Source organism: Microcoleus sp. Pol12B4 (genome assembly GCF_036701385.1).
Lineage (GTDB): Bacteria > Cyanobacteriota > Cyanobacteriia > Cyanobacteriales > Microcoleaceae > Microcoleus.
This window is the reverse complement of sequence record NZ_JAUBQR010000010.1, coordinates 3,655-58,968: the sequence shown is the minus strand read 5'-3', so window position 1 is coordinate 58,968 and position 55,314 is coordinate 3,655. Positions and strand designations below refer to the sequence as shown.

The 55,314-nt window shown below is 44.3% G+C and carries 46 protein-coding genes and 2 pseudogenes; 25 read left to right on the top strand and 23 right to left on the bottom strand.

Features of this window, described 5'->3' with window-relative positions:
* Nucleotides 1–400: 400 nt before the first annotated feature.
* Both sipA and QUA38_RS03035 read right to left on the bottom strand, forming a co-directional pair.
* Nucleotides 401–640: a regulatory protein SipA gene (sipA, locus tag QUA38_RS03040; protein WP_333159074.1), complete on the bottom strand. Its 240-nt coding sequence runs from the start codon at nt 638–640 to the stop codon at nt 401–403.
* 137 nt (nt 641–777) lie between these two features.
* A complete protein-coding gene (locus QUA38_RS03035) occupies nt 778–981 on the bottom strand; it encodes a hypothetical protein (RefSeq protein ID WP_333159072.1) in 204 nt (67 codons plus the stop codon).
* A 198-nt stretch (nt 982–1,179) separates the two neighbouring features.
* Between QUA38_RS03035 and rbfA the strand changes: the two genes are divergently transcribed.
* From rbfA to QUA38_RS03020, 3 genes are all read left to right on the top strand, one after another.
* Complete coding sequence (gene rbfA, locus QUA38_RS03030) at nt 1,180–1,611, top strand: 30S ribosome-binding factor RbfA (RefSeq protein ID WP_333159070.1); 432 nt, start codon at nt 1,180–1,182, stop codon at nt 1,609–1,611.
* 61 nt (nt 1,612–1,672) lie between these two features.
* Entirely contained in the window at nt 1,673–3,316 is a 1,644-nt protein-coding gene (locus QUA38_RS03025) for a glycoside hydrolase family 3 N-terminal domain-containing protein (RefSeq protein ID WP_333159068.1), read from the top strand.
* A 362-nt stretch (nt 3,317–3,678) separates the two neighbouring features.
* Nucleotides 3,679–3,912 (top strand): DUF4327 family protein, encoded by a 234-nt coding sequence (locus QUA38_RS03020; RefSeq protein WP_333035426.1) that lies wholly within the window; start codon nt 3,679–3,681, stop codon nt 3,910–3,912.
* A gap of 63 nt (nt 3,913–3,975) precedes the next feature.
* Here the strand turns inward: QUA38_RS03020 and QUA38_RS03015 are convergent, their stop codons facing one another.
* The 3 genes from QUA38_RS03015 to QUA38_RS03005 form a co-directional block, all read right to left on the bottom strand.
* Nucleotides 3,976–4,380, bottom strand: a complete 405-nt coding sequence (locus QUA38_RS03015; RefSeq protein WP_333159066.1) for a hypothetical protein — start codon at nt 4,378–4,380, stop codon at nt 3,976–3,978.
* Nucleotides 4,381–4,725: 345 nt separating this feature from the next.
* Nucleotides 4,726–5,859, bottom strand: a complete 1,134-nt coding sequence (locus QUA38_RS03010; RefSeq protein WP_333159064.1) for an ABC transporter ATP-binding protein — start codon at nt 5,857–5,859, stop codon at nt 4,726–4,728.
* Between the two features lie 50 nt (nt 5,860–5,909).
* Nucleotides 5,910–6,479 (bottom strand): HD domain-containing protein, encoded by a 570-nt coding sequence (locus QUA38_RS03005; RefSeq protein WP_333159063.1) that lies wholly within the window; start codon nt 6,477–6,479, stop codon nt 5,910–5,912.
* A 144-nt stretch (nt 6,480–6,623) separates the two neighbouring features.
* Between QUA38_RS03005 and QUA38_RS03000 the strand changes: the two genes are divergently transcribed.
* The 3 genes and pseudogenes from QUA38_RS03000 to QUA38_RS29250 all read left to right on the top strand — a co-directional run.
* A complete protein-coding gene (locus tag QUA38_RS03000; protein ID WP_333159061.1) occupies nt 6,624–7,247 on the top strand; it encodes a Uma2 family endonuclease in 624 nt (207 codons plus the stop codon).
* A 353-nt stretch (nt 7,248–7,600) separates the two neighbouring features.
* Nucleotides 7,601–8,446, top strand: a pseudogene (locus tag QUA38_RS02995) (IS630 transposase-related protein).
* Nucleotides 8,447–8,599: 153 nt separating this feature from the next.
* Nucleotides 8,600–8,806: pseudogene (locus QUA38_RS29250) on the top strand (CHAT domain-containing protein); the annotation flags it as partial.
* Nucleotides 8,807–9,011: 205 nt separating this feature from the next.
* Here the strand turns inward: QUA38_RS29250 and QUA38_RS02990 are convergent.
* The 4 genes from QUA38_RS02990 to QUA38_RS02975 form a co-directional block, all read right to left on the bottom strand.
* Entirely contained in the window at nt 9,012–9,488 is a 477-nt protein-coding gene (locus QUA38_RS02990; RefSeq protein ID WP_333159059.1) for a DUF2656 domain-containing protein, read from the bottom strand.
* An 8-nt stretch (nt 9,489–9,496) separates the two neighbouring features.
* Nucleotides 9,497–10,378 (bottom strand): HEAT repeat domain-containing protein, encoded by an 882-nt coding sequence (locus QUA38_RS02985; protein ID WP_333159057.1) that lies wholly within the window; start codon nt 10,376–10,378, stop codon nt 9,497–9,499.
* 9 nt (nt 10,379–10,387) lie between these two features.
* A complete protein-coding gene (locus QUA38_RS02980; RefSeq protein ID WP_333159055.1) occupies nt 10,388–10,654 on the bottom strand; it encodes a hypothetical protein in 267 nt (88 codons plus the stop codon).
* Between the two features lie 164 nt (nt 10,655–10,818).
* Nucleotides 10,819–11,427, bottom strand: a complete 609-nt coding sequence (locus QUA38_RS02975) for a phycobiliprotein lyase (RefSeq protein WP_333159053.1) — start codon at nt 11,425–11,427, stop codon at nt 10,819–10,821.
* A 218-nt stretch (nt 11,428–11,645) separates the two neighbouring features.
* On the opposite strand from QUA38_RS02975, the gene QUA38_RS02970 reads away from it, so the two are divergent.
* The gene (locus tag QUA38_RS02970) at nt 11,646–12,476 is read left to right on the top strand and encodes a pentapeptide repeat-containing protein (protein ID WP_333159051.1); all 831 of its coding nucleotides are present in this window, start codon (nt 11,646–11,648) and stop codon (nt 12,474–12,476) included.
* 2 nt (nt 12,477–12,478) lie between these two features.
* Here QUA38_RS02970 and QUA38_RS02965 read toward each other — a convergent pair whose 3' ends face one another.
* Both QUA38_RS02965 and QUA38_RS02960 read right to left on the bottom strand, forming a co-directional pair.
* Complete coding sequence (locus QUA38_RS02965) at nt 12,479–13,231, bottom strand: phycoerythrobilin:ferredoxin oxidoreductase (RefSeq protein WP_333159049.1); 753 nt, start codon at nt 13,229–13,231, stop codon at nt 12,479–12,481.
* A gap of 7 nt (nt 13,232–13,238) precedes the next feature.
* Nucleotides 13,239–13,973: a 15,16-dihydrobiliverdin:ferredoxin oxidoreductase gene (locus QUA38_RS02960; RefSeq protein WP_333159047.1), complete on the bottom strand. Its 735-nt coding sequence runs from the start codon at nt 13,971–13,973 to the stop codon at nt 13,239–13,241.
* Between the two features lie 248 nt (nt 13,974–14,221).
* On the opposite strand from QUA38_RS02960, the gene QUA38_RS02955 reads away from it, so the two are divergent.
* Nucleotides 14,222–14,800: a phycobilisome protein gene (locus tag QUA38_RS02955; RefSeq protein ID WP_333159046.1), complete on the top strand. Its 579-nt coding sequence runs from the start codon at nt 14,222–14,224 to the stop codon at nt 14,798–14,800.
* A 37-nt stretch (nt 14,801–14,837) separates the two neighbouring features.
* On the opposite strand, the gene QUA38_RS02950 is transcribed toward QUA38_RS02955, so the two are convergent.
* The 6 genes from QUA38_RS02950 to QUA38_RS02925 form a co-directional block, all read right to left on the bottom strand.
* Complete coding sequence (locus QUA38_RS02950) at nt 14,838–15,494, bottom strand: HEAT repeat domain-containing protein (RefSeq protein WP_333159043.1); 657 nt, start codon at nt 15,492–15,494, stop codon at nt 14,838–14,840.
* Nucleotides 15,495–16,050: 556 nt separating this feature from the next.
* Entirely contained in the window at nt 16,051–16,818 is a 768-nt protein-coding gene (locus QUA38_RS02945; RefSeq protein ID WP_333159041.1) for a phycobilisome rod-core linker polypeptide, read from the bottom strand.
* Between the two features lie 232 nt (nt 16,819–17,050).
* On the bottom strand, nt 17,051–17,818 hold the full coding sequence (locus QUA38_RS02940) for a phycobilisome rod-core linker polypeptide (protein WP_333159039.1): 768 nt from the start codon (nt 17,816–17,818) through the stop codon (nt 17,051–17,053).
* 111 nt (nt 17,819–17,929) lie between these two features.
* Nucleotides 17,930–18,814 carry a phycobilisome linker polypeptide gene (locus QUA38_RS02935; protein ID WP_333067113.1) on the bottom strand — a complete coding sequence of 295 codons (885 nt, stop codon included), beginning with the start codon at nt 18,812–18,814 and terminating at the stop codon, nt 17,930–17,932.
* 226 nt (nt 18,815–19,040) lie between these two features.
* Nucleotides 19,041–19,643, bottom strand: coding sequence for a chromophore lyase CpcT/CpeT (locus tag QUA38_RS02930; RefSeq protein ID WP_333159037.1), 603 nt, complete (start codon nt 19,641–19,643; stop codon nt 19,041–19,043).
* Between the two features lie 50 nt (nt 19,644–19,693).
* Complete coding sequence (locus QUA38_RS02925) at nt 19,694–20,230, bottom strand: phycobiliprotein lyase (protein ID WP_333159036.1); 537 nt, start codon at nt 20,228–20,230, stop codon at nt 19,694–19,696.
* Between the two features lie 234 nt (nt 20,231–20,464).
* On the opposite strand from QUA38_RS02925, the gene cpeB reads away from it, so the two are divergent.
* The 6 genes from cpeB (at nt 20,465) to QUA38_RS02895 (ending at nt 25,119) form a co-directional block, all read left to right on the top strand.
* Nucleotides 20,465–21,019 (top strand): C-phycoerythrin subunit beta, encoded by a 555-nt coding sequence (cpeB, locus tag QUA38_RS02920; RefSeq protein WP_333067110.1) that lies wholly within the window; start codon nt 20,465–20,467, stop codon nt 21,017–21,019.
* A 79-nt stretch (nt 21,020–21,098) separates the two neighbouring features.
* Entirely contained in the window at nt 21,099–21,593 is a 495-nt protein-coding gene (locus QUA38_RS02915) for a bleomycin hydrolase (RefSeq protein ID WP_333159034.1), read from the top strand.
* Between the two features lie 172 nt (nt 21,594–21,765).
* Nucleotides 21,766–23,055, top strand: coding sequence for a HEAT repeat domain-containing protein (locus QUA38_RS02910; RefSeq protein WP_333159032.1), 1,290 nt, complete (start codon nt 21,766–21,768; stop codon nt 23,053–23,055).
* A 123-nt stretch (nt 23,056–23,178) separates the two neighbouring features.
* Complete coding sequence (locus tag QUA38_RS02905; protein ID WP_333159030.1) at nt 23,179–23,793, top strand: HEAT repeat domain-containing protein; 615 nt, start codon at nt 23,179–23,181, stop codon at nt 23,791–23,793.
* A gap of 190 nt (nt 23,794–23,983) precedes the next feature.
* Complete coding sequence (locus tag QUA38_RS02900; RefSeq protein WP_333159028.1) at nt 23,984–24,463, top strand: GNAT family N-acetyltransferase; 480 nt, start codon at nt 23,984–23,986, stop codon at nt 24,461–24,463.
* Between the two features lie 173 nt (nt 24,464–24,636).
* Nucleotides 24,637–25,119, top strand: a complete 483-nt coding sequence (locus QUA38_RS02895; RefSeq protein WP_333159026.1) for a quercetin 2,3-dioxygenase — start codon at nt 24,637–24,639, stop codon at nt 25,117–25,119.
* Nucleotides 25,120–25,329: 210 nt separating this feature from the next.
* On the opposite strand, the gene QUA38_RS02890 is transcribed toward QUA38_RS02895, so the two are convergent.
* A complete protein-coding gene (locus tag QUA38_RS02890) occupies nt 25,330–31,035 on the bottom strand; it encodes an AAA family ATPase (protein ID WP_333159024.1) in 5,706 nt (1,901 codons plus the stop codon).
* 791 nt (nt 31,036–31,826) lie between these two features.
* On the opposite strand from QUA38_RS02890, the gene QUA38_RS02885 reads away from it, so the two are divergent.
* The 3 genes from QUA38_RS02885 to QUA38_RS02875 all read left to right on the top strand — a co-directional run bounded on the left by QUA38_RS02885 (nt 31,827) and on the right by QUA38_RS02875 (nt 34,404).
* Nucleotides 31,827–32,087 carry a hypothetical protein gene (locus tag QUA38_RS02885; RefSeq protein ID WP_333159022.1) on the top strand — a complete coding sequence of 87 codons (261 nt, stop codon included), beginning with the start codon at nt 31,827–31,829 and terminating at the stop codon, nt 32,085–32,087.
* 659 nt (nt 32,088–32,746) lie between these two features.
* On the top strand, nt 32,747–33,070 hold the full coding sequence (locus tag QUA38_RS02880; RefSeq protein WP_333159019.1) for a hypothetical protein: 324 nt from the start codon (nt 32,747–32,749) through the stop codon (nt 33,068–33,070).
* A gap of 260 nt (nt 33,071–33,330) precedes the next feature.
* A complete protein-coding gene (locus tag QUA38_RS02875) occupies nt 33,331–34,404 on the top strand; it encodes a M14 family metallopeptidase (protein WP_333159017.1) in 1,074 nt (357 codons plus the stop codon).
* 107 nt (nt 34,405–34,511) lie between these two features.
* On the opposite strand, the gene QUA38_RS02870 is transcribed toward QUA38_RS02875, so the two are convergent.
* Complete coding sequence (locus tag QUA38_RS02870; RefSeq protein WP_333159014.1) at nt 34,512–35,258, bottom strand: LuxR C-terminal-related transcriptional regulator; 747 nt, start codon at nt 35,256–35,258, stop codon at nt 34,512–34,514.
* A gap of 92 nt (nt 35,259–35,350) precedes the next feature.
* On the opposite strand from QUA38_RS02870, the gene QUA38_RS02865 reads away from it, so the two are divergent.
* The 4 genes from QUA38_RS02865 (at nt 35,351) to QUA38_RS02850 (ending at nt 39,304) form a co-directional block, all read left to right on the top strand.
* The gene (locus tag QUA38_RS02865) at nt 35,351–35,773 is read left to right on the top strand and encodes a DUF6220 domain-containing protein (protein ID WP_333159012.1); all 423 of its coding nucleotides are present in this window, start codon (nt 35,351–35,353) and stop codon (nt 35,771–35,773) included.
* Between the two features lie 9 nt (nt 35,774–35,782).
* Entirely contained in the window at nt 35,783–36,211 is a 429-nt protein-coding gene (locus QUA38_RS02860) for an MAPEG family protein (RefSeq protein ID WP_333159010.1), read from the top strand.
* Between the two features lie 647 nt (nt 36,212–36,858).
* Nucleotides 36,859–38,889: a bifunctional serine/threonine-protein kinase/formylglycine-generating enzyme family protein gene (locus tag QUA38_RS02855; RefSeq protein ID WP_333159008.1), complete on the top strand. Its 2,031-nt coding sequence runs from the start codon at nt 36,859–36,861 to the stop codon at nt 38,887–38,889.
* Nucleotides 38,890–38,953: 64 nt separating this feature from the next.
* Nucleotides 38,954–39,304, top strand: a complete 351-nt coding sequence (locus QUA38_RS02850; protein WP_172186522.1) for a hypothetical protein — start codon at nt 38,954–38,956, stop codon at nt 39,302–39,304.
* On the opposite strand, the gene QUA38_RS02845 is transcribed toward QUA38_RS02850, so the two are convergent.
* The 3 genes from QUA38_RS02845 to QUA38_RS02835 form a co-directional block, all read right to left on the bottom strand.
* The gene (locus QUA38_RS02845; protein ID WP_333159006.1) at nt 39,285–40,295 is read right to left on the bottom strand and encodes a hypothetical protein; all 1,011 of its coding nucleotides are present in this window, start codon (nt 40,293–40,295) and stop codon (nt 39,285–39,287) included. The two genes, QUA38_RS02850 and QUA38_RS02845, sit on opposite strands and share 20 nt — an antisense overlap.
* Nucleotides 40,296–40,351: 56 nt before the next feature.
* Nucleotides 40,352–40,927: a hypothetical protein gene (locus QUA38_RS02840; protein ID WP_333159004.1), complete on the bottom strand. Its 576-nt coding sequence runs from the start codon at nt 40,925–40,927 to the stop codon at nt 40,352–40,354.
* 285 nt (nt 40,928–41,212) lie between these two features.
* Entirely contained in the window at nt 41,213–42,991 is a 1,779-nt protein-coding gene (locus tag QUA38_RS02835) for a DMT family transporter (protein WP_333159002.1), read from the bottom strand.
* Nucleotides 42,992–43,528: 537 nt separating this feature from the next.
* Here QUA38_RS02835 and QUA38_RS02830 point away from each other — a divergent pair.
* Both QUA38_RS02830 and QUA38_RS02825 read left to right on the top strand, forming a co-directional pair.
* A complete protein-coding gene (locus tag QUA38_RS02830; protein WP_333159000.1) occupies nt 43,529–46,864 on the top strand; it encodes an amino acid adenylation domain-containing protein in 3,336 nt (1,111 codons plus the stop codon).
* Nucleotides 46,865–47,104: 240 nt separating this feature from the next.
* The gene (locus QUA38_RS02825; protein WP_333158998.1) at nt 47,105–48,202 is read left to right on the top strand and encodes a HAMP domain-containing sensor histidine kinase; all 1,098 of its coding nucleotides are present in this window, start codon (nt 47,105–47,107) and stop codon (nt 48,200–48,202) included.
* A 335-nt stretch (nt 48,203–48,537) separates the two neighbouring features.
* Here QUA38_RS02825 and QUA38_RS02820 read toward each other — a convergent pair whose 3' ends face one another.
* Complete coding sequence (locus QUA38_RS02820) at nt 48,538–49,647, bottom strand: alpha/beta hydrolase (protein WP_333158996.1); 1,110 nt, start codon at nt 49,645–49,647, stop codon at nt 48,538–48,540.
* Nucleotides 49,648–49,801: 154 nt separating this feature from the next.
* On the opposite strand from QUA38_RS02820, the gene QUA38_RS02815 reads away from it, so the two are divergent.
* Nucleotides 49,802–54,748 (top strand): amino acid adenylation domain-containing protein, encoded by a 4,947-nt coding sequence (locus QUA38_RS02815; protein WP_333158994.1) that lies wholly within the window; start codon nt 49,802–49,804, stop codon nt 54,746–54,748.
* A 151-nt stretch (nt 54,749–54,899) separates the two neighbouring features.
* Nucleotides 54,900–55,314: condensation domain-containing protein (locus tag QUA38_RS02810; RefSeq protein WP_333158992.1), on the top strand; the 415-nt coding region annotated here is incomplete at its 3' end.

Below are 55,314 nucleotides of genomic sequence, written 5' to 3'. Positions count from 1 at the left end.
GAGTATGTTGAAAATCAAACAATTATGGATAAACTCAATGAACTTGGGGTAGATTACGCTCAAGGTTATCATTTGGGAAAGCCTCAACCTTGTAACTTCAAATCTCCTATTTTAGAGGAATTTTTGGGGGAGTTTCCTGTTAATTCTTTGGCGTTTGAAGCTAAGCTGGCTTGTTGAAGCAGGAAGTTCGGCAACGAGCAAGCAATGGGATTTAACGCATTTAAGGGAGGGATGTTGAGGGAAGAAGGAAAAGGGAAATGTTAATTTCTCATAGGGTTTACTGTTGTTTCGGAATGATTTAACCGCAACGCAGAGGGCGCTGAGTCTCCAGAAGAGAGAGATGAATAATTCGGATACCAACGAATTTGATATCAGATCAATTCCCTCTTCTCATTCCCCATTACCCATTAGCTTCTACATTAGTTTCTGCTGCTTCAATGTACTGACTGTCTAATAGAAAAGCACCTTTTTCAAAACGAATTCCCCAATAATTGCCGGGACGCCGATCGATCACAACACCTTCAGCGCCAATCGCAATTAAATTCGCAGGCCGCAGCATGGGCATCGGTTCGGCAGTTTTGACGTAAGGCGGCATCGCCACAACTCGAACTTTTTGACCGATTGTAAATTCTTTCTCCATGAGTTTTATTTCCTAAAGAAACACAGCGATAAAGGGATTTTGACAAGAAATATTTCTGTTTAATTGATTGATGGATTGATTAGGGATGGATAATAAAATGGGAATGATGAATCATAATCAAGGGAATTACGGCAAAATTATTGATATTTTAGGCTGCCATCTTCGTTATATTCAAGTTCATAATATTTTCCCCCTAACCCTAAGTCATAAACACATCGTTGGTAGTTTTTGGCTCCCATATCGAAAGGGTTAGTCCTGTTCAATCTTGCCCATTCAGCTATATTTAGCTGGTTAGTTACCCCTGAAGCATCGGCTACTGTTTTGACAATCCAATCAAACATTTTTTTTCCTCTAAGCTGTATCTCACTCTACCTCTCTATATTAGCTATATATTCACCTATGGCAATCAAACATTTTTTTCCTCTAAGCTGTATCTCACCCCTAACTCGGACGATCGCCCGTAACACCCCTGACCGATCGCGCTACAATTGTCAATCGGGATGAAAATGGCTGATTAGGAAAGTAGAGGAGTAGGTGTTATGGCTACAAGTCGTCGCATTGAGCGTGTAGCTTCAATGATTAAGCGGGAAGTCAGCCTGATGTTGCTGAATGGAATCAAGGACGATCGGGTAGGTGCCGGTATGGTTAGCGTTACCGATGTAATTGTTTCGGGAGACCTTCAGCATACAAAAATCTTTGTCAGCATTTACGGTACTGATGAGGCAAAGGCCGAGACTATGGAAGGTTTGAAATCGGCAACTAGCTATGTCCGCAACCAGTTAGGCCAACGATTGCAACTGCGCCGGACGCCGGAAGTGATTTTTCTCGAAGACCGTTCTTTGGAACGCGGCGATAAAATGTTGATACTGCTGAATCAGCTTTCTGCCGATCGCAAACCAGGTATGTTTGATGACGAAGAATTGGCCGAGGGCAATGAAAATGATGATGATTTAGAAGCAGACGAGGATTAGTGTCTGAAGGTAGTCAACAGTCAACAGTCAACAGTTAACAGTCAACAATTCCTAATTTCCCATGATTGACAATCTTTCCTTACCAGAACTGGTGGCCCAGATGTTCGTGGTGCGCGCTTCTGGCTGCTTGTTCGACCACCAAATTCGCTATCCCGAATGGGAACCAACTGCTAGCAAACTCCGCTATTATCTGGAAAAGTTGGGCGTCGGCGGGGTGATTTTGGTCGGGGGAAGTGCTGCAGAGTTGGCAGTTCGATCGCACCAATTGCAGTCTTGGGCTAAGTTTCCGCTACTGCTGGCGGCTGATATTGAGGAAGGTGTCGGCCAGCGGTTCGCGGGAGCGACTTGGTTCGGGCCGCCGATGGCGATTGCCGAAGTGGCGCGGCACGATGCAGGTAAAGCCGATCAATATGCTGAACAAATGGGCGCTGTCACTGCGATCGAAGCTAGGGCGATCGGTCTAAATTGGATTCTTGCACCGGTGGTTGATGTTAACAACAATCCCGACAATCCTGTGATTAACGTCCGCGCTTTTGGCGAAACACCAGAAATTGTCGGCAAATTAGCGGCTGCTTTTATTCGAGGCGCAGGTGAGCACCCGGTTTTGACTACAGCTAAGCATTTTCCCGGCCACGGCGACACGGCGGTTGATTCTCACTTGGAATTGCCGGTTTTGCCACATTCGCCAGCGAGATTGGCCCAGGTTGAGTTACCTTCTTTTGTCGAGGCGATGGCTGCTGGGGTCGATGCTGTGATGAGTGCTCACTTGCTGATTCCGGCTTGGGATGCGGAGTTTCCTGCTACTCTTTCTCGCAAAATTTTGATCGGAAAGCTGCGAGAAGAGTTGGGATTTGAAGGTTTGATTGTGACGGATGCTTTGGTGATGGGTGCGATCGCCAATAAGTACGGCGCTAATGAAGCTGCTGTTTTGGCTGCTGAGGCTGGTGCGGATGTTTTGCTGATGCCGCTTGACGCGGAAGGGGCGATTCTCGCTGTCTGCGAAGCTGTGACTCAAGGGCGACTCTCAATATCACAAATTAAGGATTCTGTCAAGCGTATTTGGAAAGCGAAAATAAAGGTGGGTATGTTGATTTCTGACCCCCCCCAACCCCCTCTTGCTAAGGGGGGGAGCAAGAATTTACAATCCATGGAGTTGATCGACTTAAGTTTGCTGGCAAATCCCCAGGCAAGGGCAACTGCTGTCGATATTTTGCGAGATTCTTTGAAATTTGGTGGCAATCTACCTTTACAGGTTCCAAAAGCCCCAGAAAACCAGCTTTTGCGGAATTTGATTGTTGTAGATGATGTTTTGGGGTGCGAGTTTTTGGGCAACCACACTCCGGCCATCGCCCTTCCCGAACAGTTTGGTTACGAATTGCAACTAATTGACGATCGCACAGTTGCGATCGCTGAAAATACAAGTGCAGAGAATTTTTCTCCGACACTGCTGCAAATTTTCATTCGCGGCAATTGCTTCCGAGGCAGTGCTGGTTTGACCGAAGCAGCTCAAGATTGGTTTAAGAAATTATTAAAAACGGGAGAACTGCAAGCTGTGTTAATTTACGGCAGTCCCTACGTTTTAGAGCAATTTTTGCCGCACTTGCCTCCGAGTATTCCTTATGTATTTTGTTATGGGCAGATGCCGGCAGCGCAATCGATCGCTCTAGAAGTGCTATTCGGCATTGACGGAACTGGTAATGCTTGAGTTGCCGGACTCGTAAATCTTTCCTTTGCTGTTTCCGTCAAGACTTAAATTCATCAACCCGGTTTCTCGCAAGAAATTTTGCCTTTGGTGGCAAAGCATCTAGAAACCGGGAATCCGATGCGCGTTTCTAAGTTCTGAATTGAGCTTTCCAGCAGATCCGCTTGCTAGTCAGGAAAATGTGCTGTTTATCAATATCCTAAGACACATCCCATCACTTACTGATGATTCGTATAATTTATTTTTATTTACAGCAGTGAATTGTATAGCTGGATACGGACAAAATTTAACTTCCATATTCGTAAGTTTGGACTATATTATTACCAGGGCCATAAAATTTTTTAGTAAAACATTGAGGGCGCATTATGATTCACTCCACTATTCCCCAAATCCAATACTCTTTAGATGTGATCCAAGATGAAGCGCGTCAGCTCGTGCATGAGGGCGTTCTCAGCCGCCAACAGCCGATATACACCCTGTGCCAATTCATTCCTCCTCGGGAATGGGCTTGTGTAGAGTGCGAATTAGAAAAATGCGACTTCTTGCTGCGCGACCGCATCGCCGACCTGATCGGTTCTGAAAAATGGGACAATGACTAGAGTTGGGTTCTCTTAAATTAAGTTGGCAAGTAAACTCCGGCTGTGTTAAAGACTCTTGATTCTTTAATACTGGGAATTTTCGGTGCGCAAATTTTCCAACTCGGCCCTCAGCGCTGCCATGTGTGCAGTTAATTCTTGAATCTCTAGCTTTACGTTAGGCTGTACAACCGAATCGGGAGGAGCATCAGTCGCTGCATCTGATTGCTTAGGCGAGACAGGCTCACTGTCTGCATTCTCCCGATCGCCCGGTTGAGAGAAAATAGTATCTACAAAATTCCGGGCTTCTCGGTCAGTCATTTCTCCTTTTTCCAGCAGCTCATCGGCTAGCTGGCCAAAATCTGACTTCAGTTTGTCAAGATTTTCTTCTCGCTTCAGAGGATCTTGCAATGTCTCAATTAAAAAGGAAGTTGCACCTAAAGTTAGGTGAAATCCTGTTTGCAGCATTTGAGGCAGGTTGTCGGGATTCATCTAAAAATGCCGATAGAACGTTTTTCTGAGTTTTTGCTTCGCTAGTTGCTCCCATGTCGGGGCGTAAAGCCGCTTCTTAGGGAGAAGATGCTTGCCTTGTGGGTAGCGAGCGCCCCGATTCAGGAAATATCAGCTTTTGGGGACGTTTTGCCGTTGTGCCAATACTAATCGTATCATTACTTCGGAAATTAATAAATGTCAACTGTAAACTTTTGTAACTGCGAATCGAGACTTTCCCACTGCAAGGCTCAGTATATTTGATATTTGAGATTAAACAGGACTTACGCACTGTGACTAAAAAAACCTGGTTGCTGGGCCCCCGTGGGTAAGTCCTGTTCCATCCAGTTAAGGATACAACGCCTCACCTGTGGATGGGTCAAATATAAATAGTCTATCGAAGTCAAGCTGTACCTTTAGTCGATCGCCCGATCGCAAGCGAACACTCGCAGGTATTTGTAACTGTACAGTAGTTTCAGCACTCAACAACGGCAAACTCGCCCGAATTAAAGTTTCTCGTCCCAGAGGTTCCACTACTTTTACTTCTACATCAAGAGGGACTTTTTCTAATGCCCAAACATCGGTTTTCAAATCATCTTCTTCTGCGGTTTGTGGCGTAAAGATTTCTATATTTTCTGGACGGATGCCCAAATCAAACCCTTGTCCTTCTCTCGCGTGCAGTTTTTTCTGAATCGAGGGCGGACAGGGTAAATGTTGATTTCCCACTTGAAAGGATTCGTTAGTATATATTACAGGCAAAATGTTCATGGCGGGATTGCCTAAAAATGTGGCGACCATGCGGTTAGATGGTTTGGCATAAATGCTTTGCGGGTCTCCAATTTGTTGAACTTTTCCCCCATTTAAGACGACAATCTTATCAGCTAAAGTCATCGCTTCCACTTGGTCGTGGGTGACGTAAATCGTGGTAATTCCCAGCCGTTGATGCAGTTGTTTGAGTTCGGCTCTAGTGTCATCTCGCAGTTGAGCATCAAGGTTAGAAAGCGGTTCATCTAAAAGAAATACTTTCGGTTCGCGGGCGATCGCCCTTCCGAGTGCTACCCGCTGCTGCTGTCCGCCTGATAGCTGTTTGGGCTTACGCTTGAGGAGGTGGTCGATCGAGAGCGATCGGGCTACTGTTTCGACTCGTTCTTGAATTTTAGTCGGGTCAACATTCCGCATCCGCAATCCAAATGCCAAGTTTTCCGCGACAGTCATGTGCGGATAAAGTGCGTAATTTTGAAACACCATTGCTACATCCCGCTGTCTCGCCGGAATGGTGTTAACTAAATTATCTCCGATGTAAAGATTGCCGGAAGTTGCGGTTTCTAAACCTGCAATTGTCCGCATAATTGTGGATTTGCCGCAGCCGGATGGCCCGACTAATACCCAAAATTCTCCGTCCGGAACTTTGAAGCTGATGTTTTCGATCGCGGTGACGTTCTGGTAGCGTCGGGTAATATTTTCTAAGCGAACATTTGCCATTTTTTGACTGTAATTGGTAATTGATAATTAGTAATTTTTACCTTCAGTCTTCAACCTTCAGAAAACTGTTCTAATTCTAAAACTGTGCGGTCTAATTCTTCAACTATAGGCGTTAACTCAGCTTGGCGGAATGCTTCTACTAAAGAACGATAATACCAGAGAGAACCATCTTTGCCACCTTTGAAGCGTTCCCAAACAGTATCTCCTAATTGACGGGAATCTTTCAGGATCGATCGGACATTATAAAGTTTATCAGCAGCCGAGACTAATCTCACTGAGCCAGAAGCTGTAGAAATGCGATCGATATAGGCTTGTTTTCGCTGACGCCAAGGGGGTTTCGGCATCTCGTCACTGTCGGTACAGCCGTCTACAATCGCTGTGACTGTATCACCAAAGCGGTGGCGGATGGCTTCGCGGGTGGTGGGGCCGCCTTGATCTTCGATCGCATCGTGAAGCAAAGCTGCGATCGCCTCATCTTCATTTGCTCCATATTCTAAAGCTATACTAGCAGTGCCCAACAAATGGGCAATGTAGGGAACGCCCGAACCTTTGCGAAGTTGGGTAGCGTGCAATTCGGCTGCATAGGTGAGGGCTTCAGAAAAACGGTTTGAGAGAATCATGAAAGTCACCTTTCTGAATTGCTATGATATATAAATTGTCGGGCTAAGTTGAAAAGACCAAATCTACCAATTTCAATCATGTCATTAAATGCTATCGAGAGCGAGGGCTTGTAAAATTATAATAGTTAAACAGAGGTTGCGAGCATGACAGCTACTATAATCATACCCCAAAATGCCGACCAAAACTCAGAGTTAGAATCACATCCTCAATTAGAAAATAAACCAGAAATATCTCCCGAATCTGAGCCTAAAAAAGTCATATCTCTTGAAGATTTTTTAGTCAGACCTGCTGGTAGAATGGAATGGGTTGACGGCAACTTAGTGGAGAAAACAGGAATTACATTCAAGCACGGTCTGGCTCAATCTAAATTATCGAGCTACTGGAGAAACTACAAAAATTCCAGCGGACAGGGAGGAGAAGTTGTGACAGAAGTCCTTTGCCGGACTAACAAACAGGGTCGCCGTCCCCATGTTGCTTACATTACTTCTGAATTGTTGCCAGAATCAGGCAATTTTACAGCATTTTCCCAAAGTTTTCCTTTGATAGCGGAAGTTGCTTCCCCCAAAGATAGCGGCGAAGAGTTATTTGCGAAAGCTCAGGAATATTTGGAATCGGGATGTTTAGAAGTTTGGTTGCTATTTCCTGAAGCTAGATTAATATTTGTGAATGCAGGGCAACGCTGGCGGTTGTTTAATGCGGATGAAGTGGTTAACACTCAAAGTGTGCTTGCAGGTTTTCGCCTAGCTGTGAGTGAATTGTTGGCTTGAGGAATGTTTTAAACTAATTTATTATTAAAACCATAGAACTTAAATTAAACAATTAAATTCAAAATAAAATTTTTCATATTAAGACTTGGTTTAATGAGAAGGTGGCAAGGTTTAAATCGAGTTTAAGATAGATCAAATTACAGGTAACGAAAGAATTATTGATACAGTCGAGCGCGATCGATATATAAAGTTCCGCTTTTCCCCATCAACGTCAAAGACTTTTTTCTGGATTTTAAAGAGGGGGTGGAAAAATTTTCTAAACAATCTACGTTTAATTGTATAGTCATTTCAAATAAGAATGAGAATATTAAACGATGAGGTAAAATGAAAAAAAATCCTTAACCAGTTAGGAAATGTCTTACAGCATAGATTTGAGAAAAAGAGTAGTGGAATATGTAGAAAATGGCGGTCGTATCGCCCAAGCTGCTGTCCTATTTAAGGTAGGAAGAGCAACGATGTATCGGTGGCTCGGTCGGTCATACCTTCAAGCTACAAAGGTAAAAAGACGTAAGAGAAAACTAGATTGGCAGGCATTGGAAAAGGATGTTAAAGAGAATCCAGATGCCAGATTAATCGACAGAGCCAATAAGTTTGGAACCAGACCCAGTGCCATATCTTATGCTCTTAAAGAAATGAAAATTACCCGAAAAAAAGAACTTCGTTACCAGGAGAGAAACCGAGAATAAAGAATGAAATACTACTCTCATCTCAGAGAATTGATTAAATTATGGGGAAGTCAAAGTCTGGTTTTTGTTGATAAATCAGGATTTGAGCCGTTTTTAGATTGTGCTTATGGCTGGTCAAAAAAATGAAAAAAAATATGGGGTGAAAAGTCCGGCAAACGGGGAACAAGAGAAAATTTAGTAGCTGGAAGACGGAAAGGAAAAAAGGACTTAATTGCCCCAATGGTTTTTACGGGAAGCCTCAATGCAGAAGGCTTTGAAGGGTGGTTATCTTTATATTTATTACCCTCTCTAACAAAGCCATCTATATTAATCATGGATCATGCACCGATTCATCGAAAAACAGCCATTCGAGAACTGGTAGAGGAAACGGGTCATCAAGTTATTTTTCTCCCGAAATATTCTCCCGACCTGAACGATATTGAACACGATTTTAGTGCCTTGAAGCGAGGCAGAATGTATGCTCCTCCTGGCACATCTTTAGATGAACTCATCTGTGCCTACTGCGCTCAATAGTGTCTCTTTTTTATTTGAAATGACTATATTATATATTTCATGCAGACAACGCCTCTAATGAACAGGGTTATTTCACTTATCATGGATTTCCAGTTGAGGAAACGCAAGTTACAGATTGCATTAGAAATCAACTATTAAGATGAATGTCTCACATTACCAGAAATCTTTAACCTGCGCTGCCAGCAATGTCGCCTAGTTGCCCTATCTGTCTGTGAAACTGGTATCACCGATATTAGCACTACCAGCGATGAGTATCTCAGCATTCTGGCCTGGTTTTTCTTTGCAGTTGCTCGCAATGTCTTAGGCACATTTTGGGCGGTGAATGATGTCTCGACGGCTATTTTTATGATTCATTTTTAGAAATAGTTCATCAATAGATAAATCTAATGAAGATATTGCTAAACTGATTCAAAACAGTTAATATCATGATTTTTACCAACAGACTAATAAACGTTATCAATAAAACTCAGAAGTTTCGAGAAATGGGGGTTGAGTTATATCCTCACGGAAAAATGCCAGACATTGTAGTTCACTAGGAACAAATCGTAGCACCTTAACTCACCCTTTACCCTTTTCTCCTTTCAACCTTAAAAACATCCTCAATACTTTTCCCCGCCGTTTTCCCCTCCCACCCCATCGCCATCAAAAAACTCTCAGCAGACTGAGTTTCCACCACATCCACCCCCCATTCTCCCGGTTGCAACGCCTCAGCATCGCTACTCAATGGCGGAGTCTTCTTCAATCCCGCTAAAATCAAAATATCAGGAAAAGAATCATCAATTTTCCCCTGACTCATCCGCTTATCCACCAAACTTTGAGCACAAAATTCTCCCACTTGAGGCGGAGAAAAAGCATCAGTAGAAAATAAAACTTCTACCATCCAATGAGCATGATTTAATTGACGACACTTAATCTCAGGATATTGGCTTAAACCCTCAGCAAATACCCGAGTAAATTCTTCCCGACTTAAGGTGGGAAAAACACCATCTGGCATATCAAAATTATGAGAAAGCAACATCCGCCCAGTTCCCGATTTAGTCATACTTTTAGTTACTTAATTTGAGAAATTGCCAACTTAATTACACCTTGAATCGCCGCTTCTGACTCCCTTTCCAATGCAGCTTGTAGCGGTTCAATCGCAGCCCGATCGCCTACTTTCATCAAAGACAAAGCCGCCGCCCTACGAGTTTCCCCATCACCATGATCCAGCAACTCAATCAGATTAGGAATTGCCGGTTTATAAGCCAGATTTCCTAAAGCCGCCGCCGCCTCACAACGCACATCAACATCAACATCCGTCAGAGACTTAACTAAAATCTCGAATAATTCATCCTTCGGTTCTTCCTGTGCAACCTTGGCGATCGCACCCACCACCGCACCACGCACCACAGGCGAATCAGAGGCGATCGCCTGATACAAATACTCCTTCGCCCCCGCCCCAATAAACGCCAACGCCCAAGCCGCATGACCGATCGTACTCTCTGGCAAATCAGTTGACCCTAAAATATCCAACAAAGCCTGCACAGACGGCTCCCCAATCCTCGCCAAAGCGCCAATTGATGAACCCTTAACCACCGTATCCTGATCATTCAACAAAGCATGAATTAAATGAGGAACCGCAGTCGGATCAGCAATCAAAGTCAGAGTTTTAGCAGTAGCACGCCGCACAACCGGATTAACATGATTTGCCAAACCATCCAACAAAAAAGGAGTCGCCGCTTCGCCAATTTCAGCCAAAGTTTCCGCGAAACGCAGTCGAGTCATCCCCCGCGTATCTCCCAAACATTCAACCAACCGCTTCAACAGATTGGAATCATTAACATCAAAAGTATCTAAATCTATTTGTTCAGTAACTTCCCGAAGAAAAGCATCTGTTTCCGCGTGAGCCAATAGAATTGGATCTGCCTCAGCTTGAGCCTTAGAATTGACCATAATTATTACCTAATTATTAGTAGTTAGAGCCGCCAATTGAGCGCGAAGAGTCTCCAGTCCCGCATCAATTTTAGCAAGTTCCGGCTCAATTTTAGCCATCGCCGCCTTCGGAGGTAATTTTGCCTTTTGTGCCGCCGTCATCGTTTCATTAACCAAACGTTCCCGATATTGCTCAAATTCAGCAATTACTTCGGCCAATTCTTCAACATTAGTCTCTGGTGAAGCGGCAACAGTTTCCTCATTATCAGATGGATTCAATTCTTCGTTTTCAGACATAGTTTATTTTTAGAATTCAATAAGTAGTCCGCGTAGGCGAACTTTGTGTGTAGATACGATTGCAGTCGTCTGGATATTTTTTGTTTATGTTACCGCAATTTCAATCACCGGGATATTTTGACTGTGTGTGTAGCTGCGATTGCAAGAGACTGGATATTTGTGCTTTAAGGTGACAGCACACCCACCCCAGAAAATCTCAAGCGATTATGTTCAATCATCTCTTCTAAAGCAGAGTGAGAAACACAACGACGCTCAGAACAGTATGCCATTTGTTTAACCCCATTTACCATCTGCACAGTCATCACCCGTACCCGAAAATGATCGTTAATAAACCAACAGCGTTCCTGTCCTTGATTAGTCTCATATTCCGTCTCAATAGTCAACACCCCATCATCCGCAAAATGGTAAACACCGATGACCGGAATACCTTCAACATAGCCCCGATTTCGCAGAAACTTGCCCGTTCTCGGATTAGTAGGATTAGGCACATCTAAAAGAATAGCAGCATAGTTTTGGTTCGGAACTGTATCATCTAAATTGTCCTGCCACATAAAACTGCATCCCCCACTAACTAAAGCGGGATCGACATTCTGCTGTTGACAAACATCTAAAAGTCTGGGATCATCTATTGACAAAACGTCAACGATCACATTGGATTCTCCCGACTCATCAGCCGCAGCAGTATCAAAATTATGGACTGTTCGCTGAGTAAACCAAACGCCCTCACTCTTGCGAAAGAAATCCATCATAGTCATAGGTGGTGTTAGCAGCATTTCTGTGTCAACTTAGCGAGAGGAATCAGAGGGATTGAGACAAATCTCATTGAAAAACGGGGATTTAGGCTTTGACCTGAGCTTAGCCGAACTGGGAATCAGAGCTGATTTTGGTTAAGAAAAATAAACAAACGTCAGTCTGGAATCCTTCAAATTCTAGGATAAATGACACAGGACAATTTTGAGCAACTCGATCAATAAAAATTCAGAAAAATATAATGTCACCTCGTCAACACTCATCTTTCCTCTCCGAACCCCTTTCTGCAATAGAAGTCTTGGCAACCATTCAGCAACAGAAAAGTCTAGCTCAAACCAACATCCCGGGAATCAACCTCAGCCAGATGGATTTATCTGGTATTGATTTCAGTGGAGCAAACTTGATTGGGGCAAACCTTAGTCAAACCAATTTGCAAGGGGCAAATCTTCAAGGGGTTGATTTACGAAGGGCAAATCTCAGAGATGCCAATTTGAGTGGAGCTAATTTACAAGAAAGCTATCTTTTTCGTGCCGATTTACATGGCTGTAATTTAGTCGATGCCCAGCTACAAGAGGCTAAATTAAAATTAGCTCAATATGATGCTCATACCCTTTGGCCAGAGGGATTTAATTACAAAAATTCAGGAGCAATTGGCCCCCAAGCCAATCTCAGTGGAGCTTTTCTGAATACAGCTTACCTCAGAGGAGCCGATTTACATGGCTGTAATCTGCGAGGTGCTTATCTCAGTGGAGCAGATTTAACTGGGGCAAATTTAGAGGGAGCAGCCTTAAGTGGGGCAAGTCTTCAGAATGCCTTTCTGACTGGTGCTTATTTACGAAATACTATCTTGATTGGAGTCGAATTACAAGGAGCGGATTTACGAGGGGCTGACTTAACCGGGGCAAATTTAGAGCAGTTAAAGAGTATTGCTGGGGCTGATTTTACCCTAGCACAAGGAATAACCCAAGAGATGAAAGCCATGCTTTGTAGTCGCGATCCCAAAGAATTAGGAACTTGGAATGCTTTTACTCGTAACAATACGGCTCAGAGTCTTCGCTCTCAGGTAGGATAAATTTACACTGATTGTTGAACCTCTGGAATTTGGCGTTCTAAATCGAACAGAAAACCGTGAATATATTCCTCAGTCCACTCCTCACCATAGAACCGAATAAACATTCCTCTAGCGGGATCTTTTGCAGCACGATAATTGATATAATTCCGTTGAGCATGAAGAATCTCAGACAATCTTTCACTATCAGTTATAGGTTGCGCTTGCTCAACCAAATCGAGATAAGCTTGAAGATAATCCTTAAAAGCTTCAAAGACCGTAGTTTGCACAGCCTCTGTTTCCTTCGGACGAGTCCAAAGAAAAGCAGGTGAAAAGAAAGGTTTTGCCTCGTCAGGAAAATCTCCTCCCCAAGGCAACTCCTTTTGATAGTTGTTGAAAATCGGTAAAATCGGCTCTGAGTATTGCTTCTGGTAAGCCAAATCGTGAAAAAGAGGCTGCATATCTAAAGCAATTAAATGTCCCCCCGGCAAGGTTACTAAGTCCGCACCAAAAAAGGGCAAGTCATAATTTAACTGGGGAAAAATGACAAAATTCAGTACCTGGAGAGCATCACCACCCTGAACATGAGCAGCCCGAATTTGCCGTAATTTTGAGGACTTAAAAGCATGACTTGTCGTCACAACCAACTGCTCTTTTTTCCCCTTTCCAGTTATAGCTTCCTTCCGTTCAAAACCTTCGGGAATGGGATAGGGAGCCAAGTCAAGTCGTGCTTTTAAAAGTGGGAGAGCGTAATCTAAGAAAGGCTGATAAAGAGTCATTTTTAACTTATCTTACTCCCGCTGGAACTGCTAAGGGAACAGCATCTTCAAACAAAAATTCGTACAGAAATCTATCTGACCATTCATGTCCAAAATAGCTGCCGAATAGCCCTGATGCGGGATCGCGTTCCGCACTATACTGATCGTAATCTTTTTGTGCCTTCACAATCCGTTGCATCTCTTCTGGAGTGTTAAGCGGGGAGGCTTGCTCTACCATTTGCCAATACAACTGGACATATTCTTGATAGGCTGGAAACAAACGACTTACAACCGTTTCTGCATCTGTTTTAGCAAATAGCAAGTTCTTAGAAAAATACTGATTCGCATCGTAAAACTTCATTTCTAAGTCTTGCGTTAAATCTTTGTATTTATCCTTAATTGCGCTCATTGGCTCGATATATTTGTCTATATAGGCTCGATCGCGGAATAAAGGTTGAAAATCTAAGACAACCAAGATTTTCTTCTGTCCAAATGCTAAAAAATCAATTCCTAGCAAAGGCAAATCGTAATTATAATTCGGATAAATGACACTATTAAAAATTTGTGCCGTTTCTCCAGCATCAATGTAGGTGTAACGAATTTTTCGCAATTCGGGACACTGATAGCACCAACTTTGAATCGTGGCGGGATTTTTGCCTCTTTCACTCACCACCGATTCCAACCCAGAGGGAATGGGACGACTCTCTAGAGCAAAACGTCCAAACAGTTCTTTTTCTAAGAATTCCTGAAACGGCTTAAACATAGATTAAAATCTAGCTCCTTCAATCTTCTTTCCCTCAAAACAAGATCATAAGGGATTACCTTAAATCTTGTCTCTGTATTTGACAAACAAAGTAATATTTCGTTACAAAAATCTGTGGTGCACTCAGGATTCCCCAGAGAAGCCCTGTACCAACCATCATTTAACGGCTGCATTTGTAATAAATCTTAACCAATTCGCTCATAATTTTAGTCTATCCTAGTAAATTAAGTAAGTGTAATTTAATAAATATGCAATTAAGTGAAAGAGCCAAGCAATTAATTCCCCAAGCGAGAATTGTCAGTTTTGCCACTTGGAAAAACTTATATTCAGAGGAAGTAATTGCAATTTTTCAAGATGCTGACAATCAAAGTCGATATCTCACAAATGAGGATTTAGAACGCATTAAAAATCTTCATCCTCATCTCTCTTTAATGCTAGAAAAAGCCAGATTATTGCGAGAGCAAGCTCCTAATATTGTTGCTGATGCGAGGAAAAAAGTATTAGCAGACTTTCCCGATATCACTGAGCCTGGTAATGATCTTTATCCTCCCGAACGTGCTGAAGCCTGTTGGCGAGATTTTTGGCAGTTCCTACGCTGTATCACCTATGGCATTGCAGGTAACAGTCCTCAATTTACTAGCCAAGAAGGACTCAGAAACATGGAGCTACTCTATCAAGAATTGCGGGTTCCTGTTTCGGCCATGCTCTGTGGACTAGAACAGTTGAAAAAAGTTAGTTTGCAGCAATTTGATTCTGAAGAGCGGGATTTATTGAGCCTCTCTTTTGACCATTTAATCACAGGCTTAAAAAATTTTAGTCAAGCTTAACCCACTAAAAAGTATCAGACTTATTACTATTTATTGTCTATAGCAGATTTTCTAAAGCAGCAGCAACAACTCGATGATTTGAGTCTTGCCGAAGTTGACTTAAAATTTCCTTAGCCTGCGGATCGTCGAAATGTTGCAAAGCAGATGCGACGTGCTGACGCATACCTTCAGATTCAGAATTAGCCAGCATTAATAACTGAGAAAGCGCAGCCGCTTCCTGAGTCGTTCCGGCTAATGTACCAAGTGCATCCACAGCCGCTTCCTGGGTGGTCATATCTTCGCCAGCTAAGCCTTCCATACAGACCTCAAAAAGTTCGTTTTCGCAGTCCATATCAACCAAAACCGCCAAAATACTACGACGAACTAACCAGTGGTCATCCTGAAAAAAAGTCGAGACTAAATGAGATGCAGCACATCGACCAAACAGCGAAAGAGAATTAGCAGCCTCAGCTCGCACATTCGGCGTATTATCAAATTTCATGATTTGGAGCAATGCGGCGAAGGATTCAGCGGTTTGTTGTGTCCCAAACGCCCTGCTGACAAAGGAACGTACTAAGAATTCCGGGTCATCGAGTTTGCCCTTGAGCAAGGGAACAGCAATCTCTGGTTGATAATCCTTGAGAGCCGCGACGGCCTTGAGTCGATACTGAAAATCAGGATTGTTCAGAGACGTTTCGATTTCGTGAATATCCATAACCACAACAAAGTATAATTTTTCCTTAATTGTAACCAAAAAGTTCCTAATTATGCAAATAATCAAAGATATTTTAATAATTAATAACCTGGGCGGTTGTTATAGCTAAGCTCTTTGATCAAATCGAGTCTGAAAACAGCCGTACTTGAACCAATATTGCCGCAGTTCATGATGAGGTGTATGCAAACTGGCTTTAGCCTGATAGAGAATCACTTGTCGATGATTTCCCATCCAAAGTCGTTTGGCTGGTTCAACAGAAATTAAGCACCCTCCTAGACTGTTAACACATTCCTCAAATCGCTCAACTGCTGGATAGTCTAAAGTTTCAAAAACTAGCAATTGACCGCAAAAAATTAGGTGACGACTTCTGATCCAAGCCTGAATTTTTTTACAAGCTATTGGGGGTAGCATTTTTCAGATCCTCAGCTTGAAAACTGAGTGATTTATTTTTATTTTCAAGTGTTACATAGAAGAAAAAGAGCGAATAATAAACTCGCTCTATAGAAAGCAGGAGATACCAAACTTCAATGAAGACAAAGGTGAGGTCTAGGTAAATTTAGCCAACTTCAGTAATACTGAGAATTTTGCCTCCCATTTTCTGAATATTTTTAATTTGCTTAGACATTTGAGCATAGCTGACTTCATAGCTGATATTGCTCACTCTGACCTTAGCACCACCAGACTTAGCAGCAGTAATCCGAAAACGTTTACCAGTTGTGCTAGATGTTCCACTGGTACCAATGCTAGAAAGTTTGATTTTCTGAGGCAGATTGCTCGCAACTGTAGCAATTAATTGAGCTTGATTACTGCTATCGCTAGTAGCTGCTCCTCCCAGCAAAGAAAGCATCCGATTAAACCCAACATTCTTGATACCAGTTTGGCTGCGAATGCTCCGAGGATAAGGGACAATATTCTCGCCAAAGTTCTTGCTGTAATCGTCACTATCGATATAAGAATCGATTTCGGCTTCATAGCCTTGACCGTTACAAATTTGGACGTACTCAGAAATCTCCGTCTGTTCTAAAGGAGCCCGACCAAGCAAATGTTTGCAGTTTAACTCAATGAACCGATAGGCAGAATTGGTGTTAAAAAATAGAGACTGATAGAGGTCGGATTTGGCTACTTGTCTGACAAATTCACGCACCGTAATATCACCATTGCGAAGCAAAGATTCAGCACTGGTGAGACGCTGACTTTCCATCAGGTGAGTATTTCCTAACACCTGTCGGTAAGCAGCACGAATAACGACTTGTAAATCGTCTTCCGTTGCATTGGATCGCAGTTCTACTAGGTCACTGACGAAAGCGGCTGTTAAACTGGACATGGTTTTTTCCTAATGTTAATTAAAGTTTGATTGAGAGTGTAAAAAAAAGTCACTGTTAGTTGAAATAGCTTGAAAGAGGCGAACACATCTGTTAATTAGGCAGAGAAAAACTATCTATTTCTATCGTTATCTATTTCATAATTGCGAGGGTGATAAGATAAAAATCGCGCTTGTTTCAGAAAGGGATAGAGAAGTAACTTTTTACTTCTCTACCCGCTAGTCACTCTATGCCTTAATCAACTTCTGTGATGCTGACAATTTTGCCACCTGCACGATGAATTCGCTGAATTTGCGGAGTCATATTCGCACCGGATACAAGATATTCAGTGTTACTTACTCGGCGAGGACTATCAAATTTAGACCCCTTGACTAAAATCTTGAAGGTCTTTTCGGTAGCATCTTTGTAAGCGCTGATCCGACCGCCTGTTGTTGGTAAAGTAATCTTGTTACCGCTATTGCCAGCCACAAAATCTACTAAGCGAGAACCGGTAAAAGCACTATCAACTCCTGCATAACCTTGATACAGGGAAAGGGTACGATTGTAACCAACTTGCTTTTGTCCGACTTGACTTTTTGCCCCTTGATAATAAGGAACTGTATTCTCGCCAAATTTTTCCTGATATTCTGGACTATCGAGATAAGAATCAATTTCTGCCTCGTAGCCTTCTTGCGTACACCGACAAATATGCTCAGAAAGTTCCTCTTGAGCTAAAGGAGCACGTCCCAACAAATGTTTGAAGTTTAGCTCGACAAAGCGGTAAGGAGCGCAGGATTCAAAATACCGACGGCGATAAAAGTCAGATTTAGCCACAGCGCGGACAAATTCTCGTACCGTTATCGTGCCATCGCACAACTTGGATTCTGCAATCGTCAGGCGTTCACTTTCCATGACATGGGGATTGCCCAATACTTGCTTGTAAACAGCGCGAATTACCGCCTGTTTATCATCGGAGCTGCTGGTAGGCCAAAGTTCTACTGGCGCATCTAAAACGACACTCATTGAGTTTCTCCTAAGAATAAATAACGCTTCAAAACAGAGAATTAGGGATTGTGAAAGACACGCTCAGGGAGATAATTCCCCAAGTCGTTAAGGCAGAAGTTTGAGCGGTTGTTAGTTGACAGCAGTGATGCTGGAAATTACGCCGCCTTGTTTGTGGATGCGTTGATATTCTTGCGAGAGCCTATCAAATGGTACGAGATAGGCTTGATTGCTAGAGCGAAATTTAGAAACTCGGTTCATCACAGTCGTTGCTGAAGAACGATATCCAGTCACAGTAATGCGATAAACTTTACCTTCTGCTGAGGCGCCTAATCCAGCACGAGTACGTGAATTGATACCAGACTCTTGGAATGCCCAACCATCTCCAACTGCACCACCTGAAGGGGGAACTATGGGTAGGGGGGTTTGCTGAATCACGAATTTATTCAGAACAGGGGTTTTTCCAGAAAGACTGCCCTTGAGGTCGCTACTGGAAGCTCCGCGCAAGAGAGCAAACATATGAGTAAACCCAACCATATTTTGTCCTGGCTGGGTTTTGTAGCCTCGGAAATAGGGAACGATATTTTCCCCGTAGGCATTTTGGTATTCATCACTGTCGAGGTAAGAATCAATTTCTGCCTCGAAGCCTTCAGTATCTAAAATTGTGCTATGTGCCCTCATTTCTTCTAAGCCATCAGGAGCCCGACCTAGAAGATGTTTGAAATTGAGTTCAATAAACCGATAGCGAGGACAAGTATCAAAAAAGCGAGAGCGGTAAGCGTCTGATTTTGCCAAAGCGCGGACAAATTCGCGCACACTGAATTCACCACTTTTGAATTGGGATTCAGGAATCGTCGCTCGTTCACTTTCCATGACGTAAGCATTACCCAAAACTTGCCGATAAACGGCATTAATAATGGTTTCTACTTCTTCTTGTGAACGTCCTGGAATTAGTTCTAAACGAGGTGTTTCTTCAAATAAACTGACTCCAAGTCGAGATGCAGGTCCAAAAACCATTTAAAAAATCTCCACGATTGTATTACATGAGAAACTACCATACTTAGAGGTTATATTAAAAAACTTTACATAACTTAACATAAAATCAGATCATGGAGCTTATTTGTACTACACAAAGAGGTTGAAATCTGGGTTCGGAGTCTTTTATTGCAATATTTTTTCTGTAGTACAAAATTAAAAGTTGTAATATATGGCCAATGTGACTTGAAATTATTAAGCCGATAAGTTATAAGATGTGAGGTAACTCAGTGGCAAAACTTTGACGCTTTTCAAACTGTAGAGAGCCAAAAGCCGACCCCCAAACCTGTTGATGGGTATTTACGTCCAGACCTTGATCGAGGCTCCTCCAAGTTGTTTCTGTAATCTCGACATCACTGACTAGGTAGGTAGAACAACCTCTTTTTTCGATGAGACAAAGGTTTCCAGGTTCCACACAGCCTCGAAACATTTCGCCGTCTCGTTTAAAAATCATGGAACAGTGATAACGTCGCTGCAGACTCTCTGGTTTAATAGTTTTGAGAATGCTTAACTCTCGTGCGGCTCCGGCGTACTGTATGGGGTCTTGGAGGCTATAATTTTCAATATAAATCTGATCTCCCTGGTCTATTAAGCGATGAACTCCCTGACGATAGGGAGTCCACATATCGTGATCGTAAACCTGTTCAGAGTAAAAGCCAATGGCATTGAAAAATTCAAAGGGTAAGGGACGAAAAAATATCCGAATATGGGCAAATTGTTGTGGGTTATTAAAAGATTGTTGATAGTTACTAAAATCCCCAGCCATCCACTGAGCTAAAGTCATTAAATCATTGCTTTTAACGGAATTCATAAGCTAAGAAAAAGATAGAAGAAAGTTGATTAATAGCAATTAGCAATTAACTAATTCCCTGAAAGCGAACGAATCTCTGAGGAAAATGACGCCGTTACTACCCCACTTCCTCCACTGGTTTTAATTAGGGAAACACGAAACCGTAAATTAGGATTAGCAAACCATATTTTTTCTTCCGCTGCGGCGTGTTCATAGCTAGTCAACAGCACAAAAGTTCCATCCTCTGTGATGTGATAGTCACCTGCTGCGGCAATAGTTTCAGCATAACCTTGATCTCGTAATAACTTACCCTGATTGGGTACATTTGGATCTGGGATTGGTACCAGAATACAACTCCCCTTAACCTCAGAATTCTCGTCCCAATCTGACTCACCCTCCCAACTCATTTGAAAAGGCATTACTGCTTGGGATGGGTCAACATTATACAATTGACAGAGTTCCATTACTGCCCGATCGCCCGGTGAGATAGCAACGATATCAATGACTGACTGCACAGCTTCAAAGTGTCTGAAAGTCAAATGATGGGCGCTGCGCTGGGATCGCCACCGTCCTAGAGAATTTTCAACAAACTGCTTAATATTGTTCATGAAAAACATTGTACAGGGGCAAGAGCCAAAATATTCTTGTCTTCAGAACTCCACTTTTTGCGACCCTGTTCACGAAAAAAAAGTGCTTTTAGCCACAAAAGTAACAAATTGTTACTTTGTTTCTCAGGAATGAGACAGAGGCAACACCCCAGAGATATATTCAAAACCATTAAGTTAGTCACCAAGTTGACCAACTAAGATCAGAAATAATTTTTCTAAGTTAAGGAGAACTCAATGCTTGACGCTTTTTCAAGAGCTGTAGTTGCAGCCGATGCCAGCACCTCCACCGTCGGTGATATTAGTGCCCTGAGAGCTTTCGTTGCCAACGGCAACCGACGCTTGGATGCTGTAAACGCGATCGCCAGCAATGCTAGCTGCATGGTTTCTGATGCTGTTGCCGGTATGATCTGCGAAAACCAAGGCTTGATTCAAGCTGGTGGTAACTGCTATCCTAACCGCCGCATGGCTGCTTGCTTGCGCGATGCAGAAATCATTTTGCGCTATGTAACCTACGCTTTGTTGGCTGGTGATGCTTCTGTTCTTGATGACCGTTGCTTGAATGGTTTGAAAGAAACCTACGCAGCTTTGGGCGTGCCCACCACCTCCACCGTGCGTGCCGTTCAAATCATGAAGGCTCAAGCCGCTGCTCACATCCAAGACAATCCTAGCGAAAAATTTGCTGGTGCTAAGCTCCGCAAAATGGGCAGTCCTGTAGTAGAAGATCGTTGTGCTAGCCTCGTTGCTGAAGCTTCCAGCTACTTCGATCGCATCATTTCTGCACTGAGCTAGTCCGTCGCTAATCGCAATTGGCTCAGCAAAATTGAAACTACGCTCACTGTCATCAAAATCACTTTAGGAGTTTTAGGAAATGAAATCAGTTCTCACCACAGCTATTGCCTCTGCTGATGCAGCAGGCCGCTTCCCTAGCACCTCAGATTTAGAATCCGTTCAAGGTTCTATCCAACGCTCTGCTGCTCGTTTAGAAGCTGCTGAAAAACTAGGAACCAACCTCGACGCAGTTGCTAAAGAAGCTTATGATGCTTGCATCAAAAAGTATCCTTACTTGAACGAATCCGGTCAAGCTAACTCCACCGATACTTTCAAAGCAAAATGCCATCGTGACATCAAGCACTACCTGCGCTTGGTGCAATACTGCTTAGTTGTTGGCGGCACAGGCCCTCTGGACGAATGGGGTATTGCTGGTCAACGCGAAGTTTATCGTGCTTTGGGCTTGCCTACTGCTCCTTACGTTGAAGCATTAAGCTTTGCTCGCAATCGCGGTTGCGCTCCTCGCGATATGTCCGCTCAAGCTTTGACTGAGTACAATGCTCTCCTCGACTACGCGATCAACTCCCTGTCCTAATTAATTGGCAGGTTTGTAATGTCGCAACTGGGTAGTTGATACCCCGACAAGTCTAGGAACTCTTGGCTCATTGCTTTACCAATTTTGGTGAGGTAAGGGTAAAGAATTCCTAGGCTTGTTATTGTATTTTAATAGGCATATCATATTATAGTTTTTGCAGACTGGTAATTTTATGGATAAACGCTTTTTTAGTTTTTTTAATTTAACGGAAGACCAGGCGATCGCCCTTTTAGATACGCCCCAAGCTGAAATCGGGGAAGAGGATTCCCGCTACATAGCTGCTTCCCACTTGATCAATTTCTCAACAGATCGATCGATCGCAGCACTGATGCGAGCAGTACAACAAACTGATCCGGTGCTGGAAAATCGGATTGTGCGCCGCAAATCGGTGGAAACATTAGGAAGACTGCAAGCTGTGCAAGCATTGCCGGTGATTCGCACCTGTCTGGCGGATGATGACTGCTACACGGTGGAAAATGCTGTTTGGGCGATCGGCGAAATTGGCACTCAAGATCCCGATATTTTAGCAGAAATTGCTCAATTGCTGGATAAACCGGGACAAACCTACCGGGTAATTATCCACACCCTGACTAAATTAGATTATCAGCCAGCCGTAGCCAGAATTCGCAGATTTGTCGATGATATTGACCCGCCGACTGCTAGTGCTTCGATCGCCGCAATTTGTCGCTTAACCCGAGACTTTTCTCAAATGGGAAAAGTTGTCGCGATGTTGCAACACAAAAATGTCCTTGGGCGCAGATTATCTATTCAGGATTTGATAGATGCGCGTTACTACGATGCAATTCCAAACATTGCCAGATGTCCGGTATCTTTAGTCTTTCGGCTCAGAGGAATTAGAATGTTAGCACAAGCAGGAATTGCCGACAATTCTCTGACCTTTGCTACCATTAAACCCCATTTGGAACAAACCTTAAGAGACTATCCAGGGGATTTAGATTTAGTGCATAGTTATGAAAAATTACCCGACTTACCGTTTTTGATTCGCCAATTATACGAAACAGATTTTGGACGTTGCTATTTAGCAGCTAAAACGATCCTTAAAAATTACTCAGAGGATGCACCAGCAGCCCTGTTTGCGACCTTTGCTGAAGAAGCAAATAATGACTATGGAGCGCATTTTCATGTGGTAAAATTGTTTGGTTGGTTAAAACATTCTCCAGCCTACGATTTGTTATTGGAAGCTTTGCATCACTCCCAACCCCAGTTTCAGAAATCCCGTGCAGGGGCGGCGATCGCCCTGGGGGAACTGGGAGAACAGCGTGCTATTCCAGAATTGAAAGCCTGTCTGGAAACTAAAATCTGGGATTTGAAGTATGCTGCATTAATGGCACTAGAAAAACTTGGTGATTTCACGGGTTATGAAATCGCTGCGGCCGACCCAGATTGGTTGGTTCGAGCTAAAGTAGATGCTCATACTTGTGTAACATCCGAACTATCTTAATAGGGCATAGGGCATAGGGCATAGGGCATAGGCCATAGAGCATAGGGCATAGGGCATACCTCACCACGCTTGAGAACCGCAATACAACTGTCAACTGTCAACTGCTATAAAACCACAAAAACCATGACAACAGATGCTTTGTTTGAACAACTAAAACACCCGAATCCTCATCTGCGCGATCGGGCAATGTTTGAAATTGCCGATTCCCGCGATGAAAATACAATTTCTCGACTGGTGAGCATTTTAGATGAAGAAGATGTCACCTATCGTCGGGCGGCAGTAAAAGCCTTGGGCGTGATTGGTGAAGATGCCGTGCCATCGGTGGTGGACGCATTGTTAAACAGTGATAATGTGACTGTGCGAGGGAGTGCGGCGAAGGTATTGGCACAAATTGCGATTAATTATCCAGAGTTGCCGTTTCCTGAAGCAGGCTTGCAGGGATTAAAAAAGGCGATCGACGATCCGAATCCTGTGGTTAATATTGCTTCTGTGATGGCTTTGGGGCAGATGGGTTCCTCTGCTTTTGAAATTTTGGTGGAGTCGCTGAATACAACGGATAATGTGGCGGTACAAGTGGCGATCGTGAATGCTCTTGCTTCTGTGGGCGATCGACGGTGTGTAGAAGTTCTCACAACATTTGCGAATGATGAATCCGTGGATTCTTATGTGCGGGAATCAGCGACAAGTTCTTTATCCCGGTTGGATTTGGTGATTAATTACAAGCGTGCAGATAGTTAGATTTAGTGAGATTTTTCGCACTACTCTTGAGCGCACACAGCACTTGCAGCCGACTAAGCTATGATAAAACTTTGGGCTTGGCCGATTCACGGTATGAATCAACTTTTCGCTTATAGCTATTGGGAAATCTTGAATTCATACTTTTATTCAGCAACGCCAGCTTTCAGAGTTAACAGGAGTTCATGTGGGAATGCAAGTTGAACCCTACGACCCTCGCCACCTTGATGCTGTTATTCGTCTTTCGCTTCGGGCATGGACCCCAGTCTTTGATTCGATTCAGAAAGCGATGAACGCTGATGTGTACCAGGCATTCTATCCCAATCATTGGCGTGTGAGCCAGCAAAAAGCTGTCGAGGATGTCTGTGCTGCGGAGGACACAAATGTATGGGTTGCGATCGATGCCGCTTATACTGTGGGCTTTGTGGCGGTGAAACTACACTCAGAGGACAGCATGGGTGAAATCTACATGGTTGCTGTCGATCCAGACTTTCAAGGTCGCGGCATTGGTAGTGCTTTGATAGAATTCGCTCTGGATTGGATGAAAGATGCGGGGATGTCTATTGCTATGGTTGAGACTGGGGGCGATCCCGGCCATGAAAGAGCCCGTCACACCTATGAAAAGGTGGGCTTCAAGCTATTCCCAGTGGCCAGATACTTCAAGAAGCTCTAAGTGCAGATGTGTTGATTTCGCTCGCGCATTGTATACTTCAACTTAATGCGAGCCCCCGCTCTTATGAGTGAAGTGGTAATTCAAATAGCCCCAAAGCTAGGCCGTAATTCCACTAAATTCAAATCGAAAACTCTACTTGTACACCGCTCGTGTAGCAGAAACGAGGAGCTCAGATGACTCTAAACCAACAAGGAATAGTCATGATGCCTCACGAAGGCGATGTTTTGACAGTTGCCGGTGATGCTGTCACGTTCAAGGCATTGGGGCAGAACACTCAGGGGCAATATGCGCTGATTGAGATTTTATGTAATCCTGATGTCGGTACGCCTCCCCATATTCATAGCCGTGAAGATGAAGCGTTTTACGTTCTTGAGGGTGAAGTCGAGTTTCGCTTAGATGACCAAACTATTTTGGCAACACCGGGTACGTTCTTACATTCTCCCAGGGGACAAAAACACAGTTTCAAAAATACTGGAACGGCGCGATCGCGAATGTTGTGTTGGATAACACCTGCTGGTTTGGAGATGTTTTTTGCTGAAGTTGGGAGACCTGTAGCCGATCCGCTCAATCCACCTGTGCCCGATCAAGCTGCGATCGATAAACTGCTAGCGACTGCACCCAAATATGGACTCACAATCTTACCCCCTGAAGCGTAAGTCCTTATAAGCTACAGGTTGTAATCAAATAAAGGCTAATCGTTGGAGATTCTAATTGGAACTGAAGAGAGATTGCGGGTACGACCAATCCTTGGACAGTGAAGTGTGAGTGCTAGATTCCCCGGTTGAAATCTAATTTCGCGATCGCATTCTATACCTCCAACTTAGTCCTGTAGAGAGACGAATGGAAATACCAATAACAACTACTCATCAGGTTTTGCTTTGTAAAGCCAATTTTTGATAGTCCTGTCGAATAGGAATCTGAATGATGAACTCTGCCCCCTCACCGGGATGAGAAACACACTTCAACTGTCCGCGGTGTTTTTCTACCACAATCTGGTAGCTGATTGACAGCCCCAGACCCGTGCCCTTCCCTACGGGTTTCGTCGTGAAGAACGGGTCGAACAGCCGTCGATTCACTTCCTCTGTCATACCGCGGCCATTGTCGCAAATGCGAATCACAACAAATTGGGGAGCTTTCCTGGCCAGGGCGAGGTTGGGGGAATCCACCTCAGCCGAAGAATCTGTAGAGCTTTCCGCAAGGGGGGGATTGGAAATCGGGGATTTTTCTTCCCCATACCCTACTGAGGTGCGGATTGCGATCGTGCGCGGTCCCCTTTGGTCATTGAGAGTGTCAATCGCATTTGCCAGTAAATTTACAAACACCTGGTTCAGTTGGCCGGCATAGCACTCCACCAGCGGCAGCGGGCCGTAGTCTTTAATGATTTGAATGGCAGACTGGTCTAATTTGGCTTGCAGTCGGTGCTGCAAAATCAGTAGGGTGTTATCGATGCCCTCATGGATATCGACCTCTTTCATTTCCGCTTCATCCAGTCGCGAGAAGTTTCGCAGGGAGAGGACAATTTCGCGAATTCGGTCTGCCCCCACCTTCATCGAATCCAGCACTTTGGGTAAGTCTTCCATCAAGAAATCTAATTCGATTGCCTCAATATCCTCAACAATCGCTGCTGTGGGATGGGGGTATTGTTCTTGATAGAGTTTCACCAGTCCTAGTATGTCTTCACTGTAAGTCTTGACGTGAGTCAGGTTGCCATATATGAAGTTAATCGGGTTATTGATTTCGTGCGCCACCCCTGCCACCATCTGTCCGAGGGAGGACATTTTCTCAGTCTGAATTAGCTGGGTCTGGGTGCGCTTGAGTTCTTGGAAAGAAAGCTCTAGTTGTTCGGCTTGTTTTTTTAATTGCGCTTCTGATATTCGCAGAGCTTGCTCTATCTGCACGCGATCGCGAACTTCCTGGCTCAGGAGCAGATTTTTTGCGTTTAATTCCTGCGTCCTCTCTTCCACTTTATGTTCTAAAGTCCGGCTGTAATCTTCTAATTGCTCATTGGCTTGTTTCAGGTTGTCCGTCGCCTCAGACAAATTGGCATAGAGTCGCGCATTTTCCAGGGAAATCGCCGCTTGAGAACAAAGCACGGTTAAAACTTCCAGGCGATCGGGAGTAAACGCGCTCGTTGTCAGATTATTTTCCAAGTAAAGCAGACCAATGAGCTTTCCTTTATGGACGATCGGCATACATAAAACTGACTTGGGTTGGGCGTTAACTATATAGCTATCCGTGGTAAAAATTCCCTCCTGACTCGCATCATTTAAAACCACATTCTTCTGAGTTCTAGCCACATAATTGAGGAGAGAAAAGGGCAATTTATGGCTCGTTTCTATTGGTGTCGATTGCAGCACCACTACCTCATTATTACCTATGCTTGCCGTTCCTTCTACCACCAGTTGACCATCTTTTTCTAAAATTAAGTAGCTTTTTTCAGCCCCAGCATTCTCAATCGCAATTTCCAATAACTTAGAAAGCAGACTTTCCAGAACAATTTCGCCAGAAATAGCTTGAGAAGATTTCATCACAGAGGCGAAATCCAGTGCTGCAAAACTCCCCGTAGTCGTCGAGCACGTCGTCCGGGATACGTCGAAGCTGGGGGCTTCTTTAGTCAGTATTCGCGAGAAGAATTCAGGATATTCTTCTGATAAATCCTGCACTTTTGTTTTCGCTCCCCAGCGAATATAGCCATAGTAAGCATCTGTCAAATAAATCTCCGCTATCTTCTCCCGGCCGCGAGAGAAATAAAACTCGGCTGCCCGTTCATTAGCTAGGGCTTCTTCCTGAATGTATCCCTGTTGTCTGGCTCCTTGAATGCTGGCGTCATAATACTCCATCGCTTTTCCTATTTTTCCCAATACCCGTGCTTTCTCTGCCTCCACTAACTCGTACTTATGCTGGAAGTTAGACGGGGCATGAAATGCCCATTTCTGCATTTTTTCTTGATTAGCTTCAACTAAGCTGATGTATTGTTGTTGTTCGGCGTGTGAAGCTTGAGGATAAACAGCGAGTAGAGCGAGGGAATAATAGAAGTTGTGAGGAGCAGAAACTACCATTCCAATCACGCTGGCTGCGTGCTCTGCAGCTAAACTGGCGTTGGCAACGGCATTCTTTGGTTCTTTAAATAGATAGAAGAGAATGGTCTTGGCTAGATAAGTAATAAACAGCAAAATTCTATTGTTAGTTTCAATAAAAACAGGCAACATTTGTGTTTCATTAAAACTTTTGCCTACCAACTGACATTTGGCCTCAGATTCATTTTGAAGATTTAGCGTCAATTGGTGAAATATCTGGATGTAATAGATAGAATAATCTTGTTTTAGTTTGAGCGCTAAATCAAGATATTGCTCTTGTGCCTCTTCTACAAGGTCTAATTGTTCACCCGTTAAAAATATGCTCGCACAATAGACAGTAACACAATAACCTGCATATTCTATATCTCCAGTTTCCAGTCCACTTTGAAACGCTGATAGTAAGGGGAGCAAAGCTTTTTTAGCTGGCTCTTTCCAGTGTATAACTATGCCATAAAATAATTGATTAACTTTACATTTAAGGGAGTTGGCATTAAATTTATTCAACAACTTTAATGCCAATTTACCAGACTGATACCCGGCATCTATATCCCCTATTACCGAGCACAGTATTACACTATAAAAAGCATACGCAAAAGCAGCAAAGGGCGAATGACCATACTCCATGCAGATTTTAACCAAAGTCACTGCAAGTGGGAGCAAAATTGCAGGTTTAGCAGTAAGAACAGGAGAAATAAGAGAAGTCAGTATACTTAAAGCTGCTATTTTGTAAGGGTCTGTCATCTCTGGGATATTGTCTAAGTCTGCGATATCTGGCAACTCAACCAGAAAACCCCCGTTACCCTCGTCATTTGACAAGGAAACACCCAGCATATCCAGCACTTGCAGTCCAGTATCTATGGCTTTTAACATCTGATTTTGGGCCATATAATACTGGATTTGTAGCTCGTATACTTTCACTTTTTCGAGCAGGGTGCTAGCTTGTTGCAGAACAACTTCAGCAATTCTTGCTGACTTTTCGTAATTGGTATTAATATATTCTGCTTCCACCGCTTCTACATAGAGTGCTAGTGTCAGATCGTAGTTACTCTGCCAACTGTTTTCTGCCAAGAGTTCTAACCCTACTCTTAGTTGCGTGACAGCAGCTTCATAAGCTGACGCTGCTTTGGCTTTTCGACCAGCTATTAAATTTAATCCGGCTAGACGATCTTTTTCTGCCTGCTCCGTGATGAAGTCAGCCCCAACATTTAACTGATTGACAATCTCAAAAATATTTTCTTCAATCTCGTCTGCTGGAGTATGCTCCAGTAGCAGTTCACCAATTTTTAGGTGGGTCTGTTGTTTCTGAGATTCTGGAATAAGAGAATACGCCGCTTGCTGCACCCGGTCATGGAGAAATTTGTAAGCGATAGGCGCGTGATGACTGTAAGGCAAAGGACCAGGTGAGCATGATAGCAGAGGAGAATCTGGAGATCTTCTCTCCTTTACTTCCCTGCTCATTTCATCGGAGGTAAAAACGAGAGGGATTTTGTAGGCTTCGCTCAGGGGCAAAACCAAGCCAGCCTGAAGTGCTTCCCACAAATCAGCCGCCGTTTCTGACTGAGATTTTTCATTGACAATAGCCAGAACGTCTAAATTAAACTTGTCTCCAATACAGGCGGCTAATTTTAAGACCTCCTGCGTCTCCTCCGGGAGTTTTTGAATATTTCTGGCAATCAGTTCGACGACATTATAATCCGTGATGCCTACTGCTTGAATTTGGTTCAATGACCAATGCCAGCACCCAGCACTGAATTCAAAGGTCAATAGCTTTTCTTGATGCAGAGTAGCGAACATCTGAGTCAAGAAGAAAGGATTCCCCTGAGTTTTATTGAAAAGTAGCTCGGCCAATTCAGAAACCCGGTTTCTCGGCGCGGAAGACTCATTCAGGGTATCCGCTACCAGCAAGCTGACGTTGCCAATATCCAAAGGACGGAGGGTGATATTATTTACAACCGCTCCATTCTTTTGAATCTCCTCCAACGTCAGCATCAACGGATGCCTGGGACTAACTTCGTTATCTCGATAGGCTCCCATCAGCAGTAAATATTGGCTGTCAGGGTCACAAATCAGCAGATGAATCAACTTGAGCGATGCGGAATCTGCCCACTGTAAGTCATCCAAAAAGACAACGAGCGGGTGTGAGGGTTTAGTAAATACATGAATGAATTCTTTAAACACGCGATTAAAGCGATTCTCGGATTCAGATGGCCCCAATTGCGGAACAGCTCTTTGAGGGCCGACAATCAGTTCTACTTCGGGAATGACATCTACTATGACTTGGCCATTGGAGCCTAATGCTTCTAAAATTTGCTGTTTCCAAATGGCTAGTTTTTCCGAACTTTCTGTTAACAGATGTCGCATCAATCCGGCGAAAGCTTGAATCAAAGAAGCATAAGGAATATTGCGCTTTAATTGGTCAAATTTACCAGATATAAAATAGCCGCGCTGGCGGAGAATGGGTTTTTGAACTTCATTCACTAAAGAAGATTTGCCAATCCCTGAGTAACCGCTCACTAGCATCATTTCGCTGTTTCCGCCGGAGACTCGCTCAAAGGCTTCCATCAAAGTGGCTACTTCTTGCTCGCGACCATAGAGCTTTTGCGGGATGAGAAATTGTCCAAATTTATCCCTCTTACCGATTGAGAAGTTGCCAATTTTCCCATGGGTTTGCAGTTGATGACGGCAGGTTTCTAGGTCAGCTTTTAGTCCCAGAGCGCTTTGGTATCTGTCTTCAGCGGTTTTGGCTAATAATTTCATTACGATGTCAGAAATCGCTTCTGGAATCTCACCGATTTGCTGATGGGGTGGCACTGGTCTTTTAGCGATATGGCAGTGAATTAATTCCAGGGGGTCGGTAGCTTGATGGGGCAGCTTTCCAGTCAGAATTTCATAAAAGGTGACACCTAATGAGTAAAAGTCGGTGCGGTAGTCAATTGAGCGATTCATCCGCCCGGTTTGCTCTGGAGACATATAGGCGAGGGTGCCTTCTAGCAAGTTGGGATTGCTGAGGCTCTGGTTTTCTCGCTCTAGGTACGTGGAAATGCTAAAATCTATAATTTTAATTTGAGCTGTTTTGGAGTTGATAATGATATTCTGCGGTTTAATATCTTTATGGATAATCTTATTTTCATGCAGATGAGCTACGGTCTCTGCCAGATGAATTGCCAGACTTAGAAATTCGCTTATTTCAAGGTGTTTAGCTGCGATTAGGTTTTTCAGAGATTTCCCCCCAAAATCTTCTAATATCAGCGCCAGACCGTTATTATGCTTTTCCAAAGAGTGAGCTTTGACAATCCCTGTCATGTCGAGAGTTTTGAGGATTTTATATTCATGTCTCAACCGCGCGATTTCTTCTATTGTGGGATACTCGGCTTTGAGGGTTTTTACTATAACCTGAGTTGGCTCGGACTCCCGAACCCCCCGATAAATAACTGTATTGACACCTTCATGAAGGGGCAACGATAAGAGTTTGTAACCGGGCAGCGTGGTTTTCATATTTTTTTTTTCGATGAGTCCGATTATTCAGGCATGGAATTGATATATGGGAACCTGAGACAGCTATGTTCGATCGCCTGTTGGGAAAACTTAAACGAGCAGAGCATCAGCTTGTTAGCAAGTGGCAATATTTTCTCCGCTCATTCAAGGCTAAAGTGCATGATGGTCTAATGTTTAACTATAATACCTGTGCTGGAGTTGGAAAACCAAGAATTGGTGCTTGTCCCAGCGCATCCAGATAAATTATGCGATCGCACTACCTAAAGCATATGTTTAAAGTTCTCTGGGCGTACTCGGCCCAGACGCTTCAAGTTTTTTGAAACTTTAGATTTTTTACATCCCAGTAGCTGATTATGTGTCTGAGCCTGAATTATTCTAACTTAGGATTATATATCCTACTACAACATATTTGCAGTAATTCGACCGGGTGCGATCATTGATTTTAACAGTGTACAGGTCGCGATCGCCTTGCCTGCTTTTTTAAGAGGTCTATCGTAAGAGTGTGCTAGCCAGAAATTAGTTACTTGAGCGTCCGATCATCGCTAAGTTGAATACCTAGTCTGTAAGTGAGCAAGACGCGATTATGGAATAAGTTAAAGGTGATCCCAGATCGGAACCAGCAAATACTCGTTCTCCCGACGCTGTTGCCAAACTTGCAGTGCTACTGACTATGTATCACGCAGATAAAACCCAACAACTCGCTCCAGAAACCTGGTGAATTCTCGTAATACAGGTTACTTCCGTACCAGTATCAAAAATTACCAAAAATGGAATGTATGTAAATAATCTTTGTGAGTCGTGGAGAAGTCCCGCGTCGTGCGAAACATTTGTATGAAAGCAGCCTCCACCCCAAAAGTGACTTAGAAGAAAATGTTGGCAAGATGGTCATCATTGATAAAAAAACAGGCGGCTATAAAGTTGATAAAAATGGTTTACACGCTGCGGATTATGTGAGTGCGAAATATCCAAATTCTATACTTTTGGAGAGCCGTATTGGATCTACTAACATTGGTGGATCTCTAGCTGGTGTCATGGAGCGTCTATCTAAATAATTTGACGTAGAGTGGTTGATAGATGCTAAACTTAGTTTGATTCGATTGTGCTTGTAATTCAAGCTGTTTAAGTTTAACGTTATCAGAACTTTCAGTCCGGTCGATCGGAAGAGCATGAGACTGGTTTGTCTGTAGCCTATATTACGGATTTTTAAGAGAGCGAATTCTCCAGGATAAACTTTAGATGAGCTACAAACAAACCTACGTGAAGCGAGCGAAATGTTGTTGAGAAATCAGAATTCAGCCTTAAGCTGTCGCGCATTTAAATTGTATACTCAGGGCGGGAGAGATGACCCAATCTTAATCCCCACAAGACTTTGGTTCTTTTGAGAGACAATTTAAATGCCACCACAGATTTAATCGATTTTCTATTCAGTACGATCGCCCTTTTAGTCTTTACCCTTAATTCTTCTAGTTGCTCTAGTTGCTAGAGTAACAGCAAATACTAACCGGACTGCAACTCATACTAAAAACCATCGAAGGCATTTGCATCACTTGCTAAATTATCCTATGATGGTGCATCATGATCTTGATGATTGTTTCATTATTATAAGTAAGCTAATATGCGCTCACTTGTCTTGACTCTAGCTCTCATATGCTTAGCTACCCCCGCTGTTGCCACAACCTGTGAGGAAAGCTTTCAAAAAAAGGGGGACTTTTTGAATGGTGCCGCCTTTTCTGCACGTATTCAGGTTGAGGGGCTATCGATAGAGAGAGCATTTTCCCAATTACGACCCATTTTGGCCCGCGAAGGCATCAAGACTCTCAGCACGGATCTGAACTTAGGTGTAATGAAAGCCGAAAATCCCGCCACAGCATTTCAGCGTGCTTTGCCAATTGATGTATTTGCCTCAATGGACGGAAATCTATTAAATGTTGAGATGATCTTTACCCTTCCCAGCGGGGTGGGTGCAAGTAAAGACACGGTGAAGGGATACTTGTGTGGTGCACTAAATCAATTGCTGCCCCAGACTACAAAGTAATATTTAATCATTCATTTGATGAATGGTAGTTTCCCACACTCGATCGCACAACCCCATACTTCAAAATTACCTGGGGGCGATCGCTCTTTAATGCGGTGCGATCGCTCTCTGAGTTTCTAGCCTTATTGTCCTATGGATAGTGTGATATTGGTTTGGGCGCTCGAAGTGTTAGACAGCAACTACAGTATAATTAATACTTATACGCTCTAAGTTATTTGTTGAAGCGTAGTTGTAAGCTTACTGGTGGTTAATCAAGATTTATGAGCTATTCAGAAGCATTTTCACCCAACTACATTACGGCACGAGAGCGATTTCGAGCAGCATCTTCATCTGTGGGTTATCAGCACACTGCCTATCCAATCGATCAGGTTAGTCCAACTGGTGAAGAATTAACTATTGATGTGGCTATCGGTGGTTCTTCCAACCCACGACGATGTGTAGTTATTTCTAGTGGCTTGCATGGAGTCGAAGGCTTTTTGGGTTCTGCAATTCAACTTACCTTGTTAGAAAATCACCAACTTCTCAAATCGTTGTCACCTGATTTTAAGGTTATATTTATTCATGCTCTGAATCCTTATGGTTTTGCATGGCGACGACGTTGGAATGAAAACAACATAGACTTAAACCGTAACTTTTTATTATCTGAAGAAGTTTTTGATAGCAGCCCAAAGGATTATCCTAAATTCAATTCCTTTCTAAATCCAAAGTCGTCGCCATCACGCTTTGAACCTTATATTTTTCAATCTCTCTGGCTGATTTTGAGATATGGAATGACGAGTTTGAAGAACACTTTTCCTGTAGGGCAATACGATTTTCCAAAGGGGCTGTTTTTTGGCGGTCATGCTCCATCCAAAACTCAAGAGATTCTAGCTAGCAATTTGCCCCAATGGATTGGTAATGCTTCTGAGGTAGTGCATATTGATTTCCACACAGGTTTAGGACGCTGGGGAACTTATAAGCTTTTGTTTGACGGCTCTGCAACATCAGAATCTTGTTCAAGACTAGCTCAACGATTTGGAGCAGAAACAATAGAACCGAACAATACAGAAGGTGTGTCATATCCAATTCGCGGTGGATTAAAAACTTGGTGCCAAGCTCTTCTAGCAGAGTGTCGCTATGATTTACTAACTGCAGAATTTGGCACTTACTCAACGATTAAAGTCTTGAAGGCATTGCGGGCGGAGAATCGTGCTTACTGGTGGGGTAAGTCAGACCAGAACTATGAATGGACAAAAAACCAGTTGGTAGAAATGTTTGCACCCAGATCTCGCAAGTGGCGAGAACAATGCTTAACTCAAGGACTTGATGTTTGTAAACGAGCGTTGATGGACTGAAGGAGTTGCGACGGTAAGCGATCGCAATACTCAATACATTAAAAATACCAGTAGATCGATCGCCCTTCAATTCAATGCGATCGCTCTCAGGGTTTATAGCGTTAAGTTTATTGGTGGGTGTTCTGCATCAAGTTGGATGGAGAGCTTTTTACATTTGGCAAATTATATTTGGTCGCTGAAAGCTGTGCAACCATTTCTGCACGAGACGAAACCTCAAGCTTACGGAACATTCGCTTCAAAGCTTGCTTCACTGAGTTCTCAGTAATCCAAAGTTCCCTCCCGATTCCTGCGTTGGTTCGCCCTAAAGCAACCAATTCGGCAATTTGCAATTCACGAGGGGTTAGGCCTGAGCTCTTGAAAGGTTGGTGTTGCGATGCCCTACGGGATAGCTTCGCTTCGCGCACTGTTGCAGCCCAAACAGACAAATGCAAACAGATCGCACTCAAATCCGCTAGATTTTGTGTATCAAAGGCGGGCATTGACCGATCGCGCGTACAACCCACTACACCCATTAATTGACCGCGACTGACAATCGGCCCCGCCATCACGTGCCAATGATCGGGGCGGGGACAAATTATTGTCCAAACCTTGGGTGATGATGTCACTAATGCTTCATGGACAGGAGCATGGCGCTCCACTAAATAACGTGCAACAGGATTATGTTCGATCGATAGCGCAACTTTCAATGTTTTCTGAAAATTGCTATCTGCTAAAGGAAGTCGATCGAAGAAAAAGATTCCAGATCGTTTAGCTGCAAAATACTCACCGATTTTGGGCACGATTTGCGATCGCAGCTCTTGTTCATCCTTCACCTGGTCGATCGCTTCAAATAAAATCTGCAAGGGACTTGTCATGCTCATGGTGTCAAAAAGAGTACCCGATCGAGGTCTAGAAGCATTGCAATACTCGAATTATATTACCGTTATAATCTCAAAAACAAATTGACATGACAACCGATTTGGAACTCGACCGCGCTCCTACACCTTGGATGGCGATCGGCTTTTATGCGACTTCAATAGTCTTTAATGTCTGCTTAATTGCTCAGTTATTGACGGTTGGAGTTGCCTACTTCAATAATCCTGCATGGTGGAATATTCATGTTTGGCTAGTGCGAGGGTACAGTGGGCTGTCATTAGTATTACTGGGATGGTCGTTTATCGCCCCATTCTCACGTAGAATACGACATTTCACCACAAGTTTGCCAGTGCTGCTTGGACTACAATTTGCCAGCATTCATCTCAAAAGTCCTCTTCACCTAGAGATACTCCATCCTCTAATTGGATTTACGTTACTCTATGTTTCTTCAAGCCTTGTACATCACATATCGCGCACTTTATCGTCCACCAACTATCAAAATAATCAAATTTGAGAGGTAGAAATGACGCAAGATGCAATCTTCACTCCCTTCTTTGCCACAGTGTTTCTTACACTCGTAGTCTGGGTGTATATGTACATCCGCCGTATCAGTTTTATCACCAGTAGAAAGCTCTGCCAAAAGGATTTTGCTGTAGCGGGCGCACTGGCACAAATCTCGCCACCAAGCGTATCCAATCCATCGGATAACCTAAAAAATCTGTTCGAGATTCCGGTGCTTTTCTATGCACTTGTCCTATACCTCTTCATCACAAAGCAGGTGGATACAGTGTATGTAAACGCCGCGTGGGTCTTCGTTGGGTTTCGCACATTGCATAGTGCTGTCCATTGCACATTCAATCTCATCATACTTCGGTTCTACCTTTACCTATTTGCCACGCTCGCGGTGTGGTTCATCGCGATCCGCGCAGCCATTATCCACTTTGGCACGTAGGTACGCTATTACCGTAGAGCGATCGCTATTCAATTCGGTGCGATCGCTCTGTTAGTTTATAGTCTTATTTTTATACGGAGAGTGCGATCGCTTTTTGGTTTGGGCGATCGCCGAGTTGTACTATACTGGCATCTGTGAATAGATTATTGATTCCCCCAATTACGATAAGTTTACATATATCAGCCGATCGCAGTTTACTCCCAATTTAAGCGTGTATTAAACGGAATGTGCCAGGTGTCTGGATCTCACGAAAATATCCATGCTAAAAGTGCGATCGGAATTTATTTTTAAATATCTTGATACCTGCTTTCTAACATTTAGCAGATAATTCTAGGGTTTTTGCTTTGATGCGAGAGGCTGCAGATGTCATCTGATTCACCAAATGTTTAAGAAATCTAGGGATTGATGTCAGTTGATTTGCGAATGTGGCGAGGAATACCGGCGTTAAAGAATCGTGAGCGAGTCAGCAAGTTATAATTCCCAAGTCAGAATATCTTCGGAGCGCACAAATGAGGGGTAATACCCACCTATTAACGATTACCGATTACCGATTACCGATTACCGATTATCAATTACCAGCCGAATATCAATTAACAAATCAACACGACATGATATCATAACTTTAACCAGATCATTTCTTCCCAGATATGTTCTACTGTTCTAATCCAAGTTGCTCCAATCCTTTCAATCCCGACAATTCTAAATTCTGTCAAAGTTGCGGCCAGTCCGACCTCACGCCTCTCTTCAGAAACCGCTACCGCGTGATTCGACTGTTGGGCGAAGGGGGATTTGGCAGAACTTATGAAGCGGTAGATACGGATCGCATGGACGATCCCTGCGTAATCAAGCAGTTTGTACCGCAATTTCAAGGAACCTCAGCACTTGAAAAAGCTGCCGAATTGTTTCAACAAGAAGCGAAACGACTTTACGAACTCGGCGAACATCCCCAAATTCCTCGATTAATTGCTTATTTTGAGCAAGACAAGCGACTTTATTTAGTACAAGAGTTGATTGAGGGGCAAACTTTACTGGCTGAATTAACTCAGCAGGGTGTTTTTAGCGAAGAAAAGATTTGGCAGTTACTTGCAGATGTACTGCCGATTTTAAAATTTGTACACGATCGCCATGTCATTCATCGAGACATCAAACTTGAGAATATCATGCGGCGTCGCACCTCTGTTAGCTCATCCCTGCCAAAGGCGGGAAATTTTCGGAATTCAGCTTTCCGAAGGGGAGGGCGGGGAGAGTTAGTTTTGATAGATTTCGGCATTTCCAAACAAGTGACGGGCTCCCTGATGAGCAAAGTAGGCACGACAGTAGGAACGCCCGGATATTCGCCGATAGAACAAATGCGCGGTCAAGTTTTCCCCGGAAGCGATTTGTACAGTTTGGGGATAACTTGCCTGAGACTGCTAACTCAATGCTTGCCAAAAATTGACGGTTCCGATGACCTTTATGACCCGATAAATGGAGGCTGGATTTGGAGAGAACGGTTACCAGTCGGTACAAAAGTCAGCAGCGAGTTGACAAACATTTTAGATAAGTTAATTCAAGATTATCTCAAAAATAGATATAAATCTGCTGATGAAGTAATCAAAGCTTTAAATCTCTATTCTTTACCTCCCCAACCCCCTTTTATCAAGGGAGGACAACTTGCTTTAAATTCTTCAGTGACAAAGGGAGGGTCACTTGCTTTAAATTCTGCTGTAACAAAGGGAGGGCCACTTGCTATCAATACTCCGCTCAATCACAGCAGTCAAATCAATAGCAATATCTCAGTCTCTCCCAGGGAAAAATCCAATACCAATCTGCCTATTAACAAGGTCTCGCAGAGAATTGCCGCTGCCAAAAGCACTTTTGAATTTCAGGTGGTGACAGTAGACAAGCGCGGGAAGGAAACTAATGTTAACAGGGGCAAAGCGCGTTTTTTTGAAGAACATCTTGATAGCAGTACAGTGCTGGAAATGGTATCTGTTCCTGGCGGTACTTTCCTTATGGGTTCCCCAAAAAGTCGGGGTGACAGCGACGAAAAACCCCAGCACCCAGTCACTTTAGCATCTTTCTATATTGGCAAATTTCCAGTCACTCAGGCCCAGTGGAGAGCAGTTGCCACACTGCCGCAAATTAAAATTTTTCTCAATCCCGATGCTGCTCGTTTTAAAGGTGCAAATCGACCTATAGAAAATGTATCTTGGTACGAGGTTGTGGAGTTTTGCGCTAGACTTTCTCGCAAAACTGGTAATAATTACTGCTTGCCTAGCGAAGCCCAATGGGAATATGCTTGCCGGGGGGAAACTATGACACCGTTTCACTTTGGGGAAACGATTACCAGCGAGTTAGCAAATTACAACGGAAGTTCTAATTACGCTGAAGCACCGAAGGGAATTTATCGCTTTCAAACGACAGATGTTGGCAGTTTTAAACCTAATGCTTTCGGATTGTACGATTTCCACGGAAATGTTTGGGAATGGTGCGCGGATTCTTGGCACAATAATTATAACGGTGCGCCTGCAGATGGTAGCGTTTGGGAGTCTGACGGGGACTCATCGCTGAGGTTGTTGCGAGGGGGTTCTTGGAACGATCATCCTCCGAATTGTCGCAGCGCGTGCCGCCTCAGATATCAGCCGGATTGTAAGGCTAGTATTGTGGGTTTTCGAGTAGCTGTTTGTTTTGAGTGATAAGAGTCCAAGGGCAATTATTTATCGCGTTCAAAAATCGCCCACCTTTGTAACTCTAGAAGAAATGACCCAAAATTTAGCACTATTAATTTCGCTAGCAATTGAAGTTCCAACTGTTCTGCTGTTAGCACAGCTTATGGAACCAAGACCTGACAAAAAGCTGCTCTTGCTGCTAATCTGCGCTGGCATTGCTACTCTTGTAACTCATCCCCTAGCTTGGATCGGCTCCCAAATGCTGATTCCCTATTTGAGATTTCCAGAACGAGCAGGATCGATCGAAATCATTGTGACGATCGCGGAAGGGGCTTTCTACGCGCTAGTAGGTAAAATAGGCTGGCGGCAAGGACTTTTTCTGTCAGCAATTGCTAATGCCACCTCTTTCTTCGGCGGCTTGGCTATCTACCAACTGCTTTAACTTCGATGAACCCTGTTTCCGCAGGACAAACTATAGCCAGCAACAAAATGGGAATTTCTAACCAAGCATGAATAGCAGCTACCAACGAGTAAACGCTGCGAGTACCTGTAAAAGATTGAGTAAAAGCCACAAATAAAAGTGTTCCCAAGATAGCAACTGTCCCGCGAAACAGCCAGCCCCTTTGCCAAGGAAAGAAAGTACGAGCTTTTGCCCAACTCGCAGCATCATCCCAGTGAGGCAGTACGCCGAGAACAACCGCATAGTGCATACACTGAAGGAACACGGCGGCAGAGAAAGCTCGGTCGCCCATAGCTTCCCCGTGCAGCTCTGGAGGTACAAATACGCCCAAGTGAGAGGAAAGTGACCCTGCTTTCAGCAGCGAAACTGAGGGAGATAGCAGATGAAGTTGAGCTAAGGCGGCGTGTGGCAAGCCGGAAAGAATTAGCAGCGGTATGGTAACAAAAACTAGCAAACAGCAGCATAAAGCGCGCTGTCGCCGTTCGCCTCGTAGTCTTTCGGCGATGAAACCAACTGGTGTTAGGTTGTGCAAGATACTAAAAACCAACAGCAACATAGCAGGCGCGATCGCAATGCCTGCCGTCACTCCCGCCACCACTGCTATGCCAAAAGCACCCCACAGCCAACTACGCAAGGCGAGTTTAGGAACGACTAATCCTGCTAGGCACGCAACGCAAGTTAATTCTAAAGGTGCGATCTGCAAGCTAGAAATCAAGCCCAGCATAAAGCAGGTGCGGAAGCTAACAATTAGCAGCAGGAGCCAAATCATCCCCAAACGTAAGTTGTTTCCCAGGCGAGAATTAAAACGACCATCAACATAGCGCAATTCGGTGATGACGTGAGCTAGTCCAAACATTGCCAGGGCGATCGTGTAAGTTGCTAGTGGCAAAGCAACTGATATCAGAGCGCAGGCTAGCACAAGCACAATTGCTGCTATTAGCACCAACTTATGTCTTGGCGGTAAGGTTTCCATTGTCTCCATGAGGTGCAAGGATTGCTATAGCAAGAACGGATAGCATTAGAGCGAAACTATTTAGGCAGCTTGCGCAATCTAAAAATTACTATAGCTGTTACGACGGGGCTGGAAAGCACTAAAAGCCCCAAAATAAACATTTGAGAATTACTGCTTTTCTTCCTTAATTCTAGATTGTTGTTACTGATAGAAACAATTTCCAATACATCCGTAATGTCCCCAACGAAGATGGCGGCGACAGATCGCGAGTGCTCAATTTGTAGTTTTGATGGAATTAAACGTCGATCTTTTTCATCAAATTTTTTAAGTTGTTCGGCGAGAATTTCTCCAGGTTTAACCGCTGATTTTGGCAGGGCGTAAACTTGGCTATACATCCGATATCCGTGGTCACCAAAACACAGATTTGGCTTGAGGATTCTATGACTACCTGGGAGTGTCGGGTTCGGGTTAACAGAGCGGACGACAGCTATAAATAAATACTGAGGATATTTATTTAAGTTATCAATTTTAAAACAGGCATAAACTTTAGTAAATCCTGGTGTCAGCACATCTGCACGCGCAGGCAAAGATAGTCCTAAAGATAAGACTAATGACAACAGTAAAAATGTCGATTTTATGGTTAATTTTTGCATGGGTTTTAGCTAGACTGAATAGATTAGGACTAAGGCAAAAAAACCCGTTTCTATGAAAAATCGTGGATACACCCTGTGTTGGATTGAGGAAGGAAACCCAACCTACAGTATCAACTAATACCAATTTTCTGTGAAGCTGCATAGAATGGGAAGCCTGAAATCTTTTCGGGTCAAGGATCTATTCTATGCAGCTTCACAGAAAATTGGTATTAGTTTTTCTTCTGTAGGTTGGGTTGGCAGCTCATGTACCTGAGAAAGGCTATACCGTTAAAGAAAAATATTACCTCAACCAGCTTTCTTCTGAGGAGCCACTATGCGTTCCACACTCATAGCAGCCACGCTCAACGTCACCACAGCCATGCCCAGAATTGCCACCGGCTGCAACTTCTCATTGATAATTATGAACGCAAAAAGTCCCGTCATCGCCGGCCCCAAAGTGCCAATAACTGACGCTAAGGCTGCCCCCGCAAACCGGATGGCAAAATTATTCAAAAGATAGCTAAACAGCGTCAGCACCCCTAAAACAACGCCTCCTATAATCAAACCAGGCCAAACATTTTGGTCGATGTTAGGAGCAAAATTGTCCGACAGCGGCACCCACAAACTCAGGGCGGAAAATACAAAAATCGCGGCGAAATTAACTAAACTAAAAGGAATAGGGTGCAGCTTGCCCGCAGCCATTTGCGTCAGCAATACGTAACCTGCAAAGGTAATCCCAGAAGCCAGTGCTGCCATGACTCCCACCCCGACATTGCCGCCGCTCCGAGCAGGGGCAGCAAAACTCGGCGACCCAGCCAAAATTAGGCCTGCGGTAATTCCCAACATTGCCCAAAAGCCGACTGTGCTGGGACGAGAGCCAAACAAGATCCAAGAACCCAGTACGGTGACGATCGGATAAATAAAGAAAATCGTAATCGCAATCCCCGCTGGAATATTGCCGATCGCCAAATAAATCAAAACCTGAGACAAAAACAGAAAAAATGCGCTTCCTAAAACCTTACTCCACAAAGATCGATCGCCCGACTCGAACAACCGTCTAATATCTTTCCACACAGAAGGATACAGAAATGTTGCCAATATCGGCATCAAAGCCATCACCACGATCAGTCGCATCAACAAAATCAACAAAGAATTTCCAAAACCTGGAGTCACCACCCCCGGAAATTCAAACAAGCCAAAAACCATCCGAGGATTTTTGCCTTTAATCAGAATTCTCAAACAAACATTAAACAGCGACAATACCACCGCCGAAGACAAAGCCAGCACCAAACCTGTCTGCACTTGAGAAGCTACTTTAGCGGGTGCCGTCGGTGGCGCTGAAGAAGTCTGTGGCAGGGGTTCTCGCGGCGTTTCCACAGGTGTTGCCTGCAGAAGTTGGGGGCGGACAGAATTAACAGAATTAGTTGATTCCTCGACATAGGAATCTTGAGCATCGAAAGGATTCTCAAGATATTCTTCTTCTGATTCGAGTTCTTCCCTGATGCGGTTTACGAGATTTTGTAACAGCTCTTCCCCTTGCAGTTCCAGGGTTTTCATGTTGTTGAGCCGCACCGAAAGCTCGCTTTCGTAACTGGTTAAATCTTGTTCCAGCATCTGGAAACTGCGATCGATCCTTTCATCCAGCGCCGCCAGCAACTGCGAGGCTCGTTCGTCGTAGTTACTCGGCGGCAGAGGTATCGGGAACTCGCCGCTGGGAATAGGGCTGCTGAGAGCATTTCCCGAGTTAGCGCTGAGTTCGTTGAACCGCTGCACCAACAAATCCTGCAAATTGTGAGCCAAAACTTGAGCCAACTGCTTCAGCCACAACTGCTGCTGCTGAATGTATCGCCCAGACAGAGATTCCATTTGCTGAGACTGCAATTTGCGATATTGCTCCCGGAGGTCTTCAATATCTTCAATCAGGTGATTTTTTTCAGTTTGCAGCCGAGTAATGTCTTGATTTAACTGACCTTTGACATTTTGATGCAAAGCGTCCAGTTCTTGCATTACTGAGTGGAGGACTTCTTCTGCTGATTGTGCATCCTCTGGCTCGTCCTTTGACGAGTATACGTTCCGCTGCGCCATTAGCCTATAACCTCTAATTTAAACTGCACGTTCAGTGTTCTTAAGTATTTTGACAAATCAGGTCGCAAGTTTTAGTGAGTTGATCTAAAAAATTGCGGACACTGTTCAATCAATAGTAGTCGCTAAGCTAGAAATGTGAGAAAATTGCGTGAACCGAAGCTATCCTGCAGAGAATCCCCCCAAGAACACTTTGTGCAATTAGAAATCATACTACAGCTTGACCTCTCCACGGATTGCTCCCGGTAATTCTCGCATCTAACTGGGCCGATTGCACCCGAATCACAAGCCTAAGAGTCCGTTGGGCGACTAAATTTGATTGGGGGGTGGCACTCCTAGCCCCTCAACGGATAACTTGATCCTGCAGGCAGAAATCCGGTTTCTTTTGCCCGCCTTTCTCCCGCACTCCCGCACCCAGATTTATGATTTTAACAGTTCCGATCTTTTGCTCGCGAAAGTTTTAAGAGGCGATCGCACCGTCAAAAAGCAACCCCGCGCCATCAAAAAATTAACACATCCCATCCCCCAAGAGCAACAGATATGGCATCCGAAATTTATGACAATTCCTTTACAAATAATCTACAAAAACTGAATATTTCCTCAGAAGCCGAAGTCTTTGTCTTTCCGGCATCATTTGCCCAGCAGCGGTTGTGGTTTCTCGACCAATTCGCACCGGAAAACCCTTTTTATAATGTAGTAACAGCACTGCGCTTAACTGGTTCCCTCAACTTAACAGCCTTAGAGCAAACCTTCAACGAAATAGTGCAGCGGCACGAAACTTTGCGAACCAGTTTTGCAGCGGTATCAGGTCAACCAGTGCAGATAATCTCTGCCGCTTTCAAGACTAATTTAAAAGTAATAGACTTACAAGATTTGCCGCCAGAACAACGGGAAACAGAAGCAAATAAACTCGCCGCAGCAGAATCTCTTCGCCCTTTCAATTTATCCACCGGGCCGCTGATGCGAGTAACCATCCTACGGCTGACAGAAACCGAGCATATTCTCTTGCTAAATATGCACCACATAGCCTCCGATGATTGGTCGATCGGTGTGCTAATTCGAGAAGTGGAGGCTATCTATACAGCTTTGATAAATCAACAGCCATTTCCCCTGCCAAAATTATCACTTCAATATGCCGACTTTGCCGAGTGGCAGCGCGAATGGCTGCAAGGTGAAGTATTAGAAACTCAGCTAGCCTATTGGCGGCAGCAATTGCACGGGATTTCGGCGTTAAATTTGCCCACAGATCGCCCTGCACCACCTCGGCAAAATTATCGGGGAAAAACTCAATATTTAGAACTGCCGAAAAAGCTGAAGGACGCACTTTTAGCGCTCTCGCAGCGAGAAGGAGCGACTTTATTTATGACAGTCCTCGCAGCATTTCAAACATTGCTTTACCGCTACTCGCAACAAGATGATATTGTTGTCGGTGCGCCGATCGCCAATCGCAATCTGAGCGAAATAGAAGCATTAATCGGTTTTTTTGTCAATACTTTAGTGCTGCGAACAGACTGCTCGGGAAACCCGACATTTCGAGATTTTTTGGGCCGGGTGCGGGAAGTAACCCTGGGAGCTTACGCTCACCAAGATTTGCCTTTTGAGAAGCTAGTCGAGGAATTGCACCCAGAGCGATCGCTGAATCGCCACCCGCTGTTTCAAGTAGTATTCGGTCTGCAAAATGCGCCGCTAGACGAGCTAGAATTGCCAGACTTAAAATTGAGTTCTTTTCCTTTGGAGACTCAAACAACGCGCTTTGATTTAGAGCTGTATTTGTGGGAAGCTTCCGATAATTTTAGAAGCAGATACGGGGAAGAGTGGGAAGATTCGGAAGGGCTCAGAGGCTTAGCTGTGTACAATATAGATTTATTTGATGAAGTTACGATCGCCAGAATGCTCAGGCATTTTAAAACGCTGCTGGAAAGCATTGTGGCTAATCCAGAACAAAGAATCGCTAACTTATCTTTATTGAGCGAGGATGAAGTGAATCAATTATTCAGAGAATGGAACGATACTCGGACAGATTATCCTCAAAATAAGTGCATTCATCAGTTATTTGAAGAGCGAGCCCGGCAGCATCTGGAGGATGTCGCCCTAACTTTCGGCAGCCAGCACCTGACTTACAGAGAACTCAACAGTCGCAGCAACCAACTGGCGAGCTACCTACAAAAAAAGGGCGTGGGGGCGGAGGTTTTAGTGGGGCTTTGTGCAGAGCGATCGATCGACCTAATTGTCGGGATGTTGGCTATACTGAAAGCAGGAGGAGCTTACCTACCGTTAGATCCGAGCTATCCGCGCGATCGGCTAAACTTGATGCTGGAAGATGCTCGAGTTAAAGTCTTGCTAATTCAAGATAAATTGATTGAGAATTTCCGAGACATCTCAAACTCGGTGATTTACTTCGATCGCGATTGGGAACACATAGCCAAAGAAAGCGCCGAAAATCCCGCCAACACCGTAACAGCAGACAACCTAGCTTACGTTATTTACACATCTGGCTCAACAGGAAAACCCAAGGGAGTTGCTGTCACCCACAAAGCAGTAAATCGGCTGGTACTCAACACCAACTATATAAAAATAGAACCTACCGATAAAATTGCCCAAGCATCAAACGCTTCATTCGATGCAGCCACATTCGAGATTTGGGGAGCCTTGCTTAACGGCGCTCAACTCGTGGGAATTAGCACAAATATTACCCTTTCGCCTCACGATTTAGCCTTAGAACTGCGCCAACAAGCCATCACAGTTTTGTTTTTAACAACTGCCTTATTTCAACAAATTGCTAGAATTTTACCGCAAGCTTTTGATTCGCTGCGCTGCTTGCTGTTTGGCGGAGAAGCGGTCAATATGAGATGGGTTAAAAAAGTTTTAAAACAAAATCCAACCACTCAATTAATTCACGTTTACGGGCCTACAGAAAGTACCACATTTTCGGCTTATTATTGCGTGCAAGACGTACCCGAAACCGCAACATCTATCCCCATCGGCCGCCCGATCGCCAACACGCAAATTTATATCCTCGATGCGGATTTGCAGCCGGTGGCGATCGGTGTTATAGGTCAATTGTACGTCGGCGGTGACGGATTGGCGAAAGGCTACCTCAACCAGCCTGATTTAACTGCTGTTGCATTCATTCCTAATCCTTTTAGCAAGAAATCTGGTTCTAACCTTTATAAAACAGGGGATTTAGGTCGCTACTTAGCTGACGGCAACATCGAGTTTTTAGGCCGCGTTGACGACCAAGTAAAAATTCGCGGCTACCGCATCGAATTGGGAGAAATTGAAGCGGCTTTGTGCCAGCATCCACAAGTGCGCGAAGCAGTAGTAATTGTGAGGGAAGACATCCCAGACGATAAACATTTAGTAGCTTATGTTATTCCTGACGGTATTAATGAAAAATCCGAAATTCTCTATCTCAAGTCAAGTGACTTGCGCCAATTTTTGAAAGAAAAGCTACCAGGATATATGGTTCCTGCAACTTATGCAGTGTTGGAAAATATGCCACTGACGCCTAATGGCAAAGTAGACCGCCGCGCCTTGCCCGATCTAGATACAGACAGCGAGGATATAACAGAAAATTATGTAGCGCCTCGGACTGATCTCGAAAATGCGATCGGGAAAATTTGGGCTAAAGTTTTGGGAAAACAGCAGGTTAGTATCTACGATAATTTCTTTGAACTAGGCGGGCATTCCCTGCTAGCAACTCAGTTGATTTCTCGCATCCGAGACGCTTTGCAAGTCGAGTTATCGGTCAGCAGTTTGTTTGAGGCTCCGACTGTGGCGAGTCTGGCAAAATACATTGAGACAATGCGCTGGGCTGCCAAAGGTTTGGATGCTCCCAGAACCGACGAAAATGAGCGAGAAGATTTGGAATTTTAAGGTTTTACATAATTGGGGGATGATTTTGATTGTTTTGTGGAATTGGCATCTGCCCTGTCGGTAGAAATTAGCGCAATGGGAACTGATATTCAAGCCTGTTTCACGAGGAGATTTAGACCTGTTACTTGCTAACCAGCTAAGGCTGAGGCTGCCTATATACTTGCAAGATTGCTTGCGGGGCATTACAAATAAGGGAGAAAAGGTTCTCTCAACAGCCACTCATCCAGAAACTCCGAAACGATGTCCAACCAAGCGTCTGACCGTCTTAAACAAAATGCTGAAAAAATTATGGGGATGTGGGAGAAGCGGGCGCGTGAGGAAGTCGGTGCATCAACGCATCAAAATTCTCTTGTCTTGCAAGATTCCCTACCTCTGTACTTAAACCAACTGGTAGATGAACTCTCAAACCGAATTGTCAGGACATCTGCCCGAATCACAGCCGACGAGGTAGAAAGTACGCGGATTGGCAAGCTGCATGGGCATGAACGGGCGGGGTATGCTGACTACTCCATGACTCACCTAATTTTCGAGTATCACCTCCTCCGTCAAGTCATATTTCAAGTTTTAGAAGAAGAAGCACCTTTAGGAGTGCAGGATCGAGACATTATTATCGGCTCCATTGAGCAAGCCGTTAATGACGCCGCCACTCAATTTTCCGAAACGCTGCGAGATATTCAAGAACTATTTATGGTGACGCTAACTCACGACCTCAGAAATCCCATCAATGTCGTAAAAATGGGAACTCAATTAACTCTGCGGCGGCTTGAACGAGGAGACAGCCATATCGATGTGGCGGCGAGGATGCTCAGTGCGATCAATCGGCTGGATTCGATGATTCAAAATCTGCTTGATGCGAGTCGGCTGCGGTCAGGGCAGAGCTTAAAGATTGAATTTGATGAATGCGATTTTGTGATGCTAGTCCAAGAGGTGGTAGAAGATTTGAGCTTCGCGTATGGAGAGCGGTTTGTTGTAGTCTCTGATTCTGATATGAGGACTTTTTGCAGCCCTAAAGAAATACGGCGGGTGATTGAAAATTTAGCAATTAACGCTGTGAAATATGGTGCGCCTAATACGCCGATTACACTCACGCTCCAGCAAACTGAAACGCAGATCAGCCTTACTATCCATAATGAAGGCGATCCGATCGCCCTAGACGCTCAATCCATCCTCTTTCAACAATTTCGTCGAACCATCTGTGCCGAGGAGCAAACCGGCTGGGGATTAGGATTATTTTTAGCAAAGAGTATTATTGAAGCCCATAAAGGGACACTTGCGGTTGAAAGTGCAGAGGGCAAGGGGACAAGCTTTATTATCAATTTATCAAAGATTATTTTTTAGTTCTGGACATTAAGACTAAGAAGAAAGATATGGTATAAAATAATGAATCCACAGTCCACATTTTGAGCTGACCCACACAGGAAGCGCTTTAGCAAACGCGATCGCTCTACACCTGCTATCTTTAAGCCGTCTGTCGTGCGAAACAACGCCTTTCGGAATTGACAAATCAGAGATATATCTCAATACGGTTCAGTTAAGCCCGATCCCCCCTAGCTCCCCTTAAAAAGGGGGACAAGAACTTGCTCAAAGTCCCCCTTCTTAAGGGGGATTTAGGCGGATCTCCGAGGAATAAACAGTTTTAACTGAACCTACAGGATTTTAAGTCACATTTTGAGTCACGAAATTTCAGTGCAGAATGCCCTGACAGCATCGGCAAACTGCTGGTTATGCTCGATTAATGCCATATGTCCTCCTCGCTTTATACTAACTAGCTCTGCTTGAGGTAATTCTGCTTTCATTCGCAGGCTAGCTGGGGGGGTAGTGGCGATATCTGAATCGCCGCAGATCACCAACACAGGAATGTCAATTGATGGCAAAGTTTTTGTTTCCTCAAATTTGAGCATTCCCAGTGTGCCGTGAGCGAGAACGCCGGGAGAACCCAAGGCTGATAAGAAAGCTGAGAAATCTAATTGACCGCGCGTTTCAGTGCCTTTAAATCCCGATACTTCTACACTGATGTACAGCGAACCATTGAGATAGCTCAGCCAAGTCATTCCCCACATAATGGGTTCAAGAGCTATGGTGAGGTAGAGCAGAGGTTGCAGCAGCGGCTTCTGCAAAGCGCGCCATAAACCGCTAAAAATAGCGGTTTTGAGAGGATTAGTATAAGTGGTACCTACCAGAATTAAACCAGCTACTCGACTACCGAGAAGTTCTGGAAAAAGCCGACTGAATGTTAGAGAAATCATGCCGCCCATGCTGTGTCCGAGTAGGATAACAGGTTTAGTTCCTGCTATGGCAATGACGGCTTCGAGATCGCGGGCAAATTTTTCTAGGGAGTAGTCGCTGTTTTTTGGTCTAGTGGATTTTCCTAGCCCTGGAAGATCCCAAACAATCACTCGGAAGCGATCGGTTAGTTGCCGTTTCGCGTAATACCAAACCATACTGTTCGGCCCCCAACCATGGGAGAGAATAATCGGCTGTCCGTCCTCTGGGCCGTAGAATTCTACTTGTAAAATAGTGCCATCAGGCCTCTCTACCCGCTGCACCGTACCCGTCCGCGTCGGCTTGGGTTCGTCAGCACCGGGGCGGCGGAACAGTGGCAAACTGATAAAGCGGCCGCCAACAGACCAAAGAAGCATCAAGACTCCGCTGACTAAGTAGGACATCCCTACAAGTTCGCCGATGTACCATTCGTAAATAATGTATATACCTCCGCCAAGTACCCCGATGGACAGCAGTCCCACCAGCCATAGGAACAGGAAATTGAAGGGCATGAACGGCATAAGCTGAAACCTTGGGTAGGATTTTGGTTGCGGATTCAAACAGAATCATACTCAGGTTAGGCCACAGTAAGCAAGCGGTAAGTTAAGCTCTTAATTTGTGCGCTGGTGGAATTTAATTTATTGATTTGCCCAAGTAATGACAGGATGACTCAAAATGCCCGAGCCAAAAATATCGAGTTCATCGCCAAATGCCAGAGATTCTGTCAGGGTGGAGTTAGTTGAGTTTTTATCTTACCTTCGCAGTCTAGATATTAATATTTTTGTTGAGGGCGAGATCCTGCGCTGCAACGCTCCAGAAGGAATTATTACACCCGAACTGCGCGCCGAAATTTCTCAGAGAAAAGCCGAAATAGTTTCATTTTTAAAAGCAGCTAATCGTACTTCTAGTTTTACCTCTACACCGATTGTTCCTATGGGGCGGGAGGGAAATCTACCGCTTTCCTTTGCACAGCAGCGCTTGTGGTTTCTCGACCAATTAGTACCGAACAATCCTTTTTATAATGTTCCCGCAGCATTGCGTTTGACAGGTTCGCTCAATTTTCCGGCGCTGCAACAAACTTTCAATGAAATTGTGCGCCGCCACGAAGCTTTACGCACGACTTTAGCAGTAGTTTCGGGGCAACCTGTTCAGAGAATAGCTGCTGCTTTCCACCTTCCGATTCATGTAGTGGATTTGCGAAACTTGCCAAAGGAATATCGACAAACTGAAGCAAACAGGCTCACCGCTGAGGAAGCTCAACGCTCTTTCAATTTGTCCAATGACTTGTTGCTGCAAGTCACATTATTGCAGTTAGATGATGCCGAATATTTACTAATGCTGAATATGCACCACATTGTCTCCGATGGTTGGTCGATCGGAGTGCTTATTCAGGAATTAGGCGCACTTTACACGGCATTTGCTAGCGAAAAACTTTCGCCTTTACCGGCTTTATCGATCCAGTATGCTGATTTTGCAAAATGGCAGCGCGAATGGCTGCAAGGGGAAGTTTTAGAAACGCAGCTTGCTTACTGGCGACAGCAGTTAAACGGCATTTCTATGCTAAATTTGCCTGCGGATCGCCCCAGGCCAACAATTCAAAGTTACCGAGGCAAAAGGCAATTTTTGCAACTGCCAAAACAACTGAGCGAGGCTTTAGAAACGTTGAGCCAGCGCGAAGGAGTGACGCTGTTTATGACTATGCTGGCAGCTTTTAAAACGTTGCTTTACCATTACGCGCAGCAAGAAGATATTGTTGTAGGTTCGCCGATCGCCAATCGCAACCGCAGTGAAATAGAAGCATTAATCGGGTTTTTTGTCAATAGTTTGGTGTTGCGTACAGATTTATCGGGAAATCCAACTTTTCGGGAACTTTTAAACCGAGTCAAAGAGGTAGCATTAGGAGCTTACGCTCACCAAGATTTGCCGTTTGAGAAGTTAGTAGAAGAACTGCACCCCGATCGCGCGTTGAACCAAAATCCCTTATTTCAGGTGGCGTTTGCGCTGCAAAACGCGCCGGGGAATCGGTTAGAATTGCCAGAATTAACACTCAGCCCGCAGCAGTTAGATGTGGGTACAGCGCGGTTTGATTTGGAGTTTCATTTGTGGGAGCGATCGCCCAACAGCTCGGGAAGCAACCAATCGCCCAGCAATAAGCTGTGGGTTGATAGCTCGGAGAGCATCAGCGGCATGGTTATTTACAGCGCCGATTTATTTGATGAAGCTACTATTACCCGCCTGATCGGGCATTTTCAAGCCTTGTTAGAAAGCATTGTGGCAAATCCCGAACAGCGAATTGCCAGCTTGGAATATATGAGCGCTCAAGAGCGCTATCATTTGTTAGTTGAATGCAACAATACTCAGGCGGATAATCCGCAAGATTTGTGCATCCATCAGATATTTGAAATGCAGGCCGATCGGACACCGGATGCGGTGGCGTTGGTATTTGGAGAGGAGCAAGTCACCTATCAAGAGCTAAATCTCCGCAGCAACCAACTAGCACGTTATTTGCAAAAAATGGGGGTTGGGGCGGAAGTTTTAGTCGGGCTTTGCTGCGGGCGATCGCTCGATCTGATCGTGGGGATGTTGGGTATCCTGAAAGCGGGAGGAGCTTACCTAATTTTAGATCCGAGCTATCCTGCTGAGCGATCGAGCTTTATGATAAAAGATGCTCAAGTGTCAGTATTGCTTACCCGCCAGGGAATAAATTCCCTGTCTAATAGCGAAAGTCGTCTAAAGACGACTGAAGGAGGACAAGTTTCCAGTCGGCTTCAGCCGACTTCAGCTATGAGCCAGGGAATTTATTCCCTGGTGGATGATGGCGAAGTGCAAAATTTAGAAACACAGTCAGATGATAAAATTCACCATCCAAGGGTTGTTTTTCTAGACACAGACTGGGAGATGATTTCCCAAGAAATCGCCGACAATCCCACCAGCGCAGTCACAGCCGAAAATCTGGTTTACGCGATTTACACCTCCGGATCCACGGGAAAGCCGAAAGGAGTGGAAATTGAGCACGGGAGCTTGTTAAATCTCGTTTTTTGGCATCAAAGAGAGTTTGGGGTGTCAGCGGGCGATCAAGCAACGCAAATTGCTGCGATCGGCTTTGATGCTTGCGGGTGGGAAATTTGGCCTTATCTCGCCGCGGGATCTAGCATCTATTTTCCAGAAGATGACATCAGGCGAGATCCTGAAAAACTGCAAAACTGGTTAGTATCAAACGCCATTACAATTAGCTTTTTGCCAACACCTTTAGCCGAGAAAGTTTTGCTATTAGATTGGCCTCAAACAACAGCGTTGCGAATATTGCTCGCAGGCGGCGAAAAACTGCAACAACATCCTTTAAAATCCCATCCATTTAAGCTAGTAAATAATTACGGTCCAACCGAGAACACCGTCGTCACAACTTCCGGTTATATTCCTGCAACAGAGCAAACAGACATAGCCCCGACAATTGGCGGCCCCATTGCTAACACTCAAATCTACATATTAGACAAATATTTGCAGCCAGTGGCGATCGGCGTTGTTGGCGAATTGTACATCGGCGGAAACGGACTCGCTCGCGGCTACCTCAACCGCCCAGATTTAACCGCACAACGCTTTATTGTCAATCCTTTTAAACCAAATTCAGGAGAGCGAATTTACAAGACCGGCGACTTAGTGCGCTACAGAGGCGATCGCAACCTTGAATTTTTGGGACGCATTGACGAACAAGTAAAAATTCGCGGTTTCCGCATCGAGTTAGGAGAAATCGAGACAGTATTAACTCAACATCCGGCCGTGCAGCAAACTGTAGCAATAGCTTCGGAAGATGGACAGAGAGATAAACGTTTAGTAGCTTATATTGCCCTGAATCCTGAATATAGTAGTGCCAGTGAAAAACACCAAATAATGCAATTGCAGGACGAACAGGTTTTGCAGTGGCAAATGCTCTACAATGAAACTTACAATCAACCTGCTGTTGACTCAGATCCAACCTTTAATATTGTCGGCTGGAATAGCAGTTATACAAATCAGCCAATCCCAGCAGAACAGATGCGCGACTGGGCGAACAATCAAGCCGCCCAAATTTTAGCTTTGCAGCCTAGCAGAGTGTTAGAAATTGGCTGCGGCACAGGTTTGTTGCTGTTCCAAATTGCGCCTCGCTGCACTCAATATTGCGGCACAGATTTTTCACCTATTTCGCTAAACTATATTCGGCAGCACTTGGCCAATCAACAGTTAGCTAATGTAACGCTGCTTCAGAAAATGGCGACAGACTTTGAAGGAGTAGAGACAGCAGCTTTTGACGCAGTAATTCTCAACTCAGTCGTGCAATATTTCCCCACTATCGACTATCTCGTGCAGGTGCTAGAAGGTGCGGTGAAAGCAACTGCCCCCGGCGGCTTTATATTCATCGGAGATGTCCGCAGCTTGCCGTTGCTGGCAGCTTTCCACGCTTCCGTACAACTGTATCAAGCCGAACCTTCTCTCGCGGGCGAACAGTTGCAGCAGCGAGTACAAATGCAAATTTTTCAAGAAACAGAGTTAGTTATTGAACCAGATTTTTTTAGCGCATTAAAGCACCGCTTTCCGCAGATTGGCGGCGTAGAGATTCAATTGATTCGCGGTAGCGCTCGCAATGAGTTAACTGATTTTCGGTACAATGCTATTCTGCATATTGCGTCGGAAACGGCACGCCCAAAATCATCGAATAAAGGGGAGTGGGGCGCAGAAAAACGGCTGGATTGGTCGGATGAAAATCAGAATCTGACTGTTACCAAGGTGCAACAAATATTATTGCAAAATCAACTCGATGTTTTAAGAATTGCTAATGTGCCTAATGCGCGGGTAACGGCAGCAGTTAAGGCGGCAGAATTGCTGTCTGTTGTCGATAAATTTCCCACAGCAGGTCAGTTGCAGAAAGCGGTGGAAAAAGTAGAGGATTTAGGAGTAGATCCCGAAGCTTGGTATGCTCTGGAAGTTCCGTATAATGTTAATATTAGTTGGTCTAATTCCGACAGTCAAGGGCGCTACGATGTAGTGTTTGCACGGGGCGAAACCAGAGATTTTGTGCCAGAAACCCGAAGCGATAACTTGCGTCCTTGGCGCTCTTATGCTAACAATCCCTTACAAGCTAAAGCAGCGCGTAAATTAGTGCCACAGTTGCAGGCTTATCTAGCAGAAAAACTGCCGGAATATATGGTTCCGTCGGCTTTTGTGGTGCTGGAGTCGCTACCGGTGACGGCTAACGGAAAGGTCGATCGGCTCGCTTTGCCTGCACCGCAGCCGATTAAGTTAGAATGGGCTGGCGGTTATGTTGCGCCTCATACTTCTATTGAGGAAGTTTTAGTGAAAATTTGGGCTGAGGTTTTGGGGATAAAGCGAGTGGGTATCCGCGACAATTTCTTTGAATTAGGAGGCCATTCGCTGCTGGCGACTCAGCTTGTTTCGAGAGTGCGAGATGCTTTCGCGGTAGAGTTGCCTTTGCGCCTGGTTTTTGAAGCACCGACAATTGCAGAATTATCTAAGATTGTGGAAAGTTTGAAAGATAAGAATGCTAAAAGTGAAGCTCCGGCTTTAGTGCCGATTTCGCGCGATAGTCGGCGGCGGAAGCTATCATCTTTTAATAGACCTATTGCATAATTTTTTGATTGATAGAGCGACCGCAGATGAAGGACAGATTAACGCGGATAAACGCAGATAATTTTAAGATGGTTTTTGACTTTGGCAAGATGTCGAGTCGAGAAAGTAAATAAAAGGGATGGCTGTTGAACAGGATGCAATTTAGATAAATATGCAGCAAGAAACAGAAGTTTTTGTATTTCCAGCATCGTTTGCTCAGCAGCGGCTTTGGTTCCTCAATCAATTAGCACCGGGCAATCCTTTCTACAATGTCTCAACAGCACTCCGCTTAACAGGTTTTCTCAACTTAAGATCCTTAGAGCAAACCTTCAACGAAATTGTGCAGCGGCACGAAACTTTACGCACCACTTTTACGCTTTTGGAAGGGGAACTCGTACAAATTATTGCTCCCATTGTAACCGTATCCCTCCCCACAATCGACTTACAAAATCTCTCGCCAACTCAGCAAGAAACCGCAGCGCTGCAACTCGCAACCGATGCAGCGCAATTCCCTTTCGATTTAGCCGCCGGGCCGTTATTCAAAGTAACGCTGTTACAACTCAGTGAAACAGAACATATATTGTTGC

What these genes read in the sequence shown, in the direction of transcription:
- sipA (WP_333159074.1), bottom strand. Translation starts at nt 640, where the DNA reads ATGGAGAAAGAATTTACAATCGGTCAAAAAGTTCGAGTTGTGGCGATG.
- QUA38_RS03035 (WP_333159072.1), bottom strand. Translation starts at nt 981, where the DNA reads ATGTTTGATTGGATTGTCAAAACAGTAGCCGATGCTTCAGGGGTAACT.
- rbfA (WP_333159070.1), top strand. Translation starts at nt 1,180, where the DNA reads ATGGCTACAAGTCGTCGCATTGAGCGTGTAGCTTCAATGATTAAGCGG.
- QUA38_RS03025 (WP_333159068.1), top strand. Translation starts at nt 1,673, where the DNA reads ATGATTGACAATCTTTCCTTACCAGAACTGGTGGCCCAGATGTTCGTG.
- QUA38_RS03020 (WP_333035426.1), top strand. Translation starts at nt 3,679, where the DNA reads ATGATTCACTCCACTATTCCCCAAATCCAATACTCTTTAGATGTGATC.
- QUA38_RS03015 (WP_333159066.1), bottom strand. Translation starts at nt 4,380, where the DNA reads ATGAATCCCGACAACCTGCCTCAAATGCTGCAAACAGGATTTCACCTA.
- QUA38_RS03010 (WP_333159064.1), bottom strand. Translation starts at nt 5,859, where the DNA reads ATGGCAAATGTTCGCTTAGAAAATATTACCCGACGCTACCAGAACGTC.
- QUA38_RS03005 (WP_333159063.1), bottom strand. Translation starts at nt 6,479, where the DNA reads ATGATTCTCTCAAACCGTTTTTCTGAAGCCCTCACCTATGCAGCCGAA.
- QUA38_RS03000 (WP_333159061.1), top strand. Translation starts at nt 6,624, where the DNA reads ATGACAGCTACTATAATCATACCCCAAAATGCCGACCAAAACTCAGAG.
- QUA38_RS02990 (WP_333159059.1), bottom strand. Translation starts at nt 9,488, where the DNA reads ATGACTAAATCGGGAACTGGGCGGATGTTGCTTTCTCATAATTTTGAT.
- QUA38_RS02985 (WP_333159057.1), bottom strand. Translation starts at nt 10,378, where the DNA reads ATGGTCAATTCTAAGGCTCAAGCTGAGGCAGATCCAATTCTATTGGCT.
- QUA38_RS02980 (WP_333159055.1), bottom strand. Translation starts at nt 10,654, where the DNA reads ATGTCTGAAAACGAAGAATTGAATCCATCTGATAATGAGGAAACTGTT.
- QUA38_RS02975 (WP_333159053.1), bottom strand. Translation starts at nt 11,427, where the DNA reads ATGCTGCTAACACCACCTATGACTATGATGGATTTCTTTCGCAAGAGT.
- QUA38_RS02970 (WP_333159051.1), top strand. Translation starts at nt 11,646, where the DNA reads ATGTCACCTCGTCAACACTCATCTTTCCTCTCCGAACCCCTTTCTGCA.
- QUA38_RS02965 (WP_333159049.1), bottom strand. Translation starts at nt 13,231, where the DNA reads ATGACTCTTTATCAGCCTTTCTTAGATTACGCTCTCCCACTTTTAAAA.
- QUA38_RS02960 (WP_333159047.1), bottom strand. Translation starts at nt 13,973, where the DNA reads ATGTTTAAGCCGTTTCAGGAATTCTTAGAAAAAGAACTGTTTGGACGT.
- QUA38_RS02955 (WP_333159046.1), top strand. Translation starts at nt 14,222, where the DNA reads ATGCAATTAAGTGAAAGAGCCAAGCAATTAATTCCCCAAGCGAGAATT.
- QUA38_RS02950 (WP_333159043.1), bottom strand. Translation starts at nt 15,494, where the DNA reads ATGGATATTCACGAAATCGAAACGTCTCTGAACAATCCTGATTTTCAG.
- QUA38_RS02945 (WP_333159041.1), bottom strand. Translation starts at nt 16,818, where the DNA reads ATGTCCAGTTTAACAGCCGCTTTCGTCAGTGACCTAGTAGAACTGCGA.
- QUA38_RS02940 (WP_333159039.1), bottom strand. Translation starts at nt 17,818, where the DNA reads ATGAGTGTCGTTTTAGATGCGCCAGTAGAACTTTGGCCTACCAGCAGC.
- QUA38_RS02935 (WP_333067113.1), bottom strand. Translation starts at nt 18,814, where the DNA reads ATGGTTTTTGGACCTGCATCTCGACTTGGAGTCAGTTTATTTGAAGAA.
- QUA38_RS02930 (WP_333159037.1), bottom strand. Translation starts at nt 19,643, where the DNA reads ATGAATTCCGTTAAAAGCAATGATTTAATGACTTTAGCTCAGTGGATG.
- QUA38_RS02925 (WP_333159036.1), bottom strand. Translation starts at nt 20,230, where the DNA reads ATGAACAATATTAAGCAGTTTGTTGAAAATTCTCTAGGACGGTGGCGA.
- cpeB (WP_333067110.1), top strand. Translation starts at nt 20,465, where the DNA reads ATGCTTGACGCTTTTTCAAGAGCTGTAGTTGCAGCCGATGCCAGCACC.
- QUA38_RS02915 (WP_333159034.1), top strand. Translation starts at nt 21,099, where the DNA reads ATGAAATCAGTTCTCACCACAGCTATTGCCTCTGCTGATGCAGCAGGC.
- QUA38_RS02910 (WP_333159032.1), top strand. Translation starts at nt 21,766, where the DNA reads ATGGATAAACGCTTTTTTAGTTTTTTTAATTTAACGGAAGACCAGGCG.
- QUA38_RS02905 (WP_333159030.1), top strand. Translation starts at nt 23,179, where the DNA reads ATGACAACAGATGCTTTGTTTGAACAACTAAAACACCCGAATCCTCAT.
- QUA38_RS02900 (WP_333159028.1), top strand. Translation starts at nt 23,984, where the DNA reads ATGCAAGTTGAACCCTACGACCCTCGCCACCTTGATGCTGTTATTCGT.
- QUA38_RS02895 (WP_333159026.1), top strand. Translation starts at nt 24,637, where the DNA reads ATGACTCTAAACCAACAAGGAATAGTCATGATGCCTCACGAAGGCGAT.
- QUA38_RS02890 (WP_333159024.1), bottom strand. Translation starts at nt 31,035, where the DNA reads ATGAAAACCACGCTGCCCGGTTACAAACTCTTATCGTTGCCCCTTCAT.
- QUA38_RS02875 (WP_333159017.1), top strand. Translation starts at nt 33,331, where the DNA reads ATGAGCTATTCAGAAGCATTTTCACCCAACTACATTACGGCACGAGAG.
- QUA38_RS02870 (WP_333159014.1), bottom strand. Translation starts at nt 35,258, where the DNA reads ATGACAAGTCCCTTGCAGATTTTATTTGAAGCGATCGACCAGGTGAAG.
- QUA38_RS02865 (WP_333159012.1), top strand. Translation starts at nt 35,351, where the DNA reads ATGACAACCGATTTGGAACTCGACCGCGCTCCTACACCTTGGATGGCG.
- QUA38_RS02860 (WP_333159010.1), top strand. Translation starts at nt 35,783, where the DNA reads ATGACGCAAGATGCAATCTTCACTCCCTTCTTTGCCACAGTGTTTCTT.
- QUA38_RS02855 (WP_333159008.1), top strand. Translation starts at nt 36,859, where the DNA reads ATGTTCTACTGTTCTAATCCAAGTTGCTCCAATCCTTTCAATCCCGAC.
- QUA38_RS02850 (WP_172186522.1), top strand. Translation starts at nt 38,954, where the DNA reads ATGACCCAAAATTTAGCACTATTAATTTCGCTAGCAATTGAAGTTCCA.
- QUA38_RS02845 (WP_333159006.1), bottom strand. Translation starts at nt 40,295, where the DNA reads ATGGAAACCTTACCGCCAAGACATAAGTTGGTGCTAATAGCAGCAATT.
- QUA38_RS02840 (WP_333159004.1), bottom strand. Translation starts at nt 40,927, where the DNA reads ATGCAAAAATTAACCATAAAATCGACATTTTTACTGTTGTCATTAGTC.
- QUA38_RS02835 (WP_333159002.1), bottom strand. Translation starts at nt 42,991, where the DNA reads ATGGCGCAGCGGAACGTATACTCGTCAAAGGACGAGCCAGAGGATGCA.
- QUA38_RS02830 (WP_333159000.1), top strand. Translation starts at nt 43,529, where the DNA reads ATGGCATCCGAAATTTATGACAATTCCTTTACAAATAATCTACAAAAA.
- QUA38_RS02825 (WP_333158998.1), top strand. Translation starts at nt 47,105, where the DNA reads ATGTCCAACCAAGCGTCTGACCGTCTTAAACAAAATGCTGAAAAAATT.
- QUA38_RS02820 (WP_333158996.1), bottom strand. Translation starts at nt 49,647, where the DNA reads ATGCCGTTCATGCCCTTCAATTTCCTGTTCCTATGGCTGGTGGGACTG.
- QUA38_RS02815 (WP_333158994.1), top strand. Translation starts at nt 49,802, where the DNA reads ATGCCCGAGCCAAAAATATCGAGTTCATCGCCAAATGCCAGAGATTCT.